Origin of the sequence: Streptomyces sediminimaris (genome assembly GCF_047049295.1) — a bacterium.
Classification (GTDB): Bacteria; Actinomycetota; Actinomycetes; order Streptomycetales; family Streptomycetaceae; genus Streptomyces; species Streptomyces sediminimaris.
In genome coordinates, this window is sequence record NZ_JBJWOT010000002.1 from 114,715 (window position 1) to 170,614 (window position 55,900).

The 55,900-nt window shown below is 72.4% G+C and carries 51 protein-coding genes (1 of these 51 cut by a window edge); 31 read left to right on the plus strand and 20 right to left on the minus strand.

What is annotated here, in order from left to right; all coding sequences use genetic code 11:
• Positions 1 to 403, minus strand: the beginning of a protein-coding gene (locus ACJ9NR_RS38470; RefSeq protein WP_412494567.1) for a helix-turn-helix domain-containing protein. Its footprint begins 821 nt before the window's first position; only the first 403 of its 1,224 coding nucleotides appear in the window; it begins with the start codon at positions 401 to 403; the stop codon falls past the left edge of the window.
• 253 nt (positions 404 to 656) lie between these two features.
• Between ACJ9NR_RS38470 and ACJ9NR_RS38475 the strand changes: the two genes are divergently transcribed.
• The 4 genes from ACJ9NR_RS38475 (at position 657) to ACJ9NR_RS38490 (ending at position 1,461) form a co-directional block, all read left to right on the plus strand.
• The gene (locus ACJ9NR_RS38475; RefSeq protein ID WP_412494566.1) at positions 657 to 815 is read left to right on the plus strand and encodes an LxmA leader domain family RiPP; all 159 of its coding nucleotides are present in this window, start codon (positions 657 to 659) and stop codon (positions 813 to 815) included.
• Between the two features lie 26 nt (positions 816 to 841).
• Positions 842 to 988: an LxmA leader domain family RiPP gene (locus ACJ9NR_RS38480; RefSeq protein WP_412494565.1), complete on the plus strand. Its 147-nt coding sequence runs from the start codon at positions 842 to 844 to the stop codon at positions 986 to 988.
• A 136-nt stretch (positions 989 to 1,124) separates the two neighbouring features.
• A complete protein-coding gene (locus tag ACJ9NR_RS38485; RefSeq protein ID WP_412494564.1) occupies positions 1,125 to 1,280 on the plus strand; it encodes an LxmA leader domain family RiPP in 156 nt (51 codons plus the stop codon).
• Between the two features lie 28 nt (positions 1,281 to 1,308).
• On the plus strand, positions 1,309 to 1,461 hold the full coding sequence (locus ACJ9NR_RS38490; RefSeq protein ID WP_412494563.1) for an LxmA leader domain family RiPP: 153 nt from the start codon (positions 1,309 to 1,311) through the stop codon (positions 1,459 to 1,461).
• Between the two features lie 224 nt (positions 1,462 to 1,685).
• On the opposite strand, the gene ACJ9NR_RS38495 is transcribed toward ACJ9NR_RS38490, so the two are convergent.
• Entirely contained in the window at positions 1,686 to 2,885 is a 1,200-nt protein-coding gene (locus ACJ9NR_RS38495) for a hypothetical protein (protein ID WP_412494562.1), read from the minus strand.
• A 297-nt stretch (positions 2,886 to 3,182) separates the two neighbouring features.
• Positions 3,183 to 6,110: a helix-turn-helix transcriptional regulator gene (locus ACJ9NR_RS38500; protein ID WP_412494561.1), complete on the minus strand. Its 2,928-nt coding sequence runs from the start codon at positions 6,108 to 6,110 to the stop codon at positions 3,183 to 3,185.
• Positions 6,111 to 6,400: 290 nt separating this feature from the next.
• Between ACJ9NR_RS38500 and ACJ9NR_RS38505 the strand changes: the two genes are divergently transcribed.
• Together ACJ9NR_RS38505 and ACJ9NR_RS38510 are read left to right on the plus strand one after the other, a co-directional pair.
• Positions 6,401 to 9,307 carry a type 2 lanthipeptide synthetase LanM family protein gene (locus tag ACJ9NR_RS38505; protein ID WP_412494560.1) on the plus strand — a complete coding sequence of 969 codons (2,907 nt, stop codon included), beginning with the start codon at positions 6,401 to 6,403 and terminating at the stop codon, positions 9,305 to 9,307.
• A 79-nt stretch (positions 9,308 to 9,386) separates the two neighbouring features.
• Complete coding sequence (locus tag ACJ9NR_RS38510) at positions 9,387 to 9,599, plus strand: hypothetical protein (protein ID WP_412494559.1); 213 nt, start codon at positions 9,387 to 9,389, stop codon at positions 9,597 to 9,599.
• A gap of 150 nt (positions 9,600 to 9,749) precedes the next feature.
• Here the strand turns inward: ACJ9NR_RS38510 and ACJ9NR_RS38515 are convergent, their stop codons facing one another.
• From ACJ9NR_RS38515 to ACJ9NR_RS38525, 3 genes are all read right to left on the minus strand, one after another.
• On the minus strand, positions 9,750 to 10,823 hold the full coding sequence (locus tag ACJ9NR_RS38515; protein ID WP_412494558.1) for a hypothetical protein: 1,074 nt from the start codon (positions 10,821 to 10,823) through the stop codon (positions 9,750 to 9,752).
• A 246-nt stretch (positions 10,824 to 11,069) separates the two neighbouring features.
• Complete coding sequence (locus tag ACJ9NR_RS38520) at positions 11,070 to 11,765, minus strand: response regulator (RefSeq protein WP_412494557.1); 696 nt, start codon at positions 11,763 to 11,765, stop codon at positions 11,070 to 11,072.
• The gene (locus ACJ9NR_RS38525) at positions 11,762 to 13,084 is read right to left on the minus strand and encodes a sensor histidine kinase (RefSeq protein ID WP_412494556.1); all 1,323 of its coding nucleotides are present in this window, start codon (positions 13,082 to 13,084) and stop codon (positions 11,762 to 11,764) included. The genes ACJ9NR_RS38520 and ACJ9NR_RS38525 overlap by 4 nt, the downstream gene beginning before the upstream one ends.
• Positions 13,085 to 13,287: 203 nt before the next feature.
• Between ACJ9NR_RS38525 and ACJ9NR_RS38530 the strand changes: the two genes are divergently transcribed.
• The 3 genes from ACJ9NR_RS38530 (at position 13,288) to ACJ9NR_RS38540 (ending at position 17,880) form a co-directional block, all read left to right on the plus strand.
• Positions 13,288 to 13,992, plus strand: a complete 705-nt coding sequence (locus ACJ9NR_RS38530) for an ABC transporter ATP-binding protein (RefSeq protein WP_412494555.1) — start codon at positions 13,288 to 13,290, stop codon at positions 13,990 to 13,992.
• On the plus strand, positions 13,989 to 16,367 hold the full coding sequence (locus ACJ9NR_RS38535; RefSeq protein WP_412494554.1) for an ABC transporter permease: 2,379 nt from the start codon (positions 13,989 to 13,991) through the stop codon (positions 16,365 to 16,367). Before ACJ9NR_RS38530 ends, ACJ9NR_RS38535 begins: the two co-directional genes overlap by 4 nt.
• Positions 16,368 to 16,833: 466 nt before the next feature.
• On the plus strand, positions 16,834 to 17,880 hold the full coding sequence (locus ACJ9NR_RS38540) for a metallophosphoesterase (RefSeq protein ID WP_412494553.1): 1,047 nt from the start codon (positions 16,834 to 16,836) through the stop codon (positions 17,878 to 17,880).
• A gap of 280 nt (positions 17,881 to 18,160) precedes the next feature.
• On the opposite strand, the gene ACJ9NR_RS38545 is transcribed toward ACJ9NR_RS38540, so the two are convergent.
• Positions 18,161 to 18,955 carry an SDR family NAD(P)-dependent oxidoreductase gene (locus ACJ9NR_RS38545; RefSeq protein WP_412494552.1) on the minus strand — a complete coding sequence of 265 codons (795 nt, stop codon included), beginning with the start codon at positions 18,953 to 18,955 and terminating at the stop codon, positions 18,161 to 18,163.
• Between the two features lie 96 nt (positions 18,956 to 19,051).
• On the opposite strand from ACJ9NR_RS38545, the gene ACJ9NR_RS38550 reads away from it, so the two are divergent.
• From ACJ9NR_RS38550 to ACJ9NR_RS38575, 6 genes are all read left to right on the plus strand, one after another.
• Positions 19,052 to 19,909: a helix-turn-helix transcriptional regulator gene (locus ACJ9NR_RS38550; RefSeq protein ID WP_412494551.1), complete on the plus strand. Its 858-nt coding sequence runs from the start codon at positions 19,052 to 19,054 to the stop codon at positions 19,907 to 19,909.
• A gap of 394 nt (positions 19,910 to 20,303) precedes the next feature.
• Positions 20,304 to 21,320: a GlxA family transcriptional regulator gene (locus ACJ9NR_RS38555; RefSeq protein WP_412494550.1), complete on the plus strand. Its 1,017-nt coding sequence runs from the start codon at positions 20,304 to 20,306 to the stop codon at positions 21,318 to 21,320.
• Complete coding sequence (locus tag ACJ9NR_RS38560) at positions 21,317 to 23,158, plus strand: thiamine pyrophosphate-binding protein (RefSeq protein WP_412494549.1); 1,842 nt, start codon at positions 21,317 to 21,319, stop codon at positions 23,156 to 23,158. The genes ACJ9NR_RS38555 and ACJ9NR_RS38560 overlap by 4 nt, the downstream gene beginning before the upstream one ends.
• Positions 23,130 to 23,786 (plus strand): SRPBCC family protein, encoded by a 657-nt coding sequence (locus ACJ9NR_RS38565; protein WP_412494548.1) that lies wholly within the window; start codon positions 23,130 to 23,132, stop codon positions 23,784 to 23,786. Before ACJ9NR_RS38560 ends, ACJ9NR_RS38565 begins: the two co-directional genes overlap by 29 nt.
• Positions 23,783 to 24,802, plus strand: coding sequence for a 3-oxoacyl-ACP synthase III family protein (locus tag ACJ9NR_RS38570; protein WP_412494547.1), 1,020 nt, complete (start codon positions 23,783 to 23,785; stop codon positions 24,800 to 24,802). The genes ACJ9NR_RS38565 and ACJ9NR_RS38570 overlap by 4 nt, the downstream gene beginning before the upstream one ends.
• Before the next feature lie 3 nt (positions 24,803 to 24,805).
• Entirely contained in the window at positions 24,806 to 25,903 is a 1,098-nt protein-coding gene (locus tag ACJ9NR_RS38575; RefSeq protein WP_412512781.1) for a histidinol-phosphate transaminase, read from the plus strand.
• Between the two features lie 221 nt (positions 25,904 to 26,124).
• Here ACJ9NR_RS38575 and ACJ9NR_RS38580 read toward each other — a convergent pair whose 3' ends face one another.
• The 3 genes from ACJ9NR_RS38580 to ACJ9NR_RS38590 all read right to left on the minus strand — a co-directional run bounded on the left by ACJ9NR_RS38580 (position 26,125) and on the right by ACJ9NR_RS38590 (position 29,420).
• The gene (locus ACJ9NR_RS38580; protein ID WP_412494545.1) at positions 26,125 to 26,547 is read right to left on the minus strand and encodes a DUF779 domain-containing protein; all 423 of its coding nucleotides are present in this window, start codon (positions 26,545 to 26,547) and stop codon (positions 26,125 to 26,127) included.
• Positions 26,547 to 28,064: an aldehyde dehydrogenase gene (adh, locus tag ACJ9NR_RS38585; RefSeq protein ID WP_412494544.1), complete on the minus strand. Its 1,518-nt coding sequence runs from the start codon at positions 28,062 to 28,064 to the stop codon at positions 26,547 to 26,549. Before adh ends, ACJ9NR_RS38580 begins: the two co-directional genes overlap by 1 nt.
• Before the next feature lie 117 nt (positions 28,065 to 28,181).
• On the minus strand, positions 28,182 to 29,420 hold the full coding sequence (locus ACJ9NR_RS38590) for a transcriptional regulator (protein ID WP_412494543.1): 1,239 nt from the start codon (positions 29,418 to 29,420) through the stop codon (positions 28,182 to 28,184).
• 231 nt (positions 29,421 to 29,651) lie between these two features.
• Between ACJ9NR_RS38590 and ACJ9NR_RS38595 the strand changes: the two genes are divergently transcribed.
• The 3 genes from ACJ9NR_RS38595 to ACJ9NR_RS38605 are packed head-to-tail and all read left to right on the plus strand — an operon-like array spanning position 29,652 to position 32,960.
• Positions 29,652 to 30,917: an iron-containing alcohol dehydrogenase gene (locus ACJ9NR_RS38595; RefSeq protein ID WP_412494542.1), complete on the plus strand. Its 1,266-nt coding sequence runs from the start codon at positions 29,652 to 29,654 to the stop codon at positions 30,915 to 30,917.
• 10 nt (positions 30,918 to 30,927) lie between these two features.
• The gene (locus ACJ9NR_RS38600) at positions 30,928 to 32,298 is read left to right on the plus strand and encodes a MadS family sensor histidine kinase (protein WP_412494541.1); all 1,371 of its coding nucleotides are present in this window, start codon (positions 30,928 to 30,930) and stop codon (positions 32,296 to 32,298) included.
• A complete protein-coding gene (locus ACJ9NR_RS38605) occupies positions 32,295 to 32,960 on the plus strand; it encodes a MadR family response regulator transcription factor (RefSeq protein WP_412494540.1) in 666 nt (221 codons plus the stop codon). The genes ACJ9NR_RS38600 and ACJ9NR_RS38605 overlap by 4 nt, the downstream gene beginning before the upstream one ends.
• Positions 32,961 to 33,008: 48 nt before the next feature.
• Here ACJ9NR_RS38605 and ACJ9NR_RS38610 read toward each other — a convergent pair whose 3' ends face one another.
• The 5 genes from ACJ9NR_RS38610 to mdo all read right to left on the minus strand — a co-directional run bounded on the left by ACJ9NR_RS38610 (position 33,009) and on the right by mdo (position 38,796).
• Positions 33,009 to 33,662, minus strand: a complete 654-nt coding sequence (locus tag ACJ9NR_RS38610; protein WP_412494539.1) for a GPR1/FUN34/YaaH family transporter — start codon at positions 33,660 to 33,662, stop codon at positions 33,009 to 33,011.
• Between the two features lie 75 nt (positions 33,663 to 33,737).
• Entirely contained in the window at positions 33,738 to 34,664 is a 927-nt protein-coding gene (gene mftM / locus ACJ9NR_RS38615) for a mycofactocin oligosaccharide methyltransferase MftM (RefSeq protein ID WP_412494538.1), read from the minus strand.
• 25 nt (positions 34,665 to 34,689) lie between these two features.
• Positions 34,690 to 36,225, minus strand: coding sequence for a VWA domain-containing protein (locus ACJ9NR_RS38620; protein ID WP_412494537.1), 1,536 nt, complete (start codon positions 36,223 to 36,225; stop codon positions 34,690 to 34,692).
• A gap of 14 nt (positions 36,226 to 36,239) precedes the next feature.
• Complete coding sequence (locus ACJ9NR_RS38625; protein WP_412494536.1) at positions 36,240 to 37,430, minus strand: AAA family ATPase; 1,191 nt, start codon at positions 37,428 to 37,430, stop codon at positions 36,240 to 36,242.
• A gap of 73 nt (positions 37,431 to 37,503) precedes the next feature.
• On the minus strand, positions 37,504 to 38,796 hold the full coding sequence (gene mdo / locus ACJ9NR_RS38630; protein ID WP_412494535.1) for an NDMA-dependent methanol dehydrogenase: 1,293 nt from the start codon (positions 38,794 to 38,796) through the stop codon (positions 37,504 to 37,506).
• 379 nt (positions 38,797 to 39,175) lie between these two features.
• Here mdo and mftA point away from each other — a divergent pair, with 379 nt between their 5' ends.
• The 10 genes from mftA to ACJ9NR_RS38680 all read left to right on the plus strand — a co-directional run bounded on the left by mftA (position 39,176) and on the right by ACJ9NR_RS38680 (position 48,621).
• Positions 39,176 to 39,289, plus strand: coding sequence for a mycofactocin precursor MftA (gene mftA, locus ACJ9NR_RS38635; protein ID WP_412494534.1), 114 nt, complete (start codon positions 39,176 to 39,178; stop codon positions 39,287 to 39,289).
• An 8-nt stretch (positions 39,290 to 39,297) separates the two neighbouring features.
• Entirely contained in the window at positions 39,298 to 39,591 is a 294-nt protein-coding gene (mftB, locus tag ACJ9NR_RS38640; RefSeq protein WP_412494533.1) for a mycofactocin biosynthesis chaperone MftB, read from the plus strand.
• A complete protein-coding gene (gene mftC / locus ACJ9NR_RS38645) occupies positions 39,588 to 40,808 on the plus strand; it encodes a mycofactocin radical SAM maturase (protein WP_412494532.1) in 1,221 nt (406 codons plus the stop codon). The genes mftB and mftC overlap by 4 nt, the downstream gene beginning before the upstream one ends.
• A gap of 48 nt (positions 40,809 to 40,856) precedes the next feature.
• The gene (gene mftD / locus ACJ9NR_RS38650; protein WP_412494531.1) at positions 40,857 to 42,029 is read left to right on the plus strand and encodes a pre-mycofactocin synthase MftD; all 1,173 of its coding nucleotides are present in this window, start codon (positions 40,857 to 40,859) and stop codon (positions 42,027 to 42,029) included.
• A 73-nt stretch (positions 42,030 to 42,102) separates the two neighbouring features.
• Complete coding sequence (gene mftE, locus ACJ9NR_RS38655; RefSeq protein ID WP_412512782.1) at positions 42,103 to 42,948, plus strand: mycofactocin biosynthesis peptidyl-dipeptidase MftE; 846 nt, start codon at positions 42,103 to 42,105, stop codon at positions 42,946 to 42,948.
• Entirely contained in the window at positions 42,945 to 43,730 is a 786-nt protein-coding gene (locus ACJ9NR_RS38660) for a mycofactocin-coupled SDR family oxidoreductase (RefSeq protein ID WP_412494529.1), read from the plus strand. Before mftE ends, ACJ9NR_RS38660 begins: the two co-directional genes overlap by 4 nt.
• On the plus strand, positions 43,727 to 45,223 hold the full coding sequence (gene mftF, locus ACJ9NR_RS38665) for a mycofactocin biosynthesis glycosyltransferase MftF (protein WP_412494528.1): 1,497 nt from the start codon (positions 43,727 to 43,729) through the stop codon (positions 45,221 to 45,223). Before ACJ9NR_RS38660 ends, mftF begins: the two co-directional genes overlap by 4 nt.
• 135 nt (positions 45,224 to 45,358) lie before the next feature.
• Positions 45,359 to 47,314 carry an acetate--CoA ligase gene (gene acs / locus ACJ9NR_RS38670; protein WP_412494527.1) on the plus strand — a complete coding sequence of 652 codons (1,956 nt, stop codon included), beginning with the start codon at positions 45,359 to 45,361 and terminating at the stop codon, positions 47,312 to 47,314.
• Positions 47,315 to 47,340: 26 nt separating this feature from the next.
• Complete coding sequence (locus tag ACJ9NR_RS38675; protein WP_412494526.1) at positions 47,341 to 48,015, plus strand: SDR family NAD(P)-dependent oxidoreductase; 675 nt, start codon at positions 47,341 to 47,343, stop codon at positions 48,013 to 48,015.
• Positions 48,016 to 48,057: 42 nt separating this feature from the next.
• Positions 48,058 to 48,621, plus strand: a complete 564-nt coding sequence (locus tag ACJ9NR_RS38680; RefSeq protein ID WP_412494525.1) for an adenylate kinase — start codon at positions 48,058 to 48,060, stop codon at positions 48,619 to 48,621.
• A gap of 35 nt (positions 48,622 to 48,656) precedes the next feature.
• On the opposite strand, the gene ACJ9NR_RS38685 is transcribed toward ACJ9NR_RS38680, so the two are convergent.
• The gene (locus ACJ9NR_RS38685; protein ID WP_412494524.1) at positions 48,657 to 48,788 is read right to left on the minus strand and encodes a hypothetical protein; all 132 of its coding nucleotides are present in this window, start codon (positions 48,786 to 48,788) and stop codon (positions 48,657 to 48,659) included.
• Between the two features lie 49 nt (positions 48,789 to 48,837).
• Between ACJ9NR_RS38685 and ACJ9NR_RS38690 the strand changes: the two genes are divergently transcribed.
• Entirely contained in the window at positions 48,838 to 49,176 is a 339-nt protein-coding gene (locus ACJ9NR_RS38690) for a hypothetical protein (protein ID WP_412512783.1), read from the plus strand.
• Positions 49,177 to 49,203: 27 nt separating this feature from the next.
• Here ACJ9NR_RS38690 and ACJ9NR_RS38695 read toward each other — a convergent pair whose 3' ends face one another.
• From ACJ9NR_RS38695 to ACJ9NR_RS38710, 4 genes are all read right to left on the minus strand, one after another.
• Entirely contained in the window at positions 49,204 to 49,893 is a 690-nt protein-coding gene (locus ACJ9NR_RS38695) for a response regulator (protein ID WP_412494522.1), read from the minus strand.
• The gene (locus ACJ9NR_RS38700; protein WP_412494521.1) at positions 49,890 to 51,113 is read right to left on the minus strand and encodes a sensor histidine kinase; all 1,224 of its coding nucleotides are present in this window, start codon (positions 51,111 to 51,113) and stop codon (positions 49,890 to 49,892) included. Before ACJ9NR_RS38700 ends, ACJ9NR_RS38695 begins: the two co-directional genes overlap by 4 nt.
• A gap of 91 nt (positions 51,114 to 51,204) precedes the next feature.
• Positions 51,205 to 51,792 carry a hypothetical protein gene (locus ACJ9NR_RS38705; protein ID WP_412494520.1) on the minus strand — a complete coding sequence of 196 codons (588 nt, stop codon included), beginning with the start codon at positions 51,790 to 51,792 and terminating at the stop codon, positions 51,205 to 51,207.
• 347 nt (positions 51,793 to 52,139) lie between these two features.
• Positions 52,140 to 53,585, minus strand: coding sequence for a hypothetical protein (locus tag ACJ9NR_RS38710; protein ID WP_412494519.1), 1,446 nt, complete (start codon positions 53,583 to 53,585; stop codon positions 52,140 to 52,142).
• Between the two features lie 420 nt (positions 53,586 to 54,005).
• Here ACJ9NR_RS38710 and ACJ9NR_RS38715 point away from each other — a divergent pair, with 420 nt between their 5' ends.
• Positions 54,006 to 54,407: a hypothetical protein gene (locus ACJ9NR_RS38715; RefSeq protein ID WP_412494518.1), complete on the plus strand. Its 402-nt coding sequence runs from the start codon at positions 54,006 to 54,008 to the stop codon at positions 54,405 to 54,407.
• Entirely contained in the window at positions 54,404 to 55,819 is a 1,416-nt protein-coding gene (locus ACJ9NR_RS38720; protein ID WP_412494517.1) for a hypothetical protein, read from the plus strand. The genes ACJ9NR_RS38715 and ACJ9NR_RS38720 overlap by 4 nt, the downstream gene beginning before the upstream one ends.
• The last annotated feature ends 81 nt before the right edge of the window (positions 55,820 to 55,900 follow it).

The following is a 55,900-nucleotide window of genomic DNA, read 5'->3' on the forward strand; positions in this document are numbered from 1 at the left end:
GCGCGCCTACGTCGCCGAGCCGCTCGTGCGCCCGGGCCAGGAACCACAGCACCTGCCAGGCATGGTCCGCGGAGACGTCGGGCAGGGCGGCGCAGGTGGTGAGCAACCGAACGGCCTCGGCGGGCGCGCCGTCGTCGAGCGCCGTGATCGCGGCGGCGAGGAACGCGGGCGCCCGGTCGCTGTCCGCAGCGCCGGCGGCCACGTGGAAGACGTCGATCGCGACGCCCAGGCGCTCCGCCAGGTGTGTCGCCGCCTGGAGTGTCACCGCCCGGTCACCGGACTCCAGGCGGGAGACATAGCTCGCCGAGACCTTGGGACCGACCAGGTCCGCCTGTGACAGGGCGCGCTCGGCCCGGAGCCTGCGCAGAAGCCGGCCGAACTCCGGTTGGCCCAACAGTTCCATCCGCCGTCCATTCCGCGTCGTGTCAAGGAGTGGGAGTAGCTTACGGCTCCCTCCGAGCGCCGGCGCTTCCGTCGCCACTCTTCCGACGAACTGCTTTCCATGACCAGTGGGAGCACTCGCGCGCGTCGGTAATGACAAGTGTGGTCACATTACTTGACAGCCGTCGGCCGGGACCGTAGAAATGAGTCATGCCCTCGCCGGTGACCGAACGGCGGGGCGCAGTTCCCGCTTCACCGTCGAGAAGGAGACGTGCATGTCCACCCAGGGCCTGATGAACGGTTTCGCCGCCTACACCGACGCCGAGGAGCTCGCCGCGGAGTCGGCCACCGACGTCGCCGACCAGCAGTCGCCCATCACGCTCAGCATCGCCACCTTCAGCATCGTCACGGCGACGCACGAGGCGGGCTGCTGACCCACTCGCCCACTGGGAGGCGACACATGACCGCTGACGATCTCGTCGAGGGGTACCGGCTGTTCGTCGACGCCGAGGAACTGGCGGCCGGCGCGGCGGCGGACCTGCTGCCGACGACCACCATCTTCACCATCTCGATCCCGGAGACCGCGACACCCACGATCACCTATTGACGCGGTTTCGAGCCGGTGACGCACTCTTCCGTGACTCGTGATGTCACGGAAGATGACATGCTTCGCGGGGACGTCCCGGGACAACCCGCGAAGAGCCCGAAAAGACCCCGAAAAACCCCGAAGAAGGAGAAGCAACATGTCCGCTCAGAACCTGATGGACGGTTTCGCCGCCTACACCGACGTCGAGGAGCTCGCCGCGGAGTCGGTCGACGTCGTCAACGAGCAGTCGCCGATCACCCTCAGCCTCATCAGCGGCGTGACGATCTCGCTCACCGCCGAACACACCTGCTGAACCCGCCACGGACGAAGAGGAGCCCCGTGTGAACGCGCACGAGCTCATCGACGGGTACCGGACCTTCGTGGACACGGAGGAGCTGGCGGCCTCGGCGGCACAGGAGCTGCCCCCGACGTCGACGATCTTCTCCGTCATCACCACCACCGCCACGACGACGCCGTCACCCGTCAGCTTCTGACCGACGGCTCGTGGCCACCGGAACCGGTCGTTTCGCAGCTACCGGACCGGATGGGAACCATGTGAACCTCTGAGGGGCAGGACAGGCCGACCGGTCTCCTGCCCCTCAGGCACGTCCGGGAGCGGCTCCGGTCCGTGGGCCCCGCATCACGCAAAGGGGCCGTCCGCCGTACTTGGGTGAAACCACCGTACGGCGACGGCCCCTGACGGCGTTTCGAACGGCGGTCAGCCGCCCGGCACGCCCGACGGCGACGAGGCCAGTGCCGCGTGCCGCGCCGCGGCGTCGCTCACGCCGGGCACGTGCCCCTTCCGGGCGAGATCGCAGCCGGCCAGACAGATCGCGCGGCGCGCCTCGTCCCGGCGGCCCGTCAGCCTGAACACCTCCGCCTGGTCCAGCCGGGCCGTGGCCCGGGCGACCGGGGAGTCGGTCGCCGCCGCCGCGTCCACCGCGCGCTCCGCCAGTGCCAGCGCTTCCTCGACGTGCCCCCGGACCGCCGCGATCCGCGCCGCCGTACCCGCCGGCCCGTCACCGTTCACCGACCACGCCGTCCGGCCATCACCGACCGCTCCGACGCGCGGGTCGCGCACCGGCATCCACTCCATCGCCTCCGTGTACCGGCCCGTGCCGGCCAGCAGGCGCGTCAGCGCCCGGCGCGCCGCTTCCCGCAACAGGTCGAGGCCGAGCAGGTCCGCCGAGTCCGCCGCCGCTTCCAGCAGGTGGGCCGCCTGCCGGGTCCGGCCGGCCAGCGACTCGACCCGAGCCGTCAGCACGGGCAGGAGCACGGAGCCGCCCGCGGGGTCGAGTTCCGCCACCGCGGCGCGGGTGAGGTCCAGGGCGCCCTGTGCCGGGGCCCAGCGCTCCCGCATGCCGTACAGCACCGCGAGCGGGCCGGTCAGCGCCAGGCGTGCGGCGGGCCGCCCGGCACCGTGTTCCTCCAGCAGGGCCCGGATACGGAACGCGGCGGCGCCCGCGGGTTCGGGGCCCTGCCACAGGGACACGCCCAGAACGCGCAGTGCGGCGGCCTCCTCCGGTTCCGCCCCGGCCCGCCGTGCCCACAGCAGTGCCGCGTCCGCCAAGGCCGTCGCTTCCGCGTACCGGGCCAGCCGCTGCCGCTCCCGTGCCGCGCGGACGGCGTCCTGCGCCCTCGTGAGCGGGTCGGCGCCGGGCCGCGGCGAAGGCCGGGCCCCTGGCGCGTCGTGCCGCCGCTGCCTGCCGGGAGCGGCCACGGGGCCGGGACCCGGCACCGGGCCGGGGCCGGACACCGCAAGGCGCGGGACGGCACCCGCGGCCCAGAGCGCCAGTTCCAGCAACTCCGGCCGGTTCGGCTCGTCGAGCAGGCCCGGCGAATCCGGCCGGTGCGGTGTCCGGCCCGGGGCCGTCTGCCGGTGCCCCGGCCCGGCACCCGCAGACGGCCCGGGTGACATGGTGTCCCTTCCCCCACCTGGTGCCGGGTGGGGGAGGAGTATCGGCTCGCCGAGTTCCACGGCGGCCCCCTCTCTGCGCGTCGTCCGTCGCCGCGCCGTCGCGACACCGGCATCATCCGAGCGCGGGGCCCGCGCACACATGGGTAGCGCCGACCCAGATTCGAAGCCGGGCGTCCACCACGATCCGCCGGACACCGAGAGGTCACGTCACGAGGTCACGTCACACCGAGGGCCCGCCGCACCCGCCCGAGCCGCTGCCGAAGGCAGCACGCGCCAGAAGGCGCACGGCGAGGCGGCTCACGTCCGCGACAGCAGCTCCCGCGCGCGCTCGACCAGGGCGCCGCGGTCCGGCAGTTCCGTCTTGAGCAACAGGCTCGCCACGTGTTTCTCGACCGTACGGGGCGAGATGTGCAGCCGTGCCGCCAGCGCCTTGTTGCTGGGCTTGTCCGGCATCATCTCCAGCACCTCGAACTCGCGCGCGGTCACGCCGAGCCGGCGCAGGGCGCCGGGGATCCGGTCGGTACCCGTGCGGCGCTGCCGGACCGGCTCACCGAGCCGCCGGAGCATCGTCCGGCAGGCACCGGCCACGGGGCCCACGTCCGCCTGGTGGAAGTACTCCTCGGCCTCGCGCAGCCAGTCCCGGGGCCGGCCCCATCCTTCGGCCGCCGCCGGTTCGGCGACCAGCCGCAGCCCCAGGCAGCGGGCCATACGAAAGGGCCCCGCGGCCAGCTCGGCCCGGCCCATCGCCTCCCTCACGCCGGCCGCGTCCGCACGCCGTCCGGCGACGACCGCCTGCGCCAGCGCGACGAACTGACGGTTCCACCGCATCCCGCCGGCGCCGGTGGCGGCCACCTCCCGGAGGCGCTCCTCGTCGGCCCGCCCGGCGAGCACGTCGAGCAGGATGCCGAGACCATGATGTCCGTCGAGGTGGAACGGGCTCTGCCGGGACCCCTGCTCCGCGGTGACGCGTGCCATGTCGAGCTCGGCCGTGGCGCGGTCCTCCTCCAGCAGCGCGCAGAAGGCGCGGCCCAGCCCGTGCACCAGCGACGCCTCCCCCGAGTCGTCCCCGCCGTGACGGGCGAACTCCGCGATCGCGGCCTGCATCTCCTCACGCCGCCCTCGGTGCGCGGCGAGGACGACCCTGGCCATCAGCGCATAGTGCGTCACCGTGACGAGCCGCAGTCCCCGGCTCTGGGCCAGGCACGTGGCGAGTTCCTCCTCGGCCCGCTCAAAGTCGGCCGTCAGCACCCGGTGCAGCCCCAGGACGGCGGAGGCGTTCTGCGCGAGGGCGATCGCGCCTCCCCGTAAGACTTCCCGGTGGGCCCGACCCAGCGGGCCGGCGTCGGCCTGAGCCAGCCAGGCGTTGCCGCCGAGGCCGACCAGCGCGTAGTTGCGCCATGCCGCCAGCCCGTGCTCCACGGCGCAGTCCAGGGCCCGGCGGAAGCACGCGTCGGACTCGGTCAGGTCGTGCTCGCGGCCTGCGAATCCGAGGATGTACCAGGCCTGGCAGACGGCCGCGGGCAGGGGGATGCGCTCCGCCCGCCGCGCCGCGCTGCGGGCGAGTTCGGCGCAGCGGGCCATCCGGTCCGCGGCCGGGCTCAGCACCGCCAGATACGCCGCCACCGCGTCCAGAGAGGCTCGTTGTTCCTCGGTCGCCGCCCCGGGCAGGAGTTCCCGCGCCGCCGACACCTGGGCGTCGCCCTGGGCCCAGTGCCCGGCCACCTGCGCCGCCCACGCCAGGCGGATGTGCCGGCCGATCTGCCGGGTGCGGTCGCCGGGTGCCTGCGCGGTGAGTTCCTCCGCCACAGCCAGTGCCCGGTCGAGCCGGCCGTCGTCGGCGAGCGCCTGGAGCAGCGCCTCCAGTATCTCGGTGAGCAGACCGTGGTGTCTGACACCGTCGGCGGGGTCGTCGAGCACCGACCGGGCGTGCTCCAGGACGGCGACGGCGGAGCCGGGCGCGCCCGCGACCGTGGCGCGGCGACCGCACTCCAGGTACAGCCGGGCGGCTGCCGTGTACTCGCCGGCGTGCTCGCGCAGCCGGGCGGCCAGCTGGCACCACTCGTCCGGGAGGTCCGGATACAGCTCCGCCGCCGTCTCGGCCGCCCGGAGCGCGGTACGGGCCAGTTCACCGGGGCTGAGTCTGCTGCGCAGTGCCTCCACGGCCAGCGGGTGCTGGAACGCGTACCAGCCCGGTATGCCCTCGTCCGGGGTGAGTAACTGCGCCTCCACCGCCGACTGCACATCGTTGAGCAGGGTCTGGTCGTCGAGGCCGAGGACGTGCTGGGCGAGCGTCAGCTGGAAGCGGCGGCCCAGCAGCGCCGCGACGGACAGCAGCCGGGAGCCGCCGGGGCCGAGCCGGTCGGCGCGGGCACTGATCAGCCGGACCAGCGTCGGAGGCACCGAGCCCGCGGTGGCGCCTGTGAGCCGCCAGGCGTTCTGTGCGTACACCAGCTCGCCGGTGGCGATCATGCTGTGCAGGAGCTCCTCCACCATGAGCGGGTTTCCCGCGCTGTCGTGGAGGAGCCGGTCGGACACTTCGGCCGGTACGAGGCCGGGTTCGGCCTCCAGGCAGGACGTCACCAGGTCGTGCACCTCGGGCCGGCCGAGCCGGGCGAGGGGGAGCGTGATGCCGTCGTTGCGCCGGCTCACCTCCTCGGCCAGCAGATGGGCCCCCGGCGACTCGGTGCGCACCGAGGCCACCACGGCGACCGGCTGGCCCGCCAGGTTCCCCGCCAGGTACTCCACCACGGCCAGGGTCTCCGGGTCGGCCTCATGCAGATCGTCCAGCGCCAGTACGCACCCGTTCTCCCGGCCGATCAGCGCGGTGAGCCGGAGGACCGCCTCGGCGATCACGACCATCGACGCGTCCCCGTACTGCCCGCCGGGGTCCGCCCAGTCGGGCACCAGACGCCCCAGTATTCGCTGATAGGGGCCCAGTTGGCGTGCCAGATCCGGGTCCAGGGTCCTGGCGACGGACATCAGCGCCTCGGTCAGCGGCCGGAAGGGCACCGGTGGCCCCGTGACGCTGCTGCGGCCGCGGAGCACGGGCATCTCGGCGTCCACGGCGCAGCCGAGGAACTCCCGCAGCAGCCGGGACTTGCCGATCCCGGGCTCGCCCGTCAGGAAGACGACCGTGCCGTGGCCGCGGCGGGCATCCCCGAGGACCGTACGCAATGCCGCCAGTTCGGCGGGGCGTCCGACAAAGGCGGCAGCGCGGGTTCGCATGCGGTGAGTCTAACTTCGCGCCCCCGACAGGAGATTGCTCCGAACAGACGGAGTCCCCGGCGGTCCGGCCGGCCCCGCCGCGCGGACGGGGAGCGGGGCGCCGACGAGACCGGGTGAGGAGCACCTTTCCGTCCCGAGACCCGTGCAAAGACCCGTGCAGAGAGCCGTGCAGAGAGCCGTGCAGAGTGCCGTGCGCAGACCCGGCGGAGGCCGCCGCGTACGGACCCACGTATGAATCTGGGGGGCGAATACCCATGCCCGGCCGGAACCCGATGGGCATGCTCTCATCCGTGACCAACCGAACGGACCGGCGTGACGACCTCCCGACCACGCCCGAGCGGCCAGAGGGAGAAGACGAGGCGTTCCTCGCCCTCGCGCTCCTCCTGGCCCCGGACACCGACGCTCCACCACCACCGGGCGACACGGGCACGGTCGGAGAACTGGTGCACCCCTTGCGGCCGTTCCTGACCGCGGCGCGACAACGCGCCCTGCGGTGGCCGGAGTCCGGGACCGTCGACCTGGCCGCGGTGTGGCAGGACGTGGCGGACACCCTGGCCGAACGGCTGGCCCGCCTCGCCGGACGCGTCCTGGCCGGCGAACTGGCCACCGCCCGCGCCAAGGGCACACTGCGGGGCGCCACCGGCCCCGAGCGCTACCGGTACTTCCTCGCCGGCCTTGCCCGCCGCGACCGGCTGGCCGAACTCCTCACCCGCTACCCGGTGCTGGCCAACCTGCTCGCCCGGGAATGCCTCAGCACCGTCGCCGCATTCCACGAACTCCTGGGCCGGCTCGCCGCCGACCGTCGGGAGCTGGCCGACGACGTCCTGCCCACGGCCCGCACGGCCCGTCTGGCCGGCGTCGAGCCGGGCGGCGGGGACCGGCACGCCGGGGGGCGAACGGTCGTCGTGCTGCGGTTCGTCGACGGTGAGCGGCTCGTCTACAAGCCCCGGCCGCTCGGGCTGCACCAGTGCTGGAACGCGCTGCTGGACTGGTTTCGCGAGGTCCTCCCCGAGTCGGCACCACGCGGCGTGAGAGTTCTGGCCCGCGAGGACTACGGGTGGGCCGAGTTCATTCCCGCGACCCCCTGCGCCGACGGGGCCGAGGTGGAGGCCTTCTACCGCCGGCAGGGCGCGCTGCTGGCGCTCTGCTACGCCATCGACGCCGTCGATCTGCACTGCGAGAACCTCATCGCCTGCGCCGACCAGCCCGTCGTCGTCGACGTCGAGACCCTCTTCCACCCGTCCTGGCGCCCGCACACCGACCACGGGGACGATCCCGCGCTCGGCGCACTGAACGACTCCGTGGCCCGCACCGGGCTGCTGCCCTGGCTGATGGACACCGAGGCGGGCCACGTGGACATCTCCGCGTTCGGTGCGGGCCGGGACGGCTCTGCCTCGCTGCTGGTGCCGGACTGGGCCGACCTCGGCACCGACACGATGCGGGTCGCGCGGCGCCGGGTGCCCTACACGGGCGCCGCGAACCGCCCGGTGCTCGACGGCCGGCCGGTCGACCCGCTGGAGTTCGCGAAACATCTGCACACCGGCTTCGCGGCCGGCTACCGCGCGGTGCTGCGCCACGCCGACGAACTGACCGGCCCCGACGGAGCGCTGGAGCGCTTCGCGGGAGCACCGATGCGCGTCGTGGTGCGGCCCACCCACGTCTACGCCTCGATGCTCGAGGAGGCCACGGAGCCGAAACGGCTCACCGGCCCGGGCGACCGCGCCGCCGCCTTCGCGGGCCTCGACACCGAGACCGGACGGGCGCACCTGCGTGAACTGGCGGTCCACGAGCGGGCGGACCTCATCGCGGGGGACATCCCGCTGTTCACCGGTACGACCGACGCGCGCACCCTGCGGACCGCACACGGCGACCTCGTGCCCGTCCCGCTCGACGCGAGCGGCCTCGCCACCGCACGCGGCAAGATCCGCCGGATGAGCGAGACCGATCTGCGGCGCCAGACGTGGCTGATCTCGGCGACGCTGGCCACCCAGAACACACCGGACGCGCCGCCCCCCGGAGCGCCCTGGCCCCGCCCGGCGGCGGCCCAGCCCCTGGACCGCACCCGGCTGCTGGCCCTGGCCTGCCGGATCGGAGACGAGCTGATCGCCACGTCCCTGCGAAACGCCGACAGAACCAACTGGATCGGCCTGGAGCGGCAGGACGGATTCCAGTGGACGGTGCAGCAGGCCGGAGCGGGCCTGGCCGAGGGCTACCCGGGACCCGCGCTGTTCCTGGCCCAGCTGGGCCGGCTCACCGGGATCGACCGGTACACCTCGGTGGCCGCGCACGCCGCCGGGGCCTTGCCGAGCCTGGTACGAGGACTCGCACGCCATCCCGGCCTGTCCCGCCAGGTCGGCCCCGGGGGCTTCTTCGGGCTGGGCGGAATTTGCTACGCGCTGGCCCGCTTGGCGAACCTCCTGGAGGACGCCCGGCTGCGGGACTGCGTGCCCGCCGCCCTCACCGCCCTGGCCTCCTCACTCACCGAGAACGACAACGACAACGACAACGAGGACGAGGACGAGGACGAGCCGGGCCTGGGGCTCGGCCCGGCCGGCGGACTCGCCGCACTGCGCGCCGTGCACGCCGAGACGGGGGAGCGGCGCGCCGCCGAACTCGCCGACTCGATCGCCGCGCGACTGGCCCGCCGTGACGCCCCGGACGCCGGGGACGGCGGATTCCTGCACGGGGACGCCGGCATCCGCTGGGCCACCGGCCGTGAAGCGGCACCGCGCCGCCCCGGAGACCGGGGCGGAGACGAGAGCGGGGACCTGAGCTGGAGCACGGGGCTGGCGGGTGCCGCCCTCGCCGCGGCCGGGCAGCCCGGCGGTGAGCCCGTCGTGCGGCGGTTCCTCACGGCCGCGACGCAACGGACGCCACTGCGTGACCAGTCCCTGTGCCGTGGCGAACTGGGCGTCGTCGACGCGCTCGTCGAACTGGAGCAGGCCGGGTACGAGGAGGCCCGCCGCCTGTGGAGGATGACCGGCAGCTGGCTGCTCGGCGCTGTCGAACAGTACGGAGTCCGGTGCGGCACGGCGGGCGAGGTGACGACCCCGGGCCTCCTGTACGGCACGTCCGGGATCGGCTACGGCCTGCTGCGCCTGGGGTTCCCCACCGAGGTCCCCTCGGTCCTCCTGCTGAGGCCTGCCCCCGACCGCCCCCCGACCGGGCGCAGACTCCCACTGACCACTGACCACTGACCACTGACCACTGACCACCGAACCGACCCACTGATACCGAACCGACCCACACGAAGAAACACCGAGAGGGGAGCACAGGATGCAGCAGCAGGGACAGGGACAGGGACAGGGACAGGACTTCGGGGAGCTGGAGCCGGGGGCGGAGTCCGGCATCGAGTCGCAGGGAGGCACCGGTGGCAAGGACACGCGCGGACGACGGGCGAGAATCCTGGCCGGCCTGACCGTGGGCACTCTGGTCATCACCGCGGTGGCTGTCGGCGACCCCACCCCGACCATGGCCAGCTGGGCCTGACCGCCTCCTCGGTCGTCGGCCCTCCTGCCGGGCGGGCGACGCGCGGCCTGCGATCCAGGCCCGCGTCGCCCGTCCGGTCCGTTCGGCGCCTCCCGTACGGTGGATCACTCTCGCCCCGGCCGGTGGCCAGGCCCTCCAGGACGAGATCACTCATGGTGAGGGCAGGCTCAGGCAGTTGTTCCCCATGCGTAGACGCGTCACGGACCGCCGGGTGAGGCTGGCGCGGAACTCGTAGCAGCCCGGGCCTGTCACGTACTGCTGCCAGTTCTCGATCTTGGCTGTGAGGACGACCTCGGTGGCCGATTGCCGCCTCGCCAGAAGCACGCCCACGGGCTCGCGCATCACCGGCCGGCCCCGCCCGTCGGTTCTGGGCAGGGCGAGGGCCCGCTCGAGTTCGGCGTCGGTCAGGCGGCCGTCCGCGACGGCACGCCGGATGCGCTGCTCGATCTTCCCCGCGCTCGCTTCGAGTTCGGCGTTGCCGGCGGCCGCGCTGAGCGTCGCCCAGTCGTTCTGCTGACGGGATGCGCACTGCTGCCGGGCGATGCGCCGGCCGGTGACGGAGGACGGCTCGGCCCGGGCGCGGAACTCGTAGCACTGCGGAGCGTCGAGGTCCCGGAGCAGAAGGGCGCGTGCGGCGAACCGGCCCTTGCCGGCTTCCATGTGCACCAGGTCCAGGCCCGGGCTGTGCCACACGTCGGCGGCGGGAACCGCCCCGAGTCCGGCCCGTTCGACGCTGGTCCGCATCTCGGTGACGACGTCCCGGGCGACGGCCGCGGGAGCGGGGTAGTGGCGGTACAGGTAGTGACAGCTGTCGTCAGGAAGGCGGCTCACGGAGACGGAAGGCGGCACACTGCGGAAGCGGTAGCAGCCGGTGACGTCGGTGCCGCGCCAGGTCAGGCCCGGGGGATTGCCGGTGAACTGCGCGATGACCGTGACGATCCGCCCCGCCCGCCGCACCTCGTTCGGGGGCACCTGCCTGTAGCGCTCGTCCAGAGGCAGGTCCCGTTCGATCTCGGTACCGAGCAGGTCGCCGTCGACGGCGGACCGCTCCAGGCGGGACTTCGTGGCCGCCACCGTGTCCTCCATGCGGCCGAGGGCGACGTGCCGGTCGTGGCTGAGCCTGAGGAAGACCCAGGCCCCGATGGCGCACACCAGCACCAGAGCGATGACGAAAATCCCCAGGCAACTGCGCCAGACTCCGCCTCGTCCCCCGTATCGCCCCATGCCTTCACGCTTCCCTGTCGTCATCGACGGGGTGCGGGCCGTGGCCCAGACGTGATGGAACAGGGTCCCGACGGAAACCGCCCTGCACGGCGCGACCGTCTCGAGCCTCAGCGGCAGGTGTGACGGGCGGTGATCACGCCCTTGGGCGTCGTGACGCCGCCGGCCGGGCCCGGGGCGGCGCCCCCTGCGGACCATCGCGAGGCACGCGGCCGCCCCCTCGCCGACGCGACGTCACGTCCGGGCGTGTCACGGCCCGCTGGTCGATGTGGGGCCGCCCGCCCCCGGCACGATCAGCCCGGTCTCGTAGGCCACGACGACGGCCTGGGCACGGTCGCGCAGGCGCAACTTGGCCAGGATGCGGGCCACATGGGTCTTCACGGTGGCTTCGCTCAGGCTGAACCGGATGGCGAGTTCGGCGTTGCTCAAACCGGTGCCGAGGGCCCGCAGGACCTCGAGCTCCCGGGGTGTGAGTACCGACAGGTCGCGGTGCAGGGCGGGGGCCGGGGTGTCGCGGGAGACGAAGCGTTCGACCAGACGCCGGGTGATGGCCGGGGCGAGCAGCGCGTCCCCGGTGCGGGCGAGGCGGACGGCGGCGACGAGGTGTTCGGGGGTGACGTCCTTCAGCAGGAAGCCGCTGGCTCCGGCGGTGAGGGCGGCGTACACGTAACGGTCCAGGTCGAACGTGGTCAGCATGATCACGCGGGGTGGGTCCGGCAACGCGCCGGAGAGGATGTGCCGGGTGGCCTCCAGGCCGTCGGTGCCCGGCATCCGGATGTCCATCAGCACCAGGTCGGGACGGGTGCGGGCGACCACGTCGATCGCCTCGTCGCCGTCGCGGGCCTCGGCGACCACGTCGATCCCGTCGGCCGTCAGGATCATGCCGAAGCCGGTGCGGACGAGCGCCTGGTCGTCGACGATGACCACGCGCGGCGCCCCGCTCACACGGGCTCCTCGACCGGGATGACGGCACTGACCTCGAAGCCGCCGGTGGCACGCTCACCGGCCCGCAGGGTGCCGCCGTGGACGGCCAGACGTTCACGCAGGCCGATCAGTCCGCGCCCGCCGCCGGGGCCGGCCGGGGCCGCCGAGGTGCCGCCGGTGTCGGACACCGCGATGCGCACGACACCGGGAACGTGGTCGACGGCGACGCGCACCCGCGCGCCGGCCGCGTGCTTGACGACGTTGGTGAGCGCCTCCTGCACGACGCGGTAGGCGGCCAGGTCGGCGCCCGGGGGCAGCGGGGGAGGGGCGCCGGTGACGGTCAGCTCGACCGGGACGCCGGTTTCCCGCAAACGGTCGGTGAGGGAAGGGAGTTGGCCCAGGCCCGGCTGCGGGGCCAGATCGGGGTCGGCGGCCGGTTCGGTGTCGTCACCGGACATCGCGAGCAGGCCCATGACGTGGCGCAGTTCGGTCATCGCGGTACGGCCGCCCGCCTCGACGGCCAGCAGCGCCTCACGGGCCCGGTCGGGCGCGCTGTCCATCACCTTGCGGGCCGCGCCGGCCTGGATCACCATCACGCTCACATTGTGGGTGACGACGTCGTGCAACTCACGTGCGATACGGGCGCGTTCGCGGTCCACCGCCCGCCGGGTGGCGGCCTCGTGCTCCTCCTGCAGGACGGACAGCCGTTGCTTCCCTGCGTGCACGGCGTTGGCCGCGAGGCCCACCCCGAGCAGGGCGAGGAAGGGCACCAGACCGGAGGTGAAGGCCGGCAGGTTCTCGTCGTGCCGCACGGCCAGCGCGATGGCGCCGATCGGCAGGGCGGTGAGCGTGCGCAGCCGGTAGGGGCTGTGGACGGCGGCGCTGTAGGCGGCCATCACGCACGACAGGAACGTGTACACGGTGGCGTTGCCGCCGCCCGCGCGGTGGTTGAACGCCAGGCCCACGACGACCACGGCCCAGAACGCGGTCAGCGGATACCGCCGGCGCACCACCAGGGGCAGCGCGGTGAGGGCCGCCAGGACCAGCAGCCCGGGCCCGACCTCGCCGAGGCCCCGCACCAGGCCCGCCGGCGGGTAGGGAGCGGCCGGTGGCTGCGGCACCTGCAGTACCACCGGCGGCACCAGCACCGCCTGCCCCGGCGCCGGACCGCCGCTCTGCCGCCGCACGGCGACCACCGTGCAGGCCGCCAGGACGACGGCGAGGATCGCGTCGGCCGTCCACATCCACCGGGACGGCCGCGGCAGCGGCCCCGGACGCAGCATCGCCGTGACCGCCGTGCGCCACCGCTGTACGAACTCCGCCCCCACAGCCCCTCGCATGCGCCCAGTGTGACAAGCCCCCGGTCGGGCCACATCCCTCAGGAAGACGAGGCGCCGTGCATCTCGCGCATACATCGCAAGGATGACACGCCCACGGGGTCATCCCGGTACGGCAACCGGTCTCGCCCCCGCAGCCGACGCCCCCGGCGCCCTCCTGCCTCTAGCTTCGGGCCGACCGACAGCCACCAGGCCAGGGAGAGACCATGACAGTGCAGCCGCCCGTCATCGCCGTCCGCGAGGTGACCAGGCGCTACGGCGAAGGGCCGCCCGCGCTCACCGACGTGAGCCTCACCGTGCACGCCGGGGAGGCCGTCGCCGTGCTCGGGCCCTCCGGCAGCGGCAAGTCGACGCTGCTGAACCTGATCGCCGGACTCGACCGGCCCAGCACCGGCAGCGTCACGGTCGACGGGCTGCGGGTCGACGAGCTCGGCGAGACGCGGTCGGCCCAGTACCGGCGGACCCGGATCGGCATGGTCTTCCAGTTCTTCAACCTGCTCGACGACCTGACCGTCCTCGACAACGTGCTGCTGCCCGCCCAGCTGGCAGGCCTGCCCCGGGCGGAGGCCCGCCGGCGCGCCGCGGGGCTGCTGGAGCACCTCGGCATCGACCGCCACGCCGCCACGCACCCGGCCAGGCTCTCCGGTGGCGAGCGCCAACGGGTCGCCGTGGCACGGGCTCTGATGAACCGCCCGGCGCTGCTGCTCGCCGACGAGCCCACCGGAGCCCTGGACACGGCCTCCGGCGAGGACGTACGCGAGCTGCTGACCGACCTCAACGCCACGGGGCAGACGATCGTGCTGGTCACCCACGATCTGAACCTGGCCGAGGCCTGCGCGACCCGGACGGTCGAACTGGTCGACGGCCGGATCGTCCGGGACACCCACCACGCCGCGGCGGTGACCCGATGAGCGCCCTGGGCCGGGTGGTGCGCGCCGGTGTCACACGGCGCCGCGTGCAGACCCTGGTCATGGCGCTGACCTCGCTCATGGCCGTCACCGCGTCGGTCGTCGCCGCCGGGCTGCTGGTCGCCTCCCGGGCGCCGTTCGACCACGCCATGGCCGCACAGCGCGGCGCGCAGCTGACCGCGCAGTTCGACGGCACGAAGGCGAGTGCCGCCCGACTCACCGCCACCGCGCGCACCTCCGGCGTGACCGCCGCGGCCGGCCCCTTCCGCACCCTCACATTGAACGTGCGCACCGCGTCGGCCTCCGGCGCCCTCCCGGAAGGCGTCACCCTGCCCCCGCTCACCGTCGTCGGGCGCGCGGACCAGGGCGGCCCCGTCGACCGGCTCGGCCTCGTCACCGGCCGCTGGGCCACCCGGCCGGGCGAGATCGTGCTGGCGTACGGCGGGGTGCCCCTCCAGCCGGGCGCCCGGCTGGAGGTCTCCGGTCTGCCGGGCCGCCCGATGCTGACCGTGGTCGGGCTGGCCAGGTCGGTGACCGGCTCCGCCGAGGCCTGGGTCACTCCGGCGCAGGCCAAGGCGCTGAGCGTGCGGGGCGCCGGCCCCACGTACCAGATGCTGTACCGCTTCGGTGACGCGTCCACCGACGCGCAGATCTCCGCCCACCGCACCGCGATCGGCGCCGCCGTGCCGAAGGGCGCGCTGACCGGCACACTGTCCTGTCTGACCGTCCGTCGGCAGGCGACCGCGAACGCGATGGCGTTCGTGCCGTTCGTGGCGGCCTTCGGGATTCTGGGACTCGCCATGTCGGTCCTGGTCATCGGCATCGTCGTCAGCGGCGCGGTCGGCGCGGCCACCTGGCGGATCGGCGTGCTGAAGTCGCTCGGCTTCACCCCGGGCCACATCGTCCGGGCGTACGTGGCACAGGCCTTGGTCCCGGCGGCGGCCGGCTGCGTCCTGGGCGTCGTCCTGGGCAATCTGCTGGCGCAGCCCGCACTCGCGGAGACCGACCGCGTCTACGGCGGTGCCTCCTCGTCGATTCCCTGGTGGATCGACGTCGTGGTGCCCGCCACGGCGCTCGTTCTGGTCGCGGGCGCCGCTCTCGGGCCCGCTCTGCGCGCCGGGCGGCTGCGCACCGTGGAGGCGATCACCCTCGGGCGCGCACCGGGAGCCGGGCGAGGGCGGCGGGTACGGCGGCTCGTGGGACGGCTGCCGCTGCCGCGCGCCGTCAGCCTCGGTCTGGCGCACCCCTTCGCCCGCCCGGCACGGTCCCTGACCACGGCGGCGGCGGTCGGCCTCGCCGCCGTCACCGTGACGTTCGGAACCGGACTGGCTCTGACGCTGGGCTCCGTCCAGTCGAGCCGTGAACTGAACGCGGCCGCACCGGTGGTGGTCTCCACAGCCGGCGGACACGGTCGGCCCGGAGCCCAGGTGGTGCACGTCGGCGCCGACGCGAAACGGGCCGACCCGGCCAAGGTCACCGCGGTCCTTCGGCAACAGCAGGACACCCGGCGGTTCTACGGCACCGCGACGGCCCAGGTCCATGCGTCCGGGATCACCGGACGCACGGAGGTGACGGCCTACCGGGGCGACGCCTCGTGGGCCGCGCCACGGATGGTCTCGGGGAGCTGGCTCACCGGCCCGGGGCAGGCCGTGGTCACGACCCGGTTCCTGCACGCCGCCCAGCTGCGCGTCGGGGACACCCTGGCCCTGTCCACGACCGGCCGGAGCACCTCCGTACGCATCGTCGGCGAGGCGTTCTTCACCGAGAACCAGGGCATGGAGGTCCTCACCCCGGCCGCCACGCTCACCGCACTCGGACTCGACGCCGCACCGAGCCAGTACTTCCTGCAGCCGGCACGGGGCGTCTCGCTGGGCTCCTACCTGACGGCGCTGAACTCGGCGCTGGACCCCACCGGTGCCGTCGCGAGCGCCGCCGACACCGGCAAGTCCGGCGTGATCGTGGCCATGGACGGGCTGATCGCCATCCTCACCGGCATGCTCGTCGTGGTCGCGGGCCTGGGCGTGCTCAACACCGTGGTTCTCGACACGCGTGAGCGCGTCCGCGACCTGGGTGTCATGAAGGCCGTAGGGATGACACCGCGTCAGGTCCTCGCCATGGTGATCACCTCGGTGGCCGGAGTCGGCCTGCTCGCCGGAGTCGTCGGGGTGCCGCTCGGTGTGGCCCTGCACCACTTCGTCACCCCGCTGATGGGCCACGCCATCGGCATGAACCTGCCCGGCTCGGTCATCGCCGTCTACCACTCGCCCGTACTCTTCCCGCTCGCCCTCGGCGGCATCGTCGTCGCGACGGCGGGCGCCCTGCTTCCGGCGGGCTGGGCGGCCCGGGCGGACACGGCGACGACGCTTCGGACCGAGTGACGCACGAGGGCGGCCGGACAGCCTCGATGGCGTCCGGCAGACCCTGAGGCCGTCCCAGACGACCGTGCAGACATCTGTGGCCGGCTGTGACTCGTGGTCAACTCCCGCGAACACGCAGGGCATACGTGCTTGGGGCGTGCGGAGTGGGAAGGGACCAGGTGAACGATCGGAGCCCGCGTGACGCTGGGACGCGGAACGCCGGATGGCAGTACGCGCGTTTCGGGCCACCGGATCCGGCGCTCGCGCTCGAATGGCCCCGGACCCGCCACCGAAGCGCCGCCAAGAGTTCACCGCCCGTCCGCGCACCGGCTGATTCCGATACCGACCGGGGCCGCCAGACTTCCGCCGGGCCGATCACCGGCTGCGGCCCGCGCCTGCCGCGGGCCGTACCGCCGTCCCCACGCCGGCCGCTGACCAGCCGTGCCTTCGGCCCGCCCCGGGCCGCTAGTCCCTGAGGGAGAATCCGATGAGATCCTGGCGCCCCGTCCTGTCGGCCACCGCCGCCCTGAGCCTGCTCGCGCTCGCCGTGTCCGCCGGAAGCGCCTCGGCCGGCCCTCGCGCCGCCGGCGCCGGCAGCGACGACACACCGTTCACCTTCGCGGTGATCGGCGACATGCCCTATGGCGACGCCGAGATCGCCGACTTCCCGCACGTCATCAGCCAGATCAACGCCGACCCCGACGTCACCTTCGTCTCGCACCTCGGGGACATCAAGAACGGCTCGACGGAGTGCAGCGACGCGTACTTCCAGATGGTCAAGTCGGACTTCGACCAGTTCAAGGACCCGCTGGTGTACACGGTGGGCGACAACGAGTGGACCGACTGCCACCGGCCGAACAACGGCTCGTACAACCCGTTGGAGCGCCTCGCCAAGATCCGCCAGGTGTTCTTCGCCCGGCCCGGCTTCACCCTCGGCCGGCACAGCGTGCGGGTGGCCTCGCAGGCAGACGAGGGTGTCCCGGAGAATGTCCGCTACACGCGCGCCGGAGTCGCGTTCGCCGCGGTCGACGTGGTGGGCAGCAACAACAGCATGGAGCCGTGGACCGGCAACACCCGGCCCACTCCCGAGCAGACCGCCGAAGTGCTGGCCCGTACGGCGTCGGTGATCGAGTCCATCCGTGACACCTTCGCCTCCGCCCGCCGCCATCACGACCGGGCTGTGGCCCTGATGATGCAGGCCGACATGTTCGACCCGACCGTCAGCGATCCCTCCTACGCCGACTATTACGCCTTCCAGCCGATCGTCGCCGCCATCGCCCGGGAGTCGGCCGCCTTCCACGGCCCGGTCTACCTCTTCAACGGCGACAGCCACCTCTACCAGAGCGACCAGCCGCTGGCCGCAGGCTCGCCGTGGCCGTCCTTCTACCACCTGACCGGCGCCGTGCCCAACCTGCACCGCATCACCGTCGACGGCTCCAAGAACGCCAAGGACTATCTGAAGGTCACTGTCCGGCCGCACAGCCCCCAGGTCCTCAGCTGGACCCGGGTCCCCCTGGCGGGCTCGGGATCCTGACGCGCGGGGGCGTGGGCGGCGGCCCGGTGGCCAACGGACCGCCGCCGACGCCGTGTCGCCGTCCCGCCGTCCGGACCGCGAGGGGACCGCTCTCGGAGATCCCGTCTCGCGGATCGTCAAGGCGGTCCTCCTGGCCGAGGTGGTTGACGACAGGCATGCACCGATGCGGGGTCGCACAGCCCATATGGTCCGCAGCGTCTGGGCCGGGTAGCCCTGTGGGCCGTCGTCCGGGGCGGGGCGGTCGCCGACGCGTGGCGCCCGGCGTGCTCGTTTCCTGGGCTCAGGCCGGGCGGGTGGTGGTGATGCCGCCGTCGACGTAGAGGGTGGTGCCGTGGATCATGCGGGCTTCGTCGGAGACGAGGAAGGCGACGGCGTGGGCGATGTCCTCGGGAGCGATCGGGACTCCGGCCGGAGTCGTGGCGGTCATGCGTTCGATAATCGGGCGGGCGCTCTCGTTCCCGGGGGTCAGGGTGACGCCGGGAGCGACGGCGTTGACCCTGACCCCGCGTGGGCCGAATTCGGCGGCCCAGGTCCGGGTCATCTGCTCGTCGGCGGCCTTGGTGGCGGTGTAGAGAGCGGCGAACGGACTTCCCACGGCGGCCATCCACGATCCGATCGTCACGATCACCCCGGCGCCCCGGACCGCCATGTCCGGCGCCATCTGGCCGACGAGCACGTGCGGTGCGCGGATGTTGACCGCGAGCATCGCCTCAAGGTCGTCGTCGGGGAGATCCGGCGTGGATGTGGCGGGATACAGGCCGGCGTTGTTCACCAGGATGTCCACCCGCCCGCCCGCGGCTGCCGTCGCCCGTGCGGCGAACGCGCGCACCGCGTCGGGGTTGCCCGCAAGGTCGGCGGGGACGAAGTCGGCCTTGCCGCCCGCGGCGCGAATGCCGCCGATCACCTCCTCGCCGCGCCGCGGGTCCCGGCCGCTGGTGATCACATGGGCACCGCGTGCCGCGAGCACGCGGGCGATGGCGGCACCGATGCCGCTGGTCGATCCGGTCACGACCGCGCTGCGGCCGTGCAACGGCAGTACGTGCTGAGAGGGCTGGGATGCGCGTGATGAGGTCATGACGCCATTGCACGGGCCCCGCCGGTACGCGACCAGCGCGAGTGTTCCCTCGGCATGACCAGGCAGGACGGCGCCGACGGGCCGTAGTGTGAAGCAATGAGTCACGACCGCTCCGCATTCGGTGCCTTCCTGCGGGCCCGCCGGGACAGGCTCACGCCCGCCCAGGCCGGCATCGACGCGTTTCCCGGTCCCCGGCGTGTGCCCGGTCTGCGCCGGGAGGAACTGGCCATGCTGGCGGGCCTGAGCACCGACCACTACAGCCGGCTGGAACAGGGCCGGCAGCCGACGGTCTCGGAGTCCGTGCTCGCCGCGCTGACACGGGCTCTGCGGCTGAACGAGGTCGAAGCCGCGCATCTCCGTGACCTCGCGGCTCCGGCGACCCGGACCCGCCGACCGGCACCGGAGGTGCAACGCCCCGATCCGGGACTGCTGCGCCTGGCCGCGACCCTGGACCACGTACCGGTGCTGCTGCTCGGCCAGCGCGCCGAGGTGCTCGCGCGCAACGCGCTGCTGCAGGCGGTTCTCGGACGTGCTCTGCCGCCGGGCTCGTCCTTCATGAACTACCTGTTCCGCGATCCCCTGGCCCGGGAGCGCATCGTCAACTGGGCCGAGTTCGGCGCCCGGTCGGTCGCCGCGATGCGTATGGAGGCCGGCAGGCGGCCAGGCGACCAGCGGCTCATCGCCGCCGTGCAGGACCTGCGGCGTACCGACCCGGACATCGCCCGCTGGTGGGACGACCACACCGTACGTGACTACGCTTCGGTGCCCAAACGCATCGCCCATCCCGAGGCCGGGCTCCTCGACTTCGACATCGAGATCGTCACCGCACCCCACGCACCCGATCAGCACCTCGTGGTGTACACCGTCGAACCCGACTCGTCCACGGCCCGGATGCTGCCCATCCTGGCCAGCTGGGCCACCTTGGCGAGCGCGCCGACCGAACCACAGGACTGAAAACCGAGCGATCTCGGACATGGGCGACATCGGCGCCTCCGCCGCACCACGAGAGGCACACCGCGCCTTCTGCCGCAAGGCATCAAGCGGTGCCAGAACCCGGCTCCCACGACGGACGTGAGGCTGCGGCCCGGAGTGGTCCGTTCCCGCTGGGACAGAATGGTTCGCTCATGAACCACGACCTGGTCGTGGACGTTGAACGTTGACACTGCGTCCGCCGGGGGAGTGGAGGCGCGCGGTCGGCGCCCTGTGAGCTGCCTCACCCACCGCTGTCCGTCCGCCCTCCGAACTGCCTGGCCAGCACCGCTCTCACGGACTCGACGACTGCGCGTTGGCCGGATACGTCAATGATCTGTCATTGCAGCCAGTCCCAGGGTCGATACAGGCTGTGACCGTGTTTGAGCGACGTGTTGTGGTGGTGGTGTACGCGGGCGCCATGGCGCTGGACATCACCGGACCCATTGAAGTGTTCGATACCGCCAACCGGTTCCTTGCCCCGGCGGGAGCCCCCTACCGGATCGACTTCGTCTCCGCCGACGCACCACTGGTGCGCATGAGTTCCGGGATGCTGCTGGAGGCCGCGCAGCTGGAGGTGGGGGAGGGCCCGATCGACACGCTCCTCGTGCCGGGCGGATGGAGCCTCAGCAGCGCGCTTGAGGACAGGGCGCTGGTCTCCTGGATCCGTCAGGCGGCGGCCCGGTCCCGCAGGGTCGCCTCCGTATGCGGCGGATCCTTCCTGCTCGCCGAAGCCGGCCTTCTCGACGGCAGACGCGCGACCACGCACTGGGCCTACAGCGAGGCGCTGGCCCGCCGCTATCCGGATGTGAGGGTGGACGCCGAGCCGATCTTCGTGTGGGACGGCCCGTTCGTGACCTCCGCCGGGGTGTCGACGGGGATCGACATGGCACTGGCTCTGGTGGAGGCCGATCACGGTGCGGCGCTCGCGCTGCAGACGGCACGGTTCCTGGTGCTGTTCCTCAAGCGGCACGGAGGACAGGCGCAGTTCAGCACGGTCCTCGACGCCCAGTTGGCCGACCATCCGCCGATCCGGGCCGCGCAGGAGTGGATTCTCGAGAACCTGCACAACCCTTTACCCGTCGCCGAGATCGCCCGGCGAGCCAACATGAGCCTGCGCAACTTCTCCCGTGTCTTCCGACGCGAGACGGGCACGACCCCCGGCCAGTACATCGAGCGCACCCGTATCGCCCGCGCCCGCGAACTGCTGGAAACCACCGACCTGGCGATCGGCCAGATAGCGCGCCGCTGCGGATTCGGCGCCCCCGAGACCTTCTTCCGCTCCTTCGGGCGGACCCTCGGACTCACCCCGAAGGAATACCGGCACCGCTTTCAGCCCATCTCGCCATCCGGCTTCATCGACCCGCACCACGAGACGAACAGGAGCGCCGTATGACCACAACGGCCGGGGACTTACCCGAGGACGCAACGGTACGGCTGGTCGACTACCTGGCCGGGGAACTCGCCCGGGCCGGCGCCACTCACGTGTTCGGGGTCGGTGGCGCGAACATCGAGGACCTGTACGACGCCGTTCACCGCGCCGACGACATCCGTGGCGTCGTCGCCAAACACGAGTTCTCCGCCGTCACGATGGCGGATGGATGCGCCCGTACCTCCAGGCGCCTCGGAGTCGTTGCGGCCACTTCGGGCGGCGGCGCCATGAACCTCCTGCCTGGCCTGGCCGAGGCGTACGCCTCCCGGGTTCCCGTGCTGGCCCTGGTGGGCCAGCCGCCGACCGACCAGGAGGGCCACGGGGCGTTCCAGGACACCAGCGGCAAGGCGGGCTCCTTCGACGCCCGGGAGGTCTTCGCACCGGTCTCCCGGTTCTGCGCGCGGGTCGATGACGCGGCCTCGATCACGGAAGTGCTGCCCCGGGCGGTAGCGGCGGCGCAAGCCGATCCACGAGGGCCGGTGGTCCTGCTGCTGCCCAAGGACGTGCAGCAGGCACGGATCCAGGTGCCCGGCCGCGGCACGGCACGGGCGCCGGAAGCGGCGCCGGTGCCGACGGCCTCGGTGACGCGGTTCGACCCCGACGCCGTCACAGCGGTGGCGGACATCCTCGGCCGGGCCGACCGCGTCCTCGTCATCGCCGGTGACGACGTCGCCGCCACCGACACACGTGCGGAAGTGGCCGAACTGGCCCGGAGCCTGGGGGCGTGGGTGGCGGTGACCCCGGACGCCAAGGACGTCTTCGACAACAGCGATCCCCGATTCGCGGGCGTAGCCGGGGTGATGGGCCATGCGAACGTCGAAGACTGTCTGCGGCGGGCCGACGTGTGCCTGCTGGTCGGCACCCGGCTGCCGTCCCTGGCACGCGGGGGCCTGGAACAGGCCCTGACCGCGGCCGACGTCGTCAGTCTCGGCCCCGAACCGCCGTTCGTGCCGGGCGCCGCACTGATCGGGCATCTGCCGGACGCGCTGCGCGCGGTGACCGGCCGGCTCCCCCCGCGGCCACGTGCCTGCCCGCCGCACGCCGGGCCGCTCCCCACAGCCGTGCCGGGCCCGGATGCTCCGGCCCGGGGCCGAACCATTCCCTATCCCGAAGCAGTTGCCGCGGTGCAGGCGGCCCTTCCCCATGATGCGCACGTCTTCGTGGACGCCGGCAACGCCGGGGCCAGCGCGGTCCACCTCCTCCCGGCACCGCGCCACGGCCGCTTCGTGGTGGCGGTCGGTATGGGAGGCATGGGCTACACCTTCGGTGCCGCGATCGGCGCCGCACTCGCCACCGGCCGACGCACCTACGTACTCGCCGGGGACGGGGCCTTCTTCATGCACGGGATGGAGGTGCACACGGCAGTGGAGTACGCCGCACCCGTGACCTTCGTCGTCTTCAACAACAACGCCCATGCCATGTGCGCGGTGCGCGAGCGGTTCATCCAGGGCGGCGTCCGCGGCGACGACCTCTTCTCCCGGACCGACCTCGCCGCCGGCGTGGCCGCTGCCTTCCCGTCCCTGGAGGTCACGGGCGCCGGCCACGCCGCGCACCTGCGCCGTGCCCTGCTGCGCAGCAACGAGGGCGACGGCCCGGCGTTCATCGCGCTGGACTGCGACCCAGCGGAGATCCCGCCCTTCCATCCTTTCCGGTCCTTCGTCGAAGCCGCCCCAGGCACCGAAGCCGCCCCAGGCACCGGCCCAGGCACCGAAACCGGCCCAGGTACGGAAGCCGCCCCAGGTACCGAAACCACCGACAGCAAGGAGAGCTCGTATGAGCGAGGCGTCGTCCACATTGGCTGACATCCCCGGCCTGATGCGGATCGAGAACCCCGGCAAGGAGGAGTTGACCGCGCACTGCATGGAGCTCACCCATGCCGTGTACCCCCACCATCAGGTCTACGGGCAGTACTGCACCATCCACGAGTACGTCGACTGCCCCCCGGAGCAGGCGTACGACTATCTGCGCCAGGGCCACCACTTGGAGGAGTGGACCTGCAGCCTGCGGGACTTCGCCCCCGCCGGCGCACCGGGGCTGTGGGCCGGCTTCGACCGGCTCGAGGACGACACCCGGATCTACTGCGAGGTGGTCGCCCATCCCGAAGCCATGACCGTGGACTACCACTGCTCCTGGGACCAGGGCGACAAGCTGTGGATGATCTACCTGATGCGCGTCGTGCCCGCCCGTCTGGTGCTCGACAAGCCGGGATCGGTGATCACCTGGACCAACTGCCGCCACCCCTACTACGACGACAACCCGCACCCCGACAAAAGTCCTCGCCCGGACCGGCCCTGGGTGGGCAACTTCTGGGACCTCTTCTACGCGGGCCACACCGTGGAGATGAACAACCTCAAGGCGATCCTGGAACACCGCCACCGCAACGGCCTGCCCGTCAGCGTGGCTCCGGTGCGGGCGGTGGCGCAGCAGTGACCACGGTCAGCCTCACCGACGTCGCGAGCTATCTGCCCGGCGAGCCGGTCCCCGCGGACTTCTACACCGACTACCCCGGAGCCGAGGACAAGCTGCGCAGCCACCCCATGTTCAAGGTCCCCCCGTTACGGCACCACGTGGCGGCGGACGAGACCAACGCCGACATGGTCGAGCGCGCCGTGCAGCCCCTGATCGAACGGCACGGCGCGGACGAGATCCGGGGTGTGGACGTGCTGCTGGTGCACAGCCAGCTGCCGGACCTGCCGTTCGTGGGCGCGGGCACCGAGGTGGCACGCCGCCTGGGCATGAACCCGGAGTGGCTCGTCGACGTGGCCAACGCGGGCTGCGCGTCCTTCGTGTCCATGTTGAAGCTGGCGCGGCAGATCCTCACCACCACCGACGCGAAGACCGCTCTGGTCTGCAACGCGCAGAGCGCCGCGGGCCAGTGGTTCACACAGTCCGAGGTGCGCAGGCTCGCCCAGGCCGCGATCCCCGGTGACGGCTGCGGTGTGGGATGGGTGACGACATCGGCCGACAGCCCGGTGCTGGACGTGGAGACCCGGCATATCGGTGAGTACGCCGGGGACATGACCGTGGCGGTCGACGACGGCCGCAAGTACTGGGAGCCGGGCAAGTCCCAGCTGCGCATCGGGTTCACCGACGCCGGCGTCGCCAAGGTCCTGGCGCGTGGCAACCGCCTCGTGCCGGAGGTGGTCACCGAGCTGTGCCGGCGGCTCGGCGTGGCGACCACCGACATCGACGTCCTCATCACCAACCAGCCCAACCGCACCTTCCTGCGGAACTGGCGAGAAGCGCTGCGGCTTCCCGCCGAACGGCATCCGAACACCTTCGACGCGTACGGGAATCTGTTCGGAGCGGCGATCCCGGTCACCCTGGACCGTGCGATCCGCTCACAGCAGGTCCAGGACGGCGACCTGGTGGTCCTCGGGGGATTCGCTCATGCCGGCGACTTCGCAGGCGCCGCCGCGGTGCGCTGGCGCGGCGGGCGGGGCTGAAGCATGTACATGCCCGTGCTGCACCGACTGGCCCTGAACGAGAGCCCGTACCCTCCGCTGCCCTCGGTCCGAAGGGCGATGCGGCGTGCCGTCGCGCAGGCCCACCGGTACCCGCAGTTCTACCCCGACGAACTCACCGAGCGGATCGCCGCATGCTGCCGGGTGAGCCCCGACCGCGTCGCCGTCGGCAGCGGGTCGGTGGGCGTGGCCCTGCAGTTGCTGCAGGCTGTCGTCGAGCCGGGCGACACAGTGGCCTACGCCTGGCGCACCTTTGACGCATACCCCCTGCTCGCTGCCATGGTCGGTGCTCACACCGTCCCCGTACCCCTGGCCCAGGACGGAAGCCAGGACCTGGACGCCTTGCTCGCGGCGCTCGACGACCGCACCCGCGTCGTGGTGCTGTGCAGTCCGCACAATCCCACCGGGACCCTGGTCACCCCCGACGCGCTGGCGGGGTTCCTGCGCCGGGTTCCCCGCCACATCACCGTGCTTCTCGACGAGGCGTACGTGGAGTTCGCCCGTGACGCCGACCTGCCGGACACCCCCGCCCTCCTTGATCATCACCCCAACCTGCTGGTCCTGCGCACCTTCTCCAAGGCCTACGGCCTGGCCGCTCTGCGGGTCGGCTACGGACTCGGGGCCCCCGATCTGGTGGCACGCGTCCGCCGGCACCAACTGCCCTTCGGGATCAACGCGGTAGCGGCGGCGGCAGTGAAGGCGTCGCTGCAGGCCGCCGGCGAACTGCGCCGGCGTGTGGACAGCATCGTCGCCGAGCGCGACAGGCTCCACCACCGACTCCACCAGCGTGGCTGGCACATACGTCCGGGCCACGCCAACTCCGTCTGGTTCGCCGCCCCCGATCCGGTCGACCAAGCCGCGGCGGCACTCACCGCCGCCCGTGTCCAGGCTCGCCACTACCCCGGTGAGGGACTGCGGCTGACTGTCGGCAGCCGGGAGGCCAACGACGCCGTGCTCGCCGCGTTGGCAGGAGTGAGCCGACGGGCGGCGTCGGAAGAGCGTGCGCCGAGGGCGCGACAGGACGCAGCGGTCGGCGCGCACCACCGACGGCTGCTGAGAGGTGGGAGCCAGCAGATGTCCTGACGTGCGGCGTGCGCCTCTGATGCAGTCGATCGTCGGTTCGGCCGACGCAGGCACCGTGCGTCGAGACGCGCACACTCATCCCCGGAACACGACACGGAAACCGAACCCCACGCGGCCCACCCCTCTTCTGGGGCGGTGGAGTGCGGGCGCCGGCGCGGGGCCGGACACGCAAGTCTCCGGCCCCGCTGTCGCCACCGCCTGCGCCGGCGCGGTGGTCGTCCTCAACCGCTGTGTTCCCTGCGGCCGTCGGTGTCCTCCCCGGTCGGGAGTGCCGGCTCCGTGGCGAGGCGGGTCCACTCCTCGTCCGTGAAGACCCGGGAGCGGATCAGGAAGCGCACCCCCTCCGGTGTCTCGAGGGAGAAGCCGCTGCCCCGGCCCGGGACCACGTCGACGGTGAGGTGGGTGTGCTGCCAGTACGCGAACTGGTCGGCACTCATCCAGAACGGTGTGTCACCGGCGACGCGGCCGAGCAGGACGTCCGCGGCGCCGACCCGGAACTCGCCGCGCGGATAGCACATGGGCGCGCTGCCGTCGCAGCAGCCGCCGGACTGGTGGAACATCACCGGCCCGTGCGTTCCGGCGAGCCGCCGCACCAGGTCCTCGGCGGCCGGGGACAGCTCGACGCGCCTGGTGCGGGCGTCCATCAGAAGAACCCGAGCTTCTGGCCGGAGTAGCTGACCAGCAGGTTCTTGGTCTGCTGGTAGTGGTCCAGCATCATCTTGTGCGTCTCGCGGCCGATGCCGGACTTCTTGTAGCCGCCGAAGGCCGCGTGCGCCGGGTAGGCGTGGTAGCAGTTCGTCCAGACACGGCCCGCCTTGATCTCGCGGCCCATGCGGTAGGCGGTGTTGCCGTCCCGGGTCCACACACCGGCGCCGAGGCCGTAGAGCGTGTCGTTGGCGATCTTCAGGGCCTCGTCGACCGAGTCGTAGGTGGTGACGGAGACGACGGGGCCGAAGATCTCCTCCTGGAAGATCCGCATGTCGTTGGTGCCGCGGAAGATGGTCGGCTCGATGTAGTAGCCGCCGTCCAGGCCGGCCACGGCGCGGGGGCTGCCGCCGGTCAGGAGTTCGGCGCCCTCCTTCTTGCCGATGTCGATGTAGGAGAGGATCTTCTCGTACTGGTCGTTGCTGGCCTGGGCGCCGATCATGGTGGCCGGGTCCAGCGGGTCGCCGCTGACGATCGCCCGGGTGCGCTCCACACAGCGGGCCATGAACTCGTCGTAGATCGAGGAGTGGATCAGGGCGCGCGACGGGCAGGTGCACACCTCGCCCTGGTTGAGCGCGAACATCACGAAGCCCTCGACGGCCTTGTCCAGGAAGTCGTCGTCGGCGGCCGTGACGTCGGGCAGGAAGATGTTGGGGCTCTTGCCGCCCAGCTCCAGCGTGACGGGGATGATGTTCTCGCTGGCGTACTGCATGATCAGGCGCCCCGTGGTGGTCTCGCCGGTGAACGCCACCTTGGCCACGCGCGAGCTGGAGGCGAGCGGCTTGCCCGCCTCGACACCGAAGCCGTTGACGACGTTGAGGACGCCCGGCGGGAGCAGGTCGGCGATCAGCTCGATCACCAGCAGCAGGCTGACCGGGGTCTGCTCGGCGGGCTTGATGACCACGCAGTTGCCGGCGGCGAGCGCGGGCGCCAGCTTCCAGGTCGCCATCAGGATGGGGAAGTTCCACGGGATGATCTGGCCGACCACGCCCAGCGGCTCGTGGAAGTGGTAGGCGACGGTGTCGGCGTCGATCTCGGCGATGCTGCCTTCCTGGGCGCGGACCACGCCGGCGAAGTAGCGGAAGTGGTCGATGGCCAGGGGGATGTCGGCGGCCAGCGTCTCGCGCACCGGCTTGCCGTTCTCCCAGGTCTCCGCGACGGCGATCTTCTCGAGGTTCTCCTCGAGCCGGTCGGCGATCTTGTTGAGGATGTTCGCGCGCTCCGTCGTGGAGGTGCGGCTCCAGCGCGGGGCGGCCGCGTGGGCGGCGTCCAGGGCGAGTTCGACGTCGGCTGCGGAGGAGCGGGCGACCTCGCAGAACGCCTTGCCGGTCACGGGAGTCGTGTTCTCGAAGTACTGGCCCTTCACGGGCGCGACCCAGTCGCCGCCGATGAAGTTGTCGTATCGCGGGGCGAAGTTGACGATGCTGCCGTCTGTTCCCGGCTGCGCGTACACCATGGCGGCTCTCCTCGGGGGGATGGCGAGTGCGGTCCGACGGCCCACGCCGTCGTGCTGCCGTGCACTGTGGACTCCCGAGGTTGGCGGGAGGTTGGCGCCTCCCCTCGTGTCCGGACGTCAGTCGCGCAGGGCCGTGGTCAGGCGGCCGGCCGCGACGGCGCGGCGGGTGTCGCGCGGGTCGAGCAGGCGCAGGGCGTGCTCGTGCACCTCCACGTCGTACGCGGCCCGCTCGCCGTAGCGCAGCGCGTGCTCGGGACGGGCACTGGCCAGCACCGCCTCGCGCACGGCCACTTCGAGATGGGTGCGCCACTCCTCGATGCCGGGCGCCTCGGACCGGGGCAGCAGCGGGCCCCGGTACAGGCGCAGGGCGGTGTCCGTGTCGCCGTTCTCCAGCGCGCGCAGGACGTCGACGGCGTCGCAGGTCACGCGGGTGGTGAGTGCGTAGCGGCGGGTGGCGACGCCGCCGTCGAGGGCGCGCCGCAGATGGGAGATCTCCGCCTTGAAGGTGGAGGCGGTGACCGGCCGGTCGCCGTAGACGGCCTCGCGCAGGCGTTCGGGGGTGTAGCCGTCCGGCTCCAGCGCGAGGAGCGTCAGGATCTCCACCTGCCGTGGCCGCAGGGGCAGTGGGGTGCCTTGGCGTACGACCTGCTCGGTGCCGAGACAGGTGAGGCGCACGGGGTCCGTGGTGTCACGAAGACGCAGTTGCGGTTCGGTGCGCAGCCGCGCCTCGAGGGTGGCGGCCAGGGTGCGCACGGTGGACATGGCCAGAGGGTTGGAGCGGTCCCAGGTGGTGGACATGTCCAGCACGCCCAGGACGCGGCCGTCGGTGCCGTGGACGGGGGCGCAGTAGCAGACCCAGTCGTGCAGGGCCGTCACGAGGTGCTCGGCCGAGAAGACGGAGCTGGGACGGCCCGTGCGCAGCGCCAGGGACAGGGCGTTGGTACCCATGGCCTGCTCGTCCCAGCGGCCGCCCGGAGCGAAGTTGACGCGCTCGGCCCGCCGTCGCATCGTGCGCCCGCCGCACGTCCACAGGATCGTGCCGGACTCGTCGGTCAGGGCCGTGACGAACCCGGCGTCCTCGGCGATGCTGTTCAGCTCGTCGGCGAGGTCGTCGACCGGCCGCCGCAGCGGCGAGTCGCTCCAGCGGTGGTGCACCGCGCCCCCCTCGGTCACCGGGGCGCTGCCCCGGCGCGGGTCCACGCTGCTCAGTGAGCGCACCCAGGACTCGGTCACGGCGTCGGGCAGTGCCTCGCCGCCGCCCGGGCTGGAGCCGGCAGACCCCATCTGCGGCACCAGGCGGGACCATGCGTTCTCCAGCGCGGCTCGGCGCCGCCGGAGGTCACTGCGCTGTGACATGTGCTTTTCCCCTGCCGTCGAACGGGGACAACCGATTATTGTCCGCAATGACCGCTCCGGTGCACCTGTCCGGCCGGTCCGCGGTACCTGCCCGATCGGGCAGGTACCGCGGACGACACATGCACTTAACGTGGTCCTGGGTCCGCCGACAGTTATCGGACAACCCGGCGGTAAAATCAAGGTCGCGTCTGCGTTGCGGACTTTCCGCCCTTTGGAGGTCGCATGTCGGTGATGTCCCGAGCCAAGCCGGCGGGCGGTAACGATCCGAGTGCCGACTGGAGCCGGGACGAGTGCCAGTGCGAGCTGCTGGGACCGCAGCGCACGAGCACGGACGCCGTACGGCGCTCCGCCCGCCTCGCCAAGTTCCATGTGCCGGAGATCGTGTTCGGGCCCGGTTCCCTCGCCGAACTCGGGCACTGCGCGGCGCGCCTCGGCGGCCGGCGCCCCTTCCTGGTCACCGACCCCGGGTTGCTGGAGGCCGGCTGGGTGGACGAGGCGGTGGCCCACCTGCGCAGAGCGGGGCTGCGGCCCGTCGTGTGGAGCGACGTGACGCCCAACCCCAAGGATCACGAGATCCAGGCCGGCTTCGAACGGTACGCGGCCAGCGGCTGCGACGTGATCGTGGGCGTCGGCGGCGGTTCCGTCATCGATGCGGCCAAGGGCGTGGCGATCCTGTCCGGCAACGGCGGTCACATCCTGGACTACGAGGGCGTGGACGAGGTCGTGCAGCCCATCCCGCCGACCGTGATGGTTCCCTCCACCTCGGGCACGGGAGCGGACGTCTCCCAGTTCGCCGTGATCACCGACACCACCGAGCACATCAAGATCACCATTGTGAGCCGCACCCTGGTCCCCGAGATCTCCGTGATCGACCCGCGGCTGCTGACCACGATGCCGAGCTGGCTGAACGCCGCGACCGGCCTGGACGCGCTGACGCACGCCATCGAGGCGTTCGTCTCCCGCGCCCACAATCCGCTCACCGACGGCCACGCCCTGCACGCGGTCGAGCTGATCACCCAGAACCTGCTGCGGACCCAGGTCGACCCCAGGGACTTCGGGGCCCGCCTCGCCATGGCGCAGGCCGCGCTGGAGGCCGGCATGGCGTTCACCAACGCCATTCTCGGCGCCACGCACGCCATGAGCCACCAGGTCGGCGGCCTGCTCGACGCCCCGCACGGCGTGGTCAACGGCGTGCTGCTGCCGCACGTCATCCGGTTCAACGCCGAGACGTGGCCGGACCGCTTCGTCGCCCTGGGCGCCGCGGCCGGTCTGCCCGTCGACGGTGTGCCGCCGCACGAGGCGGCCGAACAGCTCGCGGACCTGGTGCGCGCGCTGGCGGACGACGTCGGGGTGCCCAAGGGGCTGGCGAGCCTCGGGGTCGCCGAGCGCGACGTGCCGACCCTGGCCCGTACGACGCTCAAGGACGCCTGTATGGCCACCAACCCCAGAGACGTCGAGGTGCGGGACGTGGAGACACTGTTCCGCGCGGCACTGTGAGGCGATCCAGGTGAGCGACCCCGAACGGTCCCCCCGGACCGCCGACCTGGGCGTCCTCACCGGGCTGCGGTCCGGCAAGCGGTCGTTCTACCCGGCGTACGTGCGCTCCACCGAGCGTCTTGAGCGGACGGTGGAGGCACTCGACGGCATCTCCCGCGCCCTGGTGCGCACGGCGGAGGGCCCGCGTGCCCTGGTCGAGACCGTCGTACGGACCGCCGCCGAGCATCTGCGGGCCCGCTGGCTGCTGCTGGCCGTCGCCGACGGTGCGCTGCGGGCCGCCCGGCCCCGCTTCCTGCTGTACGCGGACGACGTGCTCATCGACGACGAGACGCGGATACCCGCCGAGGTGCGGGCGCACCTGGAGGTGCTGCGTACCCGTCCCTGGGAGGCCCAGGAGCCCGACCGGGGCCGGGGCTGGGTGCGGGCGCCGATGACCCTGGACGACGAACCGGTCGGCGGCATCGCCGCCGAGCCCGGCGCGGGCGTCGAGGTCGCCGACACCGACCTGGCCATCCTGCGGGTCCTCGCCAACCAGGCGGCGGTCGCGCTGCACCACACCTTCCTCTTCCACGCGGCGACCACTCTGCGCGGACGCGCCGAGGAACTGTCCGAGGCGGCGCAGCGCCAGGCCCGCGACCTGGCCGCGCGCAGCGCCGAACTGGCCGAGACGCAGGCACGGCTGCTCGACGCGATGCAGCGGCAGGCGCTCGACGACGAGCGGCGCCGTATCGCGCGCGAACTGCACGACAACGTCTCGCAGTACGTGCTCAGCGCGGGCATGACCGTCGAGGTGTGCCGGGCCGACCTCGCCGCCCTCGGCGGGCAGGCCGCGGAGATCGCCGGCCGGCTGGCCGACGCCAAGGACCTCAACCGGCAGGCCGTGGAGCAGCTGCGGGCCGCGATCTACGCGCTCCACCACACCTCACAGGAACCGGCCGGCCCGCTCCCGGTGATGCTGCAGCGGCTGTCCACGGTGCACCTGACCACGGAACTCGACGTACGGGTGCAGGTGGCGGGCGTTCCGGTGCCGCTGCCGCCCGAGGCCGAGCAGTCGATCCTGCGGATGACCGGCGAAGCGCTGTTCAACTGCGCCACGCACGGCAAGGCGGACCGGGCGCTGGTCCGGCTGCGCTATCTGCCGGAGGCGGTCGTGCTGACCGTCTCCGACGACGGCGGCGGCGACCCGGCGCAGCTGCGCCGGGCCCTCAGGCTGTCCCGCGCCACCGATCTCGCCGGCCGCCACCGCGGGCTGGCGAACATGGCCGCCCGGGCGGAGGATCTCGGCGGCCGACTGTCCATCCGCCGGTCGCGCATGGGAGGCGTGCTGCTGCGCGCGGACCTCCCGCTGCCGGTGAAGCGCGCACGAGAGGCCGGCCGATGACGACTGAACAGCGGGCTCAGGCGCCCACCGAGGCCCTGCGGATCGTGCTGATCGACGACCACGCGATCGTCCGGCACGGGCTGCGGTCGATCCTGGAACGCGAGAGCGACCTGGAGGTGGTCGGCGAGGCGAGCACCGCCGCCGAGGCCGCCGCCGTCGTCGAGCGGACGAGTCCGTCGATCGTGCTGCTCGATCTGAAGCTGTCCACGGCGGCCGACACCGAGGGCCTGGAGCTGTGCGCGACGCTGACGCGGAGCCATCCGGAGCTGGCGGTGCTGGTACTCACCACCTTCCTCGACGACTCACTGGTGGTGGAGGCGATCCAGCACGGTGCGCGCGGTTATGTCGTCAAGGATGTGGACACCACCGAACTGCTGCGCTCCATCCGCGCGGTGGCCCGCAACGAGAGCGCCTTCGACTCGCACGCGGCCGCCGCGATGGTCCGCTCGATGCGGGTGCAGCCGGAGAAGCCGACCTTCACCGAACGGGAGCTGAAAGTGCTCCAGTTGCTCGCCCGGGGCCTGAGCAACCGGGAGATCGGCGGCGAGTTGTACATCTCCGAGACCACGGTGAAGTTCCACGTCCGCAACATCATGCGCAAGATGGACGCGAGCAGCCGGGCCGAAGTCGTCTACGGCGCCAGCAAGCTGGGCGTGATCTGACGTGAGGGAGCCGGACCGCCGACGGCCGGCCCGGCTCCCTCACTCATGTCATCCGCCCACGGCGGGGCGGCCCAGCGGCAGCCCGCGTCCTCCGGTGGCCAGCGAGGTCACGTGCACGAAGAGGTAGAACCCGACCGCGACGAAGGCGAACACGGCGTACCCGCCCAGGGTGCGCACCCCGCCTGACCCGTCCAGCGTCGCCCACAGCACCAGTGCGAGCGCCACGTCGATCAGTGTGAACAGGACGGTGAAGGCGGCCGGCAACCGCAGCGTGCTCACCGTCAGCAGCACGATGGTGACCAGCCAGGAGATCAGGAACGCCCCCTGGGTGCGGGTGGCCGCCGCGGCCGTGATGCCGAACCAGCCGTGGATGAGCCCGAGGACCAGCACCGCGTAGCTGAGCCAGAATCCGGTGAAGACACCGAAGACCGCCGCGACGGCGCTCTGCCCGAGTGCGGCCGCCCAGACCGCGGCGATGAACTGGCCGAGCGCCGTGGCCGCCAGGATGATCGCGATCGGCGCTCCGGCGGCCTCGGCCGGGAGATAGCCGACCAGGCTGAGACCGAGGGCGATCGAGCCCACGACGAAAGTGGGCACGCCGATCAGCGCCGGATCCCCGTCCAGCGGGCCGGGCGCGGCCTGGGGCCGGGGTTTCACCTGTGCGGCGGCGGGTGCTGCCGCGTCCGTTTCCGAGAGGGACATGAACGCTCCTTCGCGTTGTGCTTCTTCTTCGGGGCGGCGCAGTTCGGGGGTTCGGCACAGTGCGCGGGCCGGGGCTCAGCCGGGTTCGAGGACCAGCCAGCCGCCGTGGAAGTCGGCGACCGAGAACGGGCGGCCCGTGCGGTCGCCCAGGGCCTTGAGCCCGGCCGGCGTGAAGCAGCGCACGTGGCCGTAGGCGGCGGTCGGCTCGTCCTCGTACGGGACGGCCACCACCACCCGCCGCCGTGCCAGCCGCAGCGCTTCCCGTACGACGGTGTCGCCGTGGCGGGGTTCGAGATGCTCCAGTACGTGGATCACCGTGACGGTGTCCACCGCCCGGTCGGGCAGCGGCACCCTGGAGGCGTCGCAGACAAGTGCGTCGAGGGCGAGGCCCCGCGCACGGGACACGGTCCGCAGCAGCCGCATGGTGCCCCGTGAGAGGTCGGAGGCGATCACCGTGCGCCGCTCCCGCCCGGCGAGCAGCAGCGGCAGGAAGCCGAAGCAGGAGCCGACGTCCAGCACGGTGCCCGGGCCGACCAGGTCCAGGGCGCGCCGGTAGACGGGCGCGAACCCGGCGATGGAGGAGTGCCCGGCCGGTGCGGGAGCCTGCCAGTGCATCCGGATCCGGGCCAGGGTGTTGTCGTAGAACGTGGTCCAGGCGGGCAGCGGACCGTCCACGCACGAGCGCACCACGCCGGTGAAGACCCGCTCGAAGACGTCGCTGCCGGACAGCCAGCCCGGCGCGAACAGCTCGTCGGCGAGCAGCCCGGCCAGGTCGTTGTCGAGCCGATCGGGGCGCAGCGTGTGCCGCAGTTCGACGCGGCGGCCGCGGCGGCGCAGGGTGAAGTGCTCGGTGCGCACGATCGGCCGGGGGCTCGCGCCCTGCGTGGCGGGGCCGTCGCGGACCACCCGGACCAGGTGGTCCGCGTACAGGCCGGGTGCGCCCGGCGCCAGCGGGTCGATGCGGCGCGCGGCGATCGCGCCGCGCACGCTCGGGACACTCACGACGGCTCCCCCCGAAGGTCGGTGTTCATCGGCCGGCGGTCTCCTCTGCCATCCGCACAGCCGTCCGTTGCAGGCCGGCGAGATCGGCGACCACCTGCACCCGGTCGCAGTACTCGGCGTAAAGAGGCAGGTCGCAGGCGCCCAGGCGCCAGGAATAACGCGGTTCCGGCGTCAGCCAGATGGTCCGGCGGACCCGGCGGGTGATCTCCGTGAACGCCTCGGTGCGCGGCGGATTGCCGTTGCCGCGGCCGTCGCCCAGCACCAGGAGCGTGGTGCGACGGCCCAGCGCCTGCGGGTGTTCGGTCAGCAGCGTCTCGAAGGTCCGGCCGTAGTCGGAGGTCGCGTCGACGTCCAGCAGGCCACCGGCCGGCAGCCCGTCGAAGACCAGCCCCAGCGCCCGCTCCAGCGGATGCTCGGTGAACAGCTCGGTGATCTCGGTGGGTTCGTCGACGAAGGCATACGACCGCACCTGCCCGAACAGCGACTGGAGCCCGTGCACCAGGTGCAGGGTGAAGCGGGCCGTGGCCCGCACCGACAGTGAGACGTCGGCGAGGACCACCAGACGGGGCCGGTCCTCGGCGCGGGTGACGGTGACGGGCCGGAAGGGCACGCCGTCGTAGCGCATGTTGCGGCGCATCGTACGGCCGGGATGCACCCGCCCCGCCGGGGTGGCGCGCCTGCGGCTGGTCAGCGCGCCGTGCACGGACCGGCCGATCCGGCGCAGCGCCTCCTCCAGCTGGCCCCGCTCGTCCTCGTCGACCGCTTCGAGACGGGCCCGCTGGGCGAGCTGGGCCGACTCGACGGCCACCGACCGCAGTTCGGCCAGCCGGTCCAGATGCCGCCTCAGCAACTCCGGAAGATCCTCGATGACGCCGGCCAACTGCCGCCGCAGTGCACTGAGTTCCGGTTCGTCGGGACCGTCGTGCTGGCCGTCGAGCCAGCCGGGCAGGGCGCCCTGCTGAGCGACGGTCAGGGTCGTGTCGAGGCACTGCCCGGTCGCCGGCGCGAGCCGTCCGGGGACCCCGGCGCCGTGCAGCCGTTCGGTCTCCAGCTGCACGGACGGGCTTTCCTCGCCCGGGCCGGCCGTACCGTCCTTGGACAGGACGATCTCGTCGGTCATCGAGGCCAGGTCGATCTTGTTGGCCTCCTGGTGCAGGTTGTACTGCTGCGCCAGGTCCTGCTGGTCGAAGAAGTCGCGGATGTCGGACGGCTTGCCGTGGCTGTGTCCCTGCTGCGGCGTTTCGGACGGCTCGTCGGAGACGGTGAACGACTCCAGTTCGCCGGTGTCGGTCAGGTCGTCGTGCGCGTGGCTGTGGCCGTGGTCGCCGTCGGCGCCGCCCACCGGGCGCAGCGCGAAGAACGCGGTGAACAGCTCGTCGAACAGCGCGTGGTCGCGCCGGTCCTTCACGAGCGTCATGCGCAGGGCCTCGCGCAGCGTCTCGCGCTCGGCGAGCACGCCGGGCTGGGCCGCGCCCCGCATGGCGTCCATGGCCTCCGAGACGGAGACGCGCAGGCCGAACAGCCGCAGTACGCGGACGAATCGGTGCACGCCGGCTTCCATGCCCGCCTCCCCGGTCAGTCGGTACGGCGCCGCGCGACGGCGGCGAAGGAGCGGGCGCCCTGTCCGGCGCCGGGGGCGGTGCGGTGGGCCGGCCCGGCGCCCGGGGCGCCGTAGTAGCCCTCGTCGTGCCGGCCCTGGCGGTCCATGGCGGCCCGTACATGGCGTCCGTCGGTCTCCTCGTCCGGCTGTCCGTGCCCGTGCGGATGGTGGTGATGGTGGCCGTGGTGGTGATGGTGGCCGGGCTCCGGCAGCGCGCGGTTGGGGTCGGCCAGGCGCGGCAGCACCTCCAGCGCACGGTGCAGGTCCCGTTCGTACTTGAGGACCACGTTGGCGGTGTCGGCCAGGACGTCCGGGCCGAGTTCGTCGACGCCCAGCACCGCGAGGGTGCGGGCCCAGTCGATCGTCTCGGAGATGCTCGGGCTCTTGCGCAGCGGCAGCTCGCGCAGGCCCCGCACCACGTCCACCAGATGACGCGCCGCCGCCGCGGGCAGCCCCGTGTCCTTGGCCCGAACGATCTCCAGCTCCCGCCCGGCGTCCGGGTAGTCGAGGAACAGGTGCAGACAGCGGCGCTTCAACGCGGCGGACAGGTCGCGGGTGTTGTTGGAGGTGAGGACGACGTACGGCGGGATCTCGGCGCGGTATGTGCCGATCTCCGGCACCGAGACCTGGTATTCGGCCAGGCACTCCAGGAGCACCGCCTCCAGTGCCTCGTCCGCCCGGTCGACCTCGTCGATCAGCAGGACCGCCGGCTGCTCGCCGCGCACCGCGTCCAGCAGCGGGCGGGGCGCGAGGAAGCGGTCGGAGAAGAAGACGCTGTCCTGCTCCTCGATTCGCAGGACGGCCGAGGCCAGGTCGGGGGCGTCTGCGGTGAGGTCGCCGATCTTGTCCCGGAGCATCTGGGTGTACAGCAGCTGCTTGCCGTAGTCCCACTCGTACAGGGCGCGGCTCTCGTCCTGGCCCTCGTAGCACTGGAGCCGCAGCAGCCGGCGTCCGGTCGCGGCTGCCAGAGCCTTGGCCAGCTCGGTCTTGCCGACACCGGCCGGGCCCTCGAGGAGCAGCGGCTTGTCGAGCCTGGTCTGCAGGAAGACGGTGGTGGCGAGGCGGCGGTCGGCGATGTAGCCGTGGGCGGCGAACCGCTCGGCGACGTCGTCCACCGAGCCGAACGCGGGGTGGTCGGGCGCGGGGCTGTCGGGTGTGGCGGGCACGTTTCCTCCGTCGGTGGGGCGGGAGCGGGAGGCGACGTTCCGGTGCTGCCCCCCGCTCCCGGGTGCGAGGCGCTCAGCCGAGCAGGTCGTCCAGGTCGCCGGTCATGCAGTGCTCCACGACGGGGCGGACGGTCTCGAACGTGCACTCCTTGGCGTTGCCCGGGGTGCAGGCGTCACCGAGGACGTGGTGGGTGATGCGGTCGACGTCACCGGCGTCGCCCTTGATCTCCTTCGCCTGCTGGTAGAACTGCGTCGGGCCCTGGCCCAGACGGTTCTTGGAGTAGGTGTCCTGCTGGACGTCGGTGAACTTCTCCGGGATGCCGACGTCGCGCAGCAGCCTGATGCCGGCGGCGAGCGCGGCCTCGGCGGCCCGCACCTTGGTCATGCCGTGGGTGTCCACGCCCATCGCCTGGGCGATGTCCGCGAACCGCTCGTAGTGCGCGGGCATGTTGAACGCCCAGACGCGGGGCAGCGCGATGGCGTTGTTGAGGCCGTGATGGGTGTCGTAGAACGCGCTGACCGCGTGCGAGATGGAGTGGATGATGCCCAGGCCGCCGGAGTTGAACGCCTGCGCGGCGATGTACTGCGCGTACATCATGCCCTCGCGTCCGGCCAGGTCCTGGCCGTTCCACACCGCCTCCCGCAGGTGACGGGCCGTCAGCTTGATGGCGTGCAGCGCGTTGCCCAGTGAGGGCGGGAAGTTGAGCCGGGAGACGTACGGCTCGGAGGCGTGCGCGAGCACGTCGAACCCGCACTGCGCGGTGTAGTCGAGCGGGCAGTCGTAGTAGAGGGTGGGGTCGTCGATGGCGAGGGTGGCCACCGACGCGTCGTCGAAGGCGACGTACTTGTGCGGGTTGTCGGGGTCGGTCGTGGTGTCGGTGATGACGTACGCCCACGACGTCTCGGAACCGGTGCCGGCAGTGGTGGACACCGCGATGTGCGGCGGGTTCCTGGGGTTCTCGGACTTGTTGAAGCCCTCGAAGTCGTTGACGTTGCGGCCGTCGTGGGCGACGGAGATACGGGCGCCCTTGCACGCGTCGTGCGAGGAGCCGCCGCCGATCGACACGAACGAGTCGCACTTGTTCTCCTGGTACAGCGCCACGGCGTCCATGACGTTGTAGTCCTTGGGGTTCGACTCGACCTTGTCGTACACCACGACCTCCAGGCCGTGGTACTTCATCGATTCGGCGATCTTGTGCACCGTGTCGCTGCCGCGCAGGCCGGTGGTCATCACCAGCGTGCGCCTAAAGCCCAGCTTCTTCGCCTCCGGACCGATCAGCTCATGGGCGCCCGGGCCCATCAGCGCCCGGGGGAAGGGGTGGAACTCCTTGATCGGGAACGGCTTGAGAAGTTCTTCGACCTGCATGATCGCGACATTCCTCTCCGCGCGGGTGGACCGCGCGTCCTGCGTCGATTGCTCCGTTGCCTGCGGCGCAGCTGTCCGGGGGAGCACGGACGTGCCGGACTTCGTGGCGTGACTCACCTTCCGGGAAGGGAGGCGCGGCGCGACACCGGCCGCCCGGGCAGCAGCTGGGCGCGGACGCAGGGGATGTGACCTGACCGATCGGACGGGGGGCCGGGCGGCGGCCGGCCCCGGCGGAGCACACCTGTCCGACCGGAGGGGGCGAGGGCGGCCGGAAGCAGGGCGAGCGGCGTGGCGGTCCCGCCGTAGCGTCGACAACGGCCCGGTCACCGCGGAACGGGACCGGCCGCCCCCAACCCCCTTACCGATCAGGAGATCTGCCATGGACGAGGACCGGACAAGGGCCGAGCAGGACACCATCGAAGCCGCCGGCGAGATCGTCGAGGAGGTCCTCGTCGAAGAGGTCTCCATCGACGGCATGTGCGGCGTCTACTGAGCCCCGCCATGACCTCCCAGACCTTCGACGCGGCCCGCCCGTACCGGCTGAACCCCTCCGTCGCGCTGCGCCCCGAGCCGTTCGGGGCGCTCGCCTACCACTTCGGCAACCGTCGGCTGTCCTTCCTGAAGGCACCGGAACTCGTCGAACTGGTCCGGGGCCTGGACCGGCACGCAAGCGCCGGGAACGCCCTCGCCGGCGTGCCCGACGCCCGGCGGGGCGCGTTCCTGAGTGCGCTGGCCTCCCTCGCCGCAGCCGACATGATCATTCCTCGGAGCAGTGGAACCGGAGCGCAAGGATGACCACCCTTCACGACCCGCCCGCGGAGCGGGTGCCCGCCCTCGTCGAGCAGTTCAAGGGCGGCCTGCACGCTCCCATCTGCCTCACCTGGGAGTGGACGTACGCCTGCAACCTCTCCTGTGCGCACTGCCTGTCCTCGTCCGGCCGGCGCGACCCGCGGGAGCTGTCCACGGACGAGATCAAGTCCGTGATCGACGAACTCCGGCGCATGCAGGTCTTCTACGTCAACGTCGGCGGCGGCGAACCCACCGTCCGCCCCGACTTCTGGGAACTGCTCGACCACGCGATCGCCCACCAGGTCGGCGTGAAGTTCTCCACCAACGGCCTGCGCCTGACCCCCGACCGGGCCCGGCGGCTGGCCGCGACCGACTACGTCGACATCCAGATCTCCCTGGACGGCGCCACCCGCGAGGTCAACGACGCGGTGCGCGGCCCGGGTTCGTACGACATGGCGATCCGCGCCATGGAGAACCTCGCCGACGCGGGCTTTTGCGACTTCAAGATCTCGGTGGTGATGACCCGGCAGAACGTCTGCCAGCTCGACGACTTCGCCGCGATCGCCGACCGCTACGGCGCCCAGTTGCGCATCACCCGGCTGCGGCCCTCCGGCCGCGGCGCGGACGTCTGGGACGACCTGCACCCCACCGCCGAGCAGCAGTACGACATCTACAACTGGCTGGTCGGACACGGCGAACGGGTGCTCACCGGGGACTCGTTCTTCCACCTCAACGCACTCGGCTCGGAACCCATCCCGGGCCTGAACCTGTGCGGCGCGGGACGGGTGGTGTGCCTGATCGACCCGGTCGGAGACGTGTACGCCTGCCCGTTCGCCATCCACGACGCCTTCAAGGCGGGCAATGTCCGCTCGCCGGGCGGCTTCGACCGCGTGTGGCGGGAGTCGGAGCTCTTCGCCGAGCTGCGCCGTCCCTCCACCGGAGGCGCCTGCTCGGGCTGCTCCGCCTACGACAGCTGCCAGGGCGGCTGCATGGCGGCGAAGTTCTTCACCGGTCTGCCGCTGGACGGACCCGACCCCGAGTGCGTCAAGGGCCACGGCGCCGCCGCGCTCTCGGCGGTGGCCCGCGACACGCTGCCGCCGCAGGGCAACGACCACTCGCACCGGAAGGTGCCACTCGGCATGCCCGCGGTACGGACCGCCCGCCCGGACCGCCCGTGCGACGAGAGCCCGCTCGCCGGGCTGCCCGCGGACCGGGCCGGGTGAGCACACCCGCACGACGACGAACAAGTGATCGGCAGAAGGAGATGGATGATGAGCGGGTGGTTCGAGACGGTCGCCGAGGCCCAGCGAAGGGCCGGCAAGCGGCTGCCGAAGTCGGTCTACAGCGCACTGCTCGCCGGTTCCGAGAAGGGTGCCTCCTACGACGACAACACCAGGGCCTTCGCGGAGCTGGGCTTCGCGCCCCACGTGGCCGGGCTGTCGGCAAAGCGCGACCAGGCGACCACGGTCCTGGGGGAACAGATCTCGCTGCCGGTGATCATCTCGCCGACCGGTGTGCAGGCCGTGCACCCCGACGGGGAGGTGGCCGTCGCCCGCGCCGCCGCGGCCCGCGGCACGGCGATGGGCCTCAGCTCCTTCGCGAGCAAGCCGCTGACGGACGTCCTGGCCGCCAATCCGCAGACGTTCTTCCAGATGTACTGGATGGGCTCCAAGGACGCGATGCTGCGTCGCATCCAGTACGCCTGCGAGGCCGGCGCCAAGGGACTCATCGTCACGCTCGACTGGTCCTTCTCGCACGGGCGCGACTGGGGCAGCCCGAAGATCCCCGAACGGCTGGACCTCAAGGCCATGACACGGTTCGCGCCCGAGGCGCTCAGCCGGCCGCGCTGGCTGCTGGACTTCGTCAAGTCCCGCAGCCTGCCCGATCTGTCGGCCCCCAACCTCACCGAACCGGGCGGACAGGCGCCGACGTTCTTCGGGGCGTACGGCGAGTGGATGCAGACCCCGCCGCCGTCCTGGGAGGACGTGCGCTGGCTGCGCGCGCAGTGGGACGGGCCGTTCCTGCTCAAGGGTGTCAGCCGGGTGGACGACGCGCTGCGGGCCGTCGACGCGGGCGTCACCGCGATCTCCGTGTCCAACCACGGCGGCAACAACCTCGACAGCACCCCGGCCCCGATCCGCGCCCTGCCGGCCGTCGCGGACGCGGTGGGCGACCAGATCGAGGTCCTGCTGGACAGCGGGATCCGCCGGGGCAGCGACGTCGTCAAGGCGCTCGCGCTCGGCGCGCGGGCCGTGATGATCGGCCGCGCCTACCTGTGGGGCCTGGCCGCGGGCGGGCAGAGCGGCGTGGAGAACGTCCTGGACATCCTGCGCGGCGGCATCGACTCCGCCCTGCTGGGCCTCGGCCGCTCCTCCGTCCACGAGCTGACCCGCGACGACGTGCTGATCCCGCCGGGCTTCACCCGCACCCTGGGCGCGGTCTGAGATGCGGGCCGAACCGGCGGCCGCCGGGACGTGGGGGAGACCGGCGGCCGAACCGGCAGCGGCCGAGGCGTCCGTGACGGCGTCGGCCGGGTCCGCACCGGCCGGATCGGGGACGCCGTCGGCCGAACCGGCAGGAGCCGGATCGGCGCAGCCGCAGGCCGACGCGTCCGGGCCGTCGACCCGCCTCGCCCACCACGCCTGGCCGGACCTCGACGACCGCGTCCCGCTGGTGCTGCTGCCCCTCGGCTCCATCGAGCAGCACGGCCCGCATCTCCCGCTGGACACCGACACCGCCGTGGCCTCGGCGGTCGCCGGGCGCGCCGCGGCCCGGCTGTGCGGCGAGGTGGACGTGCTGGTCGCGCCCGCACAGTCGTACGGGGCCAGCGGCGAGCACGAGGGGTTCCCCGGCACGGTGTCCGTCGGACACGACGCGCTGCGCCTGCTCGTCATGGAGATCGGCCGCTCGATGCTGCGCTGGGCAGGCCGCCTGCTCGTGGTGAACGGCCACGGCGGCAATCTGGTGAGCCTGGCCGGCGCGGTGACCGCACTGCGCGGGGAGAGCCGCGACGCCGCCTGGTGGCCGTGTCTGCCGTCCGGCTCCGACGCCCACGCGGGCCGTACCGAGACCTCGATGATGCTCCGGCTGCGGCGCTCCGCCGTCCACACGGACCGGGCCGTCGCCGGACCCACCGACCCCGTCCATCTGCTGTTGGACCGGCTGGTCGCCGAATCGGTCCGCGGCGTCAGCCCGTTCGGCGTCCTGGGCGACCCGGCCGGGGCCCGCGCGAGCGAGGGCGAACAGCTCTTGGAGCGTATGGCGGACCGCCTCGCCACCGACATCCGGGCCTGGCAGGTCTCCGGGCGCGGCCGACTCGGCACGGCCGAACGGCATCCCGCGGCCGGGGGAGCGATGCGATGAGCGGCCCAAGGGTCGCCGTGGTCACCGGCGCTGCCCGGGGCATCGGCGCGGCGACCGTCCGCAGGCTCGCCCGCACCGGCTGGGCGGTCATCGCCGTGGACCGCTGCGCCGACGACCCCGACGTACCGTATCCACTGGCCGGATCCGCCCAATTGGACGCTCTGGCAGAGGAGTTCGAGCTCGTCCGCACACTGCGGGCTGATGTGCGCGACGAGGCCGCCCTGCACGCCGCCGTCGAGAGGGCCCAGCGCGACTTCGGCGGTCTCGACGCCGCCGTGGCCGCGGCGGCCGTCCTGCTCGGCGGCGGGCCGGTGTGGGAACAGACCGACGCACAGTGGCGGACGCTGCTCGACGTGGACGTCATGGGCGTGGCCCACCTCGCCCGCGCCGCCGTACCCGCCCTGCTGCGCCGGCCGCGACCGCGCACCGGCCGGTTCGTCGCCCTCGCCTCGGCCGCCGCGCACCGCGGACTGTGGGGGCTCGGCGCCTACTGCGCCGCCAAGCACGCCGTGGCCGGCCTGGTCCGCGGCCTCGCCTGCGACCTGCGGGACACCGGGGTGAACGCGGTCGCCGTGTCGCCCGGCTCGACCCGTACCGACATGCTCCGGGCCACGGCCGATCTCTACGACCTGCCGGAAGTCGACAAGCTCGCCGAACAGCAGCTGACCGGGCGGCCGTTGGAGCCGGAGGAGGTGGCCGCCGTGGTCGCCTGGGCCTGCTCGGCCGACTCCTTCGCCGTCACCGGCTCCGTACTCCACGCGGACGGAGGCTTCACCGCATGACACTCCTACGGCACCCCGAACGTTGCCCGGCGTCCGCGCCGGACGGCCGGCTCACCGCCCCCGCGCAGGTCACCCTGCCCGATGGCTTCGCAGTCGAACTCGCCGCCGGCACCCACCGATCGCGGGACGGCCGGCTCATGGTCGGCGGCTCTCCGCCGCGGCTGATCCGACTCACGGACGCCGCCGTCCACCGGCTCGGCGACGGCCGGTTCACCGTGACGGACGCCGCCGGCGCCGTGCTCGCCCGGCGGCTCCTGGACGCCGGCATCGTGCACCCGCGTCTCGCCCCTGCGGCGGTGGCCGACACCACCGTCGTGATCCCCGTGCGCGACCGCGCCGACCGGCTCGACCTCCTGCTGAGCGCGCTGCGCGCCGACGCCGCGACCTCGGGACTGCCGAAGCTGGTGGTGGACGACGGCTCCCGGGACCCTGCCGCCCTGGCCGCGGTGGCCCGGCGCCATGGCGCCCAGCTGCTGACGCACCCGTACAACAGGGGCCCGGCGGCGGCCCGCAACACGGGTCTGCGCCGGGCCCGCACCTCCTACGTGGCGTTCTGCGACTCCGACGTGGTGCCCGAACCCGGCTGGCTCGCCACGCTGCTGGCGCAGTTCGCCGACCCCGCCCTGGCCCTCGCCGCACCACGCGTGACCGCCCTGCCGGTGTCCGCCCCCGGACGCCTGGACCGCTACGAGGAGAACAACTCGCCCCTGGACATGGGAGCCTCGGAAGGGCCGGTCGTCCCCCTCTCCGCCCTTTCCTACGTGCCCAGCGCGACCATCGTGGTCCGCCGCGAGGCCGTCGGCGCCGGCTTCGACGAGGCCATGCGGGTCGGTGAGGACGTCGACCTGTGCATGCGTCTGCACGAGGCGGGCTGGCGGGTGCGCTACGTCCCGTCCGCCCGCGTCGGCCACCGCCACCGCACCGACCTGTGCAGCTGGCTCGCCCAGCGGGCCCAATACGGCACCGGAGCCGCCGACCTGGCCCTGCGCCACCCCGGCCAGGTGCCGCCGCTCTACGTCGCCCCCTGGTCGTTGGCCGCCTGCGCGCTGCTGCTGCGCGGCAGGCCGGTCCCGGCCGCGCTGGCCGCGGGTCTGACGGCGGCGACCGCCGTGCGCGTGGCCCGCAGGATGCCCGACGCCGACCATCCCGCCCGGGCGGGCGCTCTGCTCTCGCTCGCCGCCCTGCGCGGCACCGGCGAGCAGCTCCTGCGCTGTGCCACCCGCCACCACTGGCCGGTCGCGGTCGCCGCGGCCGCCGTCAGCCGCCGCGCCCGGTACGCACTGATCGCCGCTGCCGTCGCCGAGGGCCTGGTGGACCACCGCGGCTCCGGCACCTCCCTGTCCGCGCCCACGCACGCCGCACTGCGCCGCCTGGACGACCTGGCCTACGGCTTCGGCGTCTGGCACGGCGCCGTGCGCCGCAGGACCGCGGCACCGCTGCGGCCACGCCTCGCGCTGCGGATGGTGAGCCGCTGGACGTCGGCGCGGCCGTAGCCGAACGCCGCGGTGCGCGCGCCGTCCGGCGCGACCGCCAACCTCCCACCAACCCTCTCCGGCCACCATGAGCCGACCCCCCGCCGCAGGCCCGCGGCGCCCGCCCCCCGGCACCCGCACCCCTGGAGGATCCGCATGTCCCCGCGTCCCGACCCCCTCGTCCGCCCCGAGAGCCCGCGTCCCACCGGCGCCGAGCCGGCGCCCGGACCGTCCTCGCCGGCCGCGGACGACCGCCTTGCGTTCTGGGCGGAGCAGGCGCGACGGCTGCACTGGGACACCGGGTGGAGCCAGGTCCTCGACTGGTCGGATGCCCCTCACGCCCGCTGGTTCGGCGGAGGCCGGCTGAACGTGGCGTACAACTGCGTGGACCGGCACGTCGAGTCCGGCCACGGCGACCAGGTCGCCTTCCACTGGGAGGGCGAGCCGGGCGACACCCGCACGATCACCTACGCGGAGCTTCAGCGCGAGGTCTGCAAGGCCGCAAACGCCCTGCTCTCGCTGGGCCTGAAGACGGGGGACCGGGTCGCCATCCAGCTGCCCATGATTCCCGAGGCCGTGTTCGCCATGCTGGCCTGCGCACGGCTCGGGCTGCCGCACAGCGTGGTGTTCGGCGGGTTCTCCCCGGCCGCGCTCCGCTCCCGGGTCGAGGACGCCGAGGCGCGGCTGCTGATCACCTCGGACGGCCAGTACCGCCGGGGCAGGGCCGAACCGATGAAGGCGAACACCGACGAGGCGACCGCGGCCACGCCCTGCGTCGAGCACGTGCTGGTGGTCCGCCGTACCGGCCTCGAGGCGCCCTGGACCGAGGGCCGCGACCTGTGGTGGCACGAGCTCGTGGGCGCCCAGCCGGACCGGCACACGCCCGGGTCCTTCGACGCCGAGCACCCGCTGTTCGTCCTGTACACCTCGGGCACGACCGGCCGGCCGAAGGGCATCCTGCACACCTCGGGCGGCTATCTCACCCAGGCCGCGTACACCCACAGCGCCGTCTTCGGCCTCGACGCCGACAGCGACGTGTACTGGTGCACGGCCGACATCGGCTGGATCACCGGCCACTCGTACATCGTCTACGGGCCGCTCGCCAACCGCGCGACGTCCGTGATGTACGAGGGAACGCCCGACACCCCGCACGAAGGGCGCCACTTCGAGATCGTCGAGAAGTACGGCGTCTCCGTGTACTACACGGCGCCCACCCTCATCCGTACGTTCATGAAGTGGGGCGAGGACGTCCCGGCGCGTCACGACCTGTCCTCGATCCGGGTACTGGGCAGCGTGGGTGAGCCCATCAATCCCGAGGCGTGGCGCTGGTACCGCGAGCACATCGGCGGCGGCCGGGCGCCGGTCGTGGACACCTGGTGGCAGACCGAGACCGGCGCCGTCATGATCGCGCCCCTGCCCGGTGGCCCTGCCGCGAAGCCGGGTTCGGCCCAGACCCCGCTGCCGGGGATCTCCGCCAAGGTCGTCGATCACGAAGGCCGGGAGGTCGCCAGGGGCGAGAGCGGCTACCTGGTGCTCGACCAGCCGTGGCCGTCCATGCTGCGCGGGGTGTGGGGCGACGACGAGCGCTACCGGGAGACGTACTGGTCCCGCTTCCCCACGCAGGGCTACTACTTCGCCGGGGACGGCGCCCGCTACGACGAGGACGGTGACATCTGGCTGCTCGGCCGGGTCGACGACGTCATGAACGTCTCCGGGCACCGGATCTCCACCGCAGAGGTCGAGTCGGCGCTCGTGTCGCACCGGTCGGTGGCGGAGGCCGCCGTGGTGGGCGCCTCGGACTCCACGACGGGCCAGGCCATCGTCGCTTTCGTCATCCTGCGTGGTGCGGCGGCCGAGGCCGCGGCGGGCGGGCAGGACGTGGTTCCGGCCCTGCGCGAGCACGTGGCCCGGGAGATCGGCCCCATCGCCAAGCCCCGCCAGATCATGGTCGTCCGCGAGCTGCCCAAGACACGTTCCGGAAAGATCATGCGCCGCCTGCTGCGGGATGTCGCGGAGAACCGCGAGATCGGGGACGTCACCACTCTCGCGGACGCCTCGGTCATGGACCGGATCAACGCGGGCCTCGCCGGCGGATCTCCGCAGGCCGGCTGACGCACGCGGCACGAAGGGACACGGACATGCACAGCGCGAGCACCAAGACCGGCCGGGTCGCGCTCGTCACCGGCGGCGGTGAGGTGATCACCACCGTGCTGGAGAGCCTCCTGGCGCGCGGCGTCCAGGTGGCGCTCGCGGGCCCCGACGCCGAGCAGGCACGTCTCATGGCACCACCGGGATCTCCCGTGCTCGCGCTGCCCTGCGCCCACGACGACCCGGCCGTGCTCGCCGGAGCGGTCGATACCGTGGTCGAACGCCTCGGCCGCCTGGACCACTTGGTGAACCTGGTCGCGGCCCGCCCCTGGCAGGGCTCGCTGATGGGACTGGACCCGGCGGCCCTGAGCGACGCCCTGCACCGTGACCTCGTGGCCCCGCTGGCCTGCGTGCAGCGGGCATGCGCGCGCTGGATGGCCGCGAACGACGGCTCGGTGGTCAATGTCGTCGCGACCACGGCACGCGGTGGCCCGCAGGGTGCGGCGCTGGCCGGGCTGATCGAGCTGACGGAATGGCTGGCCGCCGAATTGGAGCCACGGGTCCAGGTCGCCACCGTCGTGCCCAGTCCGCTGGTCGGCGCCGGCGCGTACCGGGCGGGCGCGGGCGAGGCCGTGTGCGACCTGCTGACCCGCCGGACCAGCCGGGCGCAGGGCCCGGTGTTCGTGCTCGACGAGGAACCCGCCTGCCCCTTCGAGGCCGCCTGACCAAGTGATCACGACACGAGAACCGAAAGGTGCGCGACACGGATGAGACTCGTCCTCGTCGGACCTCCTGGTGCGGGCAAAGGCACCCAGGCGGCCGCCCTCAGCGAACGGCTGGGAGTACCTCACGTCTCCACCGGAGACCTGTTCCGGGACCACGTGGCACGCGGGACCCCGCTTGGGCGTGCCGCCCGGCGCCACCTCGACAGCGGCACCCTCGTGCCCGACCATGTCACCGGTGGATTGGTCCGCGAACGGCTCGCGCAGTCCGACGCCCGGGACGGCTTCCTCCTCGACGGATTCCCCCGCACGGTGCCGCAGGCGCGGGAACTCGCCGCGGTCCTGGGCGCCACGGGCTCAGCACTGGACGCGGTGCTGGAGTTCACCGCTCCCGAAGAAGTCGTCGTGGCACGGCTGTTGGGCCGCGGCCGGCCGGACGACACCCAGGACGTCATCCGCCATCGGCAACAGGTCTACGAGCAGCAGACCGCACCCCTCCTGGCCCATTACGCGGCGATCCTGCTCACGGTCCGGGCCGTGGGCCCCGTCGAGGACATCACGGAGCGGGCCATGGCGGCCCTGTCGGAGGCGGAACGCCGGGCCGGGTGACCGCGCGCCGCCGTCAGACGTGCCCCCCTTTCGTGTCAGGGGCACGTGGTCAGCGCCTGGTCGATGGCGGGTTTGAGGAAGGCGAGGGTCAGGTTGGCCCGTCGGCTGATCCATTGTTGGTCGGCGGGGCCGGGGGTACCGTGGCGGTTCTGTCTGATGTCGTCCACGACCTGGGTGGGGGCGCCGGGTTCGGTGCGGACGTCGAAGGTCTCGGCCTTGGTGATCAGCCTGACCCTCCTGCAGGGTCACGGTGGCTCGGGCCAGGTTCAGCAGTCCCAGATCGACCCAGATGTCGCGCCTCCACCGAAGCGGGTGATCCAGCGCCGGGCGCCAGAAGTTCTGAAGGAGGATGAAGCCGGCGAGCTGCCGGCCGGTCACCGGCGGCAGGAGCCCGGTCGGTGGCCGACCGTGCAGGACACGTCCGAAGTCGTGCAGTGCACGCCTGGTCACCGGTGTGACGGGCTGGTGTATCAGCTCGTCGTGGGCCCACGTGAGGTGGGAGCGCGCGGCACCATCCAGCTCGCTGACGGCAAGGTAACTGCAGTGCAGCCGTGAGGTCGAAGCGCCGAAGGGCCCGGCCCGTCACCCGTTCCGCTGGGCTGGATCCTCCTCGGCGCGGATCCCATGCCGGTGTGCGTACACAATGGCCTGCGGGCGGTCGCGGCTGCCGGTCTTGGCGAAGATCTGATGGATATGGGTCTTCACCGTGGAGCGGCTCAGGTACAGCCTGGCGGCGATCTCCGCGTTGGGCAGGCCCTGCGCGATCAGGCCGAGCACCTGGGCCTCGCGTTCGGTGAGGCCGTCGGGGAGGGCTGCGTTCTTCGCGGTGTGTCCCGGGTCGGTGCGGCGGCTTGCGTGGATCAGGCGGGCGGCGGCGAGCGGGTCGAGCATGGCGTGGCCGCAGGCGGCGGCCTCGATGGCGCGGTGGATGTCCGCGGCGGAGGCGTTCTTGGTCAGGTAGCCGGTGGCGCCGGCTTCGAGTGCGGCGAGGATGGAGTCGTCGTCCGTATAGGTGGTCAGGACCACGACGGCCGTGGCCGGACGCTCGGTCCTGAGTCGGCGCGTGGCCTCGACGCCGTCGGTGCCGGGCATGTGAAGGTCCATCAGGACCACGTCGGCCTCGTGCCGGGCGGCGAGATCGACGGCCTGCGCGCCGTCCGCGGCCAATCCGGCGACGTGCACCCCGTCGACGGCGCCGAGGATGGTGGCCAGGCCCTCGCGGACGACCCGATGGTCGTCGGCGATGATCACGGAGATCGGTGTGGGGCTCATCGGTCGCTCCCGTCGCTGCGGTCGCCCAGGTCACCCCGTCGGTAGGGGATGCGTGCGGCGACCCGCCATCCGCCGTCGGACGTGGGGCCGGCCTGGAGATCGCCGCCCGCCTGCTCGACGCGTTCCCTCATGCCCTGGAGCCCGAACCCGCCGCCGCTCGCGCGCAGTGCCGCGGGTGTGTCCGGGGCCGGGGCGGGTCTGGTATTGCCGACCTGTACGGTCACGTCCTGCAAACCGAAGCCGACCCGGACGTTCACCTGCGTGCCGGGGGCGTGTTTGGCGGCGTTGGTCAGTGCTTCCTGGGCGACCCGGTAGAGCGCGAGCGTGGTATCGGCGTCCAGCTCCTGCCGGCTACCGTCCAGTTCGAGTTCTGCCTGGTGGAGTTCGCAGAGCCGTTCGAGCTGCGCGGCCGGCGACGTGCCCTCGCCGCGCAGCGCGCGGACGGCCTGGCGTGCCTCGTCCAGGCCCGTGCTGACCAGCTCGTGACCGAGCTCGATCTGTGTGATGAGCTTCTCGCGCGGTGCTTCGGTGCGGGCGAGGGTGTCGATCGCGGTGAGCTGGATCGACAGGGCGCCGAGGGTGTGGGCGAGCACGTCGTGCAGCTCGCGGCCGAGCCGGTTGCGCTCACCGGCGAGTTCCGCCTCGGCCCGGGCGAGCTCGGTACGCCGGCGTTCCGTGGCGACCAGCGTGCTGTGCCGGGCACGCTGGTCGGTCTCGCGTCGGCTCGCACCGGCCACCAGTCCGGCGAGGGCCACCGCGGCGGTGCTCGACAGGCGCCCGGGAAACGGCCCGTGGGGGATCGCCGCGAGGCAGTAGGCGACGGGACCGGTGGTGGACAGCACGAGGGCGGCAACCGGATCGAACGCGACGGCGGCCAGGCTCGCCGCCACGCCGGTGAAGATCAGCCCATTGGCGTCGGTGACCGCGAGCACCGCCCCGGCCGCGCACATCACCGCGGCGACCGCGGCCACGTGCGCACCCCGGGTACCGGCGGTCAGCAGGGCGCCGGCGATCAGGACGAGCCAGGCCAGCGCGGCGACGGCCAGGGCGACGGGCACCACGACCCCCGGGTCGGCGGGGAGCGTGGCGACGTTGATCCAGACAGACACGCCCAGCCCCACCAGCATGGCCGCGGCACGCGCCCGCGGGTCGGGGATCATGCCGCTCAGCCCGATCCCGGGATGGTCCGCGGCCGGGCTGAATCCGCTGGTGATACTCATCGGTCCGCATTATCCCAGGACGGCGTGCCTGAAGAGCGCGCCCGCAGTGCGCGGACAGCGCGGACGATCAGGGAGAGCAGCGATAGGGGGATCACCGTGCACCTTCCGTCGCAGGCGCGGCGCCCATGACCGGGCGGGCCTGGGCCAGGAGGGCGCGGCCTCGCACCCACAGCCCCAGGCTGCGGAACAGACTCATACTCACGGACAGGAAGATGAAGCCGTTCGTCAGACCGGTGGCGCTCAGGTGGTGGTTGGTCAGGAACACGCCGAGCCCCACCGGAAAGACGTGCTGGGCGCCGTAGGCGAAGCCGAGCCGGGCGGCGGTCACGGCGATCCAGACCGCCGCGTAGCCGGCCCCCGAGCGGCTGATCGCGGCGGGGCTGGCTGGGGTGGGCGAGGTGCGCGGCCAACGGCGTCGCCGGCCCGGGTGGTAGTCGACGGACACCAGCAGCGGGCAGACCGAGAACAGCCCGAGCGCCGCCCCCGCCAGCGCGCCGGCGCCCTGCAGCAGCAGATCGGCCCCGCCGGTGGGCAACGAGGTGAAGAAGAACGGCACGATGACGGCGACGCCGACGATCGGCCGTCCCACCCGGAACCAGCCGATCTTGCGGCGGCCGAGATCGGACTCGAGCACCACGGCCAGAAGCGCCAGCTGCATGATCACGATGTTCGCTGTCATGCACCCACCCTCGCCACGACGCCCGCCCCTGCCATCGGCCTCCGGGCCGGTCACCGGGTGGAGATGCGGGGGCGGGGGGTGGAGACCACGGTCCACCCCCTTCTACCGACGGCCGCCTGTGGCATCGATCCACCCGGTCCTCGCGTTTGCGTCCAGACCTCGATCAGGTCCTCGGGCTCCCACGCCTGGCGCATGTTCCCCTCCTGCCTGACGAACAGTGATAACCGCCACCGTGAAACAGGACCAAACCGTTCAAGATCTTCTTCCGTTCAAGCACCACCCAGGCACCGTGCCTCGCCACACCACTGACCGCCGACCGGGTGAACCTTCCTGGTCACAGTAGTGATCTAGACCTTTGCGTAGCGTCGGCGGCGGTAGAGCGCGATCCCGGTGACTGTCGCCACGGCGGCGAGGGCGGTCGGTACCAGGACGGCGGGCTTGCGGTATGGCGGGGCGGGGGAGGCGTGCAGGGGGATGACGGCGGTGTCGTTGCCGGGGGTGCGGTCGAAGGGGTTGCGGACGCGAATGGTGCCTTTCGCACCCGGGACCTGCCGGTCGATGCGGAAGCGGAACACGACGGAGGTCGTCCCGTCGGACGCGGGCCAGAACACGTCGCGGTTGAGGTCGCAGACGAACGCTCCGCCGGGTTTGGCGGGGCGGTCGCACGCCCACTTCCCGTCCGTGTCCTCGAAGGTGAAGGGTATGGAAGTGACCGTGGTGCCCTCCGGCGGCACCACCTCGAAGCCGCCCACGTCGCCGCTCGGTCGGCCGGGGCCGAGGTTCCGCACCCCGAGCTTCACGCTCACGGTGTCGCCGACCCGGCCCCGGACGGTTGCGGTGAGCGGTTCGTAGTCCGCCTGCACGGTGGTGGTGACCTTGACCCTGCCGTGGCTGTCGTCGAAGCCTCGGTGCGCGGCGGTGCGGAGCAGGGTGAGCGGGGCGCCGGTGCCGCGGGTGGTGTGCCCTGCGGGCCGGTGCGGGTCCGATGACCAGGTGTAGGTCACCTCGCCGGACAGGGTCTTCGGGGCGGTGACGGTGTACGGCAGCGGTGCGCTCGTGCGGTAGGCGGCGCCCGGCGCGGCCACGGTGGGGAACGTGCACCAGGCGGAGGTGGGCGACGGGCCGGAGTAGAAGCAGTTGCTGTACCGGGGGGTCAGCGTGAGGCCCTGCGAGACGTTCACTTGCAAGGCGACACCCTGCCCGGCCGGGAAGCGGGTGTTGTTGGCCAGCCGGGGGGTCACCTGCGCGGGCTTCCCCGGCGCCAGTGCGCTCACGGCCGTCTCCTGGCCGGGTGCGGACAGCGTCGGGCCGCCGACGGTCATCCGGGTGGTGCCGGTGATCGCGGCGGCGTTGTCGGCGGTCGCCGTGTACGTCACCGTGCCGCTGTCACCCGGTTTGACGCCGTCCACGCCGAGGAGGACCAGCGGGTCGTAGCTCTCGCCGTCGCCGTTCTGGAGATCGCCGTACTTGCAGGTGTAGACCGGGCCCTGGGCCTCGCACATGCCGTTGTCCCCGAGCCGGGCGACCCCCTTGAGGCCCGAGGCGTCCACGACCACCCGGACGTTGCGGGCCGGTGTGCCCTCCTTGTCCCGCTCGACGAAGACGGGCACGTGGAAGTCGCTGTTGGAGGCCTCGGCCCCGGCGTCCGCGTTGTACATGACGAAGGTCTTCTCGGTCTCGAAGCGCATCACGACGTGGTCCGAGCCGTCGCCGGCGGCGGCGGGTGGCACGGCCGCCGCGAACACCGCCGCGATGGATGCCAGGAGTCCTGCCGTTCGTCTGTGTGAGGGCATCCGGGCACTATGCCACCCGTGGTCCGGTCCGCCACGTCGCGGAGCTGTGAGCGGCGGTTCCGGCACAGACCGCCCGTGCCCTGCCGCCAGAGCGCGAGGAACGCGGACGCACCCCCGTCCCCGTCCTGGGCGAAAACCACCTCCCGTCCTCCGTGCAGCTCGAATCCGTCCGCATGCTCACCAACCAGGGCATGGACCAGACTCCCTGGCGAGAGGCCGGCAGCGACCGTATGTGATCCGGATTGACCGGCCTGATGGTTATGTCTGACGTACATCTTGGGTTATTGAACCTAATTGCCGAGTTAGTCGAATTCGATGCTTGTCGCATGAATTGCCGTTACGCTCTGCAGTCCTCGGGCGTCTGGAATCAAGCGTTCCTTGTGCCCGTGAGCAAGGGGAAACAGTGGGGGGAGATTCGTCATGGCTACCTTCAATCAGACGGGCCAGACGGTAGGGAATCAGGTCAACGCCGAGACGGTGACCATGAAGGACTTCGGGGGGACCGGAGTCGTGCAGGGGAACGGGTCGGGCGGCGCGGAGTTGCGGAACGCGATCGCCGAACTGCTCGGTGCGGTGGAGGAGTTGCACCGGGAGAAGGGGATCGACGACGAGACGTACGCGGGGGCGGTCGCCACGTTGCGCGAGGTGCAGCAGGCCGAGGCCGTCGAGGCGGGTGAGCCGGCCGCAGAGCAGGCCAAGAAGCGGCGGATCGCCGTGCTGGTCGAGCGGGTCGGGGAGACGCTCGCCGGGGTGAGTGCGCTCGCACCGCTCATCGGGCAGGTGGAGAGCCTGGTCAAGGTGTTGTTCGGGGGGCAGGCATGACCAGCTACGACCAGCGGGGACAGCATGTCGGCGGTCAGTTCAACGCGGACAGCATCGGCACGGTCAACTTTCACTTCGGCAAGGACGAGAACCACCGCTACCTCGGCATCCAGGCGCTGCAGGCCCGGCTGTACCCGGAGGCCGAGGCCCGGTTCAGGAAGGCGATCGAGCTGGGCGACGCGGACGGCGACCTCCGCTACTACCTCGCCCTCGCCATGCTGGCGGGCCGCACCCCGCGTACCGTTGACGGGCCGACGATCCGTTCCATCGAGGAGCAGCTCCAGGCGGCGGTGCGCGCACCCGGCGCCCGCCCGCACGCCTACGCGCTGTGGGCCGTCATACGCGAGGACCACTACGAGGGCCAGGGACGCGCGTACGACCCGCCGACCCCGCACGAGTTGATGGCCTCCGCGCGCGACGCCGACGTACGGCACATCATGGAGATCGTCACGCTGGTCGAGGCGACCGAGTCCGCCGTGTGGCGGGCCCTCGTCGAGCGCGTCGGGGTGGCGCCACTGCCGCAATCGGGCCGCCACCGCGAGCCCCGGGGGCGCAACACCGAGCGCGCCAAACTCATGCGGAAGTACTTCACCCCGGTGCCCGACCCGCTGGACGCGAGCACCGATCAGGCGCTGATGCTGGGCGGCGGCGGTGGCGCCGCGATCGGGCTGGTCACGCTGGTCGCCGCGTCCGGTGGGGGCGCGTTCCTCGGCTTCGTGCTGCTGGTCGCGGGCGCGATCGTCGGGGTGAAGGCGGCGGGCCGCTACCTGGAGAAGAAGAAGGAGTTCGACGCGGCGTGGGAGGCGAGTCATCCGCGGCCCACCGACGAGCAGGTCGCGCAGTGGTTCGACGAGGACAAGGCGTTCGTCACCCAGCACGCCCACCAGCGGCTGAACATCTCCGGCCTGAGGCTGGTGACCCGCCTGGTGCCGCTGTACGGGCAGGACGTCAACTCCGAGATCCAGGTCGGCGGCGACGGCATCGTCCGCTTCTCCCGCTACCGGGCCGTCCTGGTCGCGATGACGGAGTCCCACCTCAGCGCCTGCCTGTGCACCTGGGACTTCATCACCGGCGAACTGCTGGAGGACAAGACGTACGAGTACTACTACCGCGACATCGTCTCCCTCACCACGCACACCAACCACCGGTCGGGCAACGCCCTGCGCGGCGATCTGAACGCGTCGTCCAGGAACGGCAGGAACATCCGGCGTTACCAGGTCACGCAGGCCCGTGAGTTCCGGCTGGAGGTGGCCAGCGGCGGCGGCATCGAGGTCGTCACCCATGTGAACATCGCCATGGAGGACGGCTCGGAGGAGGCGAACTCCCAGTCGCCCACCATCCCCGAGTCGGGCGAGGGCGACGCCCTCAAGGCGATCCATGCCCAACTCCGGCTGCGGAAGGGGGAGCGCTGACGCCGGCCGCTCCCGAGGGGCGAGCGCTGACATCGTCGCCGACCAATCGTCGCCGACCAGGTGAGCGGTCGTGAGGGCGCG

Coding starts and splice junctions, on each gene's coding strand:
- ACJ9NR_RS38595 (WP_412494542.1), top strand. CDS start 29,652: ATGTCCCGAGCCAAGCCGGCGGGCGGTAACGATCCGAGTGCCGACTGG.
- ACJ9NR_RS38590 (WP_412494543.1), bottom strand. CDS start 29,420: ATGTCACAGCGCAGTGACCTCCGGCGGCGCCGAGCCGCGCTGGAGAAC.
- ACJ9NR_RS38515 (WP_412494558.1), bottom strand. CDS start 10,823: ATGGGGCGATACGGGGGACGAGGCGGAGTCTGGCGCAGTTGCCTGGGG.
- ACJ9NR_RS38495 (WP_412494562.1), bottom strand. CDS start 2,885: ATGTCACCCGGGCCGTCTGCGGGTGCCGGGCCGGGGCACCGGCAGACG.
- ACJ9NR_RS38620 (WP_412494537.1), bottom strand. CDS start 36,225: ATGGAAGCCGGCGTGCACCGATTCGTCCGCGTACTGCGGCTGTTCGGC.
- mftD (WP_412494531.1), top strand. CDS start 40,857: ATGAGCGGGTGGTTCGAGACGGTCGCCGAGGCCCAGCGAAGGGCCGGC.
- mftF (WP_412494528.1), top strand. CDS start 43,727: ATGACACTCCTACGGCACCCCGAACGTTGCCCGGCGTCCGCGCCGGAC.
- ACJ9NR_RS38705 (WP_412494520.1), bottom strand. CDS start 51,792: ATGACAGCGAACATCGTGATCATGCAGCTGGCGCTTCTGGCCGTGGTG.
- ACJ9NR_RS38525 (WP_412494556.1), bottom strand. CDS start 13,084: ATGCGAGGGGCTGTGGGGGCGGAGTTCGTACAGCGGTGGCGCACGGCG.
- ACJ9NR_RS38535 (WP_412494554.1), top strand. CDS start 13,989: ATGAGCGCCCTGGGCCGGGTGGTGCGCGCCGGTGTCACACGGCGCCGC.
- acs (WP_412494527.1), top strand. CDS start 45,359: ATGTCCCCGCGTCCCGACCCCCTCGTCCGCCCCGAGAGCCCGCGTCCC.
- ACJ9NR_RS38510 (WP_412494559.1), top strand. CDS start 9,387: ATGCAGCAGCAGGGACAGGGACAGGGACAGGGACAGGACTTCGGGGAG.
- ACJ9NR_RS38715 (WP_412494518.1), top strand. CDS start 54,006: ATGGCTACCTTCAATCAGACGGGCCAGACGGTAGGGAATCAGGTCAAC.
- adh (WP_412494544.1), bottom strand. CDS start 28,064: ATGGTGTACGCGCAGCCGGGAACAGACGGCAGCATCGTCAACTTCGCC.
- ACJ9NR_RS38580 (WP_412494545.1), bottom strand. CDS start 26,547: ATGGACGCCCGCACCAGGCGCGTCGAGCTGTCCCCGGCCGCCGAGGAC.
- ACJ9NR_RS38545 (WP_412494552.1), bottom strand. CDS start 18,955: ATGACCTCATCACGCGCATCCCAGCCCTCTCAGCACGTACTGCCGTTG.
- ACJ9NR_RS38475 (WP_412494566.1), top strand. CDS start 657: ATGTCCACCCAGGGCCTGATGAACGGTTTCGCCGCCTACACCGACGCC.
- mftA (WP_412494534.1), top strand. CDS start 39,176: ATGGACGAGGACCGGACAAGGGCCGAGCAGGACACCATCGAAGCCGCC.
- ACJ9NR_RS38480 (WP_412494565.1), top strand. CDS start 842: ATGACCGCTGACGATCTCGTCGAGGGGTACCGGCTGTTCGTCGACGCC.
- ACJ9NR_RS38675 (WP_412494526.1), top strand. CDS start 47,341: ATGCACAGCGCGAGCACCAAGACCGGCCGGGTCGCGCTCGTCACCGGC.
- ACJ9NR_RS38720 (WP_412494517.1), top strand. CDS start 54,404: ATGACCAGCTACGACCAGCGGGGACAGCATGTCGGCGGTCAGTTCAAC.
- ACJ9NR_RS38610 (WP_412494539.1), bottom strand. CDS start 33,662: ATGTCCCTCTCGGAAACGGACGCGGCAGCACCCGCCGCCGCACAGGTG.
- ACJ9NR_RS38695 (WP_412494522.1), bottom strand. CDS start 49,893: ATGAGCCCCACACCGATCTCCGTGATCATCGCCGACGACCATCGGGTC.
- ACJ9NR_RS38660 (WP_412494529.1), top strand. CDS start 42,945: ATGAGCGGCCCAAGGGTCGCCGTGGTCACCGGCGCTGCCCGGGGCATC.
- ACJ9NR_RS38605 (WP_412494540.1), top strand. CDS start 32,295: ATGACGACTGAACAGCGGGCTCAGGCGCCCACCGAGGCCCTGCGGATC.
- ACJ9NR_RS38700 (WP_412494521.1), bottom strand. CDS start 51,113: ATGAGTATCACCAGCGGATTCAGCCCGGCCGCGGACCATCCCGGGATC.
- ACJ9NR_RS38530 (WP_412494555.1), top strand. CDS start 13,288: ATGACAGTGCAGCCGCCCGTCATCGCCGTCCGCGAGGTGACCAGGCGC.
- ACJ9NR_RS38500 (WP_412494561.1), bottom strand. CDS start 6,110: ATGCGAACCCGCGCTGCCGCCTTTGTCGGACGCCCCGCCGAACTGGCG.
- ACJ9NR_RS38575 (WP_412512781.1), top strand. CDS start 24,806: ATGTACATGCCCGTGCTGCACCGACTGGCCCTGAACGAGAGCCCGTAC.
- ACJ9NR_RS38485 (WP_412494564.1), top strand. CDS start 1,125: ATGTCCGCTCAGAACCTGATGGACGGTTTCGCCGCCTACACCGACGTC.
- ACJ9NR_RS38710 (WP_412494519.1), bottom strand. CDS start 53,585: ATGCCCTCACACAGACGAACGGCAGGACTCCTGGCATCCATCGCGGCG.
- ACJ9NR_RS38550 (WP_412494551.1), top strand. CDS start 19,052: ATGAGTCACGACCGCTCCGCATTCGGTGCCTTCCTGCGGGCCCGCCGG.
- mdo (WP_412494535.1), bottom strand. CDS start 38,796: ATGCAGGTCGAAGAACTTCTCAAGCCGTTCCCGATCAAGGAGTTCCAC.
- mftC (WP_412494532.1), top strand. CDS start 39,588: ATGACCACCCTTCACGACCCGCCCGCGGAGCGGGTGCCCGCCCTCGTC.
- ACJ9NR_RS38680 (WP_412494525.1), top strand. CDS start 48,058: ATGAGACTCGTCCTCGTCGGACCTCCTGGTGCGGGCAAAGGCACCCAG.
- ACJ9NR_RS38565 (WP_412494548.1), top strand. CDS start 23,130: ATGAGCGAGGCGTCGTCCACATTGGCTGACATCCCCGGCCTGATGCGG.
- ACJ9NR_RS38560 (WP_412494549.1), top strand. CDS start 21,317: ATGACCACAACGGCCGGGGACTTACCCGAGGACGCAACGGTACGGCTG.
- mftB (WP_412494533.1), top strand. CDS start 39,298: ATGACCTCCCAGACCTTCGACGCGGCCCGCCCGTACCGGCTGAACCCC.
- ACJ9NR_RS38540 (WP_412494553.1), top strand. CDS start 16,834: ATGAGATCCTGGCGCCCCGTCCTGTCGGCCACCGCCGCCCTGAGCCTG.